A 54817-nucleotide genomic window follows, 5' to 3' on the forward strand; every position below is an offset into this window, starting at 1 on the left:
AGCTCGACGGCGGCCCCCGCCCGGAACTCGCCCGCCGCTGCGCCGGCGTCTTCCCGCACGCGGAGGTCGCGGTCCAGCCGGGCGCCGCGCACTACCCGTGGCTGGACGATCCACAGTGGTTCGTCCGCCGGGTCGCCGCCTTCCTCGGGCACGACTGAGACGGGAGAGCCCCGGGGATCCCGCGCGACACCCGGGGACCGCGGCGCCGATCTTCCGAAAGGCACGCCCCGCACGGCCTGTCGGCGGTCCGGCCCGATCGCTAGGCTGGCCCGCGGACGACGAAACCGGGAGGAGCACGGACGTGGCCGAGAGCACCACCCAACAGCGCCCGCTCATGGGCTGGGACAAGCCGGAGCTGGATCTCAGCAACGCGCAGTGGCAGTCCAGCAGCCGAGGAATGGGGGATGTCCAGATCGCCTTCGTCGAGGGGTTCATCGCCATGCGGAACAGCGGCAGCCCGCAGAGCCCCTCCTTGATCTTCACCCCGGCGGAGTGGGGCGCGTTCGTGTCGGGAGCGAGGGAAGGGGAGTTCGACCTCACCTGAGACCCGGCCGATCCGGGGGTGTTCCGCCCGTTTTTCCGGACACGCGACCGTGAGCGCCCCATCGGAGCCGACGCCTGGGCGAGGCTGACGCCACGAGGGGGAAGGTCGTCCTTCCGGAGGTGAGGAACCCATGAGCACCCTGCCGGTCATCGCGGCGGTCGACGGTTCGCAGGACAGCCTGCGCGCACTGGACTGGGCCGCCGACGCGGCCCGCGGGCGCGCGGCGCCCCTGCGGGTGGTGCACGTGCGGCAGTACGCCGCCTGGGCACAGGCCGACGTCCTGGTCGCCGGCCCGCCGGACACCGGCGAGGACCCGGTGATCGAGGAGGCCCGCGCCCGTCTGGGGGACCGGGCCGACGCGCCGGTGACGGAGTACCTCGGCATGGAGGGCGTACCGGGCGCCGCGCTGCCGGAACTGGGCGCCGACGCCCAGCTGCTGGTGCTCGGCTCCCGCGGCCGCGGCGGATTCGCCAGCCTGCTGCTCGGCTCCAACAGCCTGGCCGCCGCCCGCGACGCCGAGTGCCCCGTCGTCGTGGTGCCCCGCCCCGGCCGCGAGGTGCACGGCGAGCCGCCGGCCGAGCCCGGCCCGCGGGTGGTCGTCGGCCTGCACGTGGACAGCCCCGACGACGCGGTGCTGGCCTTCGCCTTCGCCGAGGCCGCGCGCCGTGGCGCCCGGCTCCAGGTGGTCGCCGCCTACCCGTGGCCCGTGCAGACCTGGGCCGCCGCGGGACAGATGATGCCCCTGGTGATCGACGAGGTCTCCGTCGAGAGCGAGACCCGCGTCCTGGCCGACGGCCTCCTCGCGCCCTACCGGGGACGCCACCACGACGTCCGCGCCGATACGTACGTCGTGGCCGGTGACGCGGCGGGACACCTCGTCGCCGCCTCCAAGGACGCCGAACTGGTCGTCGTCGGCCGTCACCGCCGGCGCCTGCTGGCCCCCGCCCGCATGATGGGCTCGGTCACCCACGCCGTCCTGCTGCACGCGGCGTCCCCCGTCGCGGTGGTGCCGCCCGCCCCGCCGGAGGAGTGACCCCACACGGCCGCCCGGGGGAACCGGCCGCGGACCTCACCGGCACCTCCTGGCCCGGACGCCCGCCCGCACTCCGTTCAGGCGGTCCGGCCACGTACCATGGCGGCATGTCGTTCCTCCGCCGCCGCAGCGCCACGCCCGCCGGGCCCGACTTCGACGTACTGGCCATGGACCCGGGCGACTGGCCCGGGAACCTGGGCGCCGGACTGCTCCCCGCGCCCGACGGCAGCTGCCAGGGCGTCTTCCTGCGCTACGACCTGTTCGGCGGGCGCGGCCCCGCGATGATCATCGGCAATCTGCCGGAGGGCTCCCCGGCCCGCGAGGTCCCCGAGGGCGAGATCCCCTTCGAGGTGGCCCAGCTGCTGCTGGCCCTGGAGAACGACGAGGAGATCACCGTCGTCGGCACCGAGGACGTGCCGGTCATGCAGGGCGACAACCTGCTGATCGTGCGCCGCCTCAAACTCTCCGAGAGCCGGATCTCCTGCGTGCAGTTCGACCGCAGCGACAACGTCCTGGTGACCATCGCCGCCTGGGACCGCCCCATCACCGACGACCTGTACGCCCTGCTGAAGCCGCTCCCGGCGGAGCTTTTCCAGCAGGGCTGACCCGGCCCGGCCGCTAGCGCGCGGTCGTGAGCGTGACGTCCGCGGCACGCACGTACGCGACCCGGTGGCCGTACTGGATCTCGTAGTACCGGTCCTCGCCGGTCACCACCTGGTGGGACGCCTCGTCGAAGGTGACCGCGTAGTAGTACTCGCCGGGCACCTCGTCGCCCACCACGTACGCCTGCCCCTTCGGCAGCGTGTACCGCAGCGGCGACACCGCCTGGGCGGGGACCCCCGCCGGGTAGGCGGCCTTCTCCGGGTACGCGCGTCCGTACACCGGGACGCTCTCCAGACCGGCGCGCGGGGTGATCAGCCGGCCCGAGGCCGGCACCGCCGCCGGGTGCTTCTTCGGGTCGTGGAACCAGGCCTTCTGGCCCAGGTACCAGATGGCCGTCCAGTCGCCCCACCGGTCGGCCACCGCGAACTGCTGGCCTGTGGAGACCCGCGACGACAGGTCGTTCACCCCGGTCGTCGGCGTGCTGCCGAGACCCACGTCCTTGATCAGGGGCGCGTTCACGTCGTGGTCGGTGTACAGCCGCACCTCGCTGGAACCGTGCTCCGCGCACGGCGCGCCCGCGGTCTCGCAGCCGGTGTACTCCGGGCGGTTCGTGTCGTAGTCGGGCCGGATCGTCACCAGCTGCGCCTTCGCGCCGGCGGTCGGCTCGATCGGGCGGCCCAGCAGCTGGAAGTAGTGCCGCCAGTCCCAGTACGGGCCCGGGTCGGTGTGCATCCCGGGCACGGTCGAGGTGGTCGGGCCGGGCACGTTGTCGTGGCCCAGGACGTGCTGCCGGTCCAGCGGGATGTCGTACTTCGCGGCCAGGTACTTCACCAGCCGCGCCGACGACCGGTACATCGCCTCCGTGTACCAGGCGTCCGGGTCCGCGAGGAAGCCCTCGTGCTCCAGGCCGACCGAATTCGCGTTGACGTACCAGTTGCCCGCGTGCCAGGCCACGTCCTTGGCCTTCACGTGCTGCGCGATGTGGCCGTCGGTGGAGCGCAGCGTGTAGTTCCAGGAGACGTAGGTCGGGTCCTGCACCATGTTCAGGACGCCGTTCCAGGCGCCCTCCGTGTCGTGCACGACGATGTACCGGATGCGCTGGGAGGCGGGACGGTTCCCCAGGTCGTGGTTGCCGTAGTCGCCGTCCCCGAACTCCTCGTAGGGTGCCGGGATCCACTCGCAGGACACCGACGCCGGGCACTCGGTACCGTCGGCGGAGGCGGCGCGCAGGCCGGTGTGCGCCAGCTGCGCCGTGTCGGGGGCCACGCCGGGGAGGGCGGCCAGCGCGATCCGCTGCCCGGTGTCCGTGGTCCGCCGTTCACCGGTGCGGATCACCCCGTACACGTCGGCGGCGTACGCCGCCGCCGTCGCGGAGTCGTCGGCCCCCGAGAAGCGGGCCACCGCCCCGTACCAGTCCGCGGGGTCCTCGCTGAGCGGCTCGCCCAGCTCACGCTGTGCGGCGGCCAGCAGCGCGGCGCCGCCCGACACGTTCGCGGCCGGGTCGGTGCGCAGCGCGTCCGGGCTCAGCCCGGTCAGCTCGGCCGCCCTCGGCAGCGTGGTCAGCCGGGCCGGCAGCTCGGTGTCCGCCGGGACAGTCGCCTCCCGCGGCCGCAGCGGGGAGCGGGCGTCGTCGCCGCGCGGGTCCTCGGCGCCCCCGCCGTGGTGCGAGGCCCCGGCCAGTGCGGTGCGGGCGTCGGTGAGGTGCATGGGGCCGTAGCCGCCGGTCACGCTCGGGGCGCCGCCGTGCGTGTCCCAGCGGGACTGGAGATAGGAGACGCCGAGCAGGACGGACTGCGGCACGTGGTACTCGGCCGCGGCGGCGGCGAACGCCCGCTGGAGGCCGTCGGGGGCGGGCGGCACGGCCGGCCCGGCGGCGGACGGTGCCGCGCCGAGCAGCGGCAGCAGCAGCGCCGCCGCGGCCAGGGCACCTGCCGTCGTACGGACGCGTCTGCCGGGGGCGGGGTCGGGAACGGTGGCGGATCCTCGCAAAGCGGCCTCCTGTGACGGTCGGGCGTGGCGGGGCGTGCGGGGCCGGGCGTGGGGTCAGTCGTACCCGGCGGTCCGACGATCCGTCAATCATGCCGACACCGCGGCGATTTCCCACGTCAGCAGGGCTTCGGCGAGTTTCGTGGCGGCGGCTCACGGGCCTGCGGGGCGTCAGTGGAGTACACCAATGGCCCTCCCCGGAAGGCGCGGACACACAAAATCCGCGGTGCGCCCTTCCAGGGCGACACCGCGGATTCCCGTCCTCGTCAGCGCGTGCCGACCGCCGCGCGCACGGCCCGCCGGGCCAGCTGGCAGTCGTCGTGCAGCCGTCGCAGCAGCAGCCGCTGCTCCTCCCCGGAGGGCACGGCACCCGGAGGAGCCGCCGGCGGGGTCACCGGAGCCGCCTCGTGCATCGACCGCTGCACGGCCGTCTCGTACGTGCGGATCTCCCGGGTCAGTACGAGCATCAGGTTCACCAGGAACGCGTCACGCGCCGCGGGACCCTGTGCCTGGGCGATCTGGCTGATCTGGCGGCGGGCCACCGGGGCGTCACCGAGCACCGACCACAGGGTCGCGAGGTCGTAGCCCGGCAGGTACCAGCCGGCATGCTCCCAGTCCACCAGCACCGGCCCGGCCGGTGACATCAGGATGTTGGACAGCAGCGCGTCACCGTGGCAGAACTGGCCCATGCCCTGTCGCCCGGCCACGTGGGCGATGCCGTGCAGCAGCTTCTGCAGGTCGCCCAGGTCCCGGTCGGTGAGCAGTCCGAGCTCGTGGTACCGGGAGATCCGTGCCGCGTAGTCCAGCGGGGCGTCGAAGGTCCCGGCCGGCGGCCGCCAGGCGTTCAGCCGGCAGATGGCGCCGAGCGCCGCCCTGATGTCCGCCCGCGGCGGTGCCTCCAGCGGATGCCGCTGCAGTGCCGCGGGCCGCCCCGGCATCCGCTCGATCACCAGCGTGCCGTTGTCCGGGTCCGCCGCGATCAGCCTCGGCACCCGCACCGGCGGGCGGTGCCGGACGAACGAGCGGTATGCCGCTATTTCGTGCCTGATCCGCTCGGCCCACGCGGGGGAGAGGTCCAGTAAACACTTGGCGACCGCGGTGCTGCGCCCGGTGGTGCCGACCAGGAGGACGGACCGCCCGCTGCGGCGCAGCACCTGTACCGGCGCGAACTCCGGGCAGATCCGGTGCACGGAGGCGATCGCCGTGCGCAGTTGGGCGCCCTGGGCGCCGGACAGGTCGATTCTGCCGCTGAGCGGTTGCGTGCCGGCTCCCGCGCCGCGCCGCGCCCTGCCCGCCCCGAGCACCGGGGCCGCCGGACGCGCGGGGGCGAGATAGGGGCCGCCGCCCGCCGCCGGGCGGGGGTGGAGCGATCGCTGCGGGGCGGACACGGAGGACGATGCTGCGTACATGGGCTGGACAGATCCCTTCGTGTGCCTGCTGTGCCTGCCTGGAGGCGATGCCCGCCGGAACGGGCGAGCCCTCCGCTAAGCCTTCGCGCTACCCGCCCGGCCGCCGGGGGCCACCCTGGGGAGTACCCCCGCGGCGACCGGGTCGAGGTGGCGCTTTCCTACCTGACACCCGGCCGCCCGTGGCACACCATCTGGCGCACCCTGGCGAACGGTGGCGAATAGTCGCCCGGCAACCTGCACCGGGCTACTGTCAACTCAGCCGAGAACCTGGGGGCTTGACGTGAGCGGAGAACCCAACACCCGTCTGTCGGATCTGTTCGGCCTGGCCGGCTGGTCCAAGGGCGAGCTCGCGAGGCTGGTCAACCGGCAGGCGGCGGCCATGGGCCACCCCCAGCTGGCGACCGACACCTCGCGGGTGCGGCGGTGGATCGACATGGGAGAGATCCCGCGCGATCCGGTGCCGCGGGTGCTGGCGGTTCTGTTCACCGAGCGTCTCGGCCGTGTCGTGACCATCGAGGACCTCGGTCTGGTCCGGCACGGGCGCGCGGGGAAACGGCAGGGCGGCGGGAGCGATGAGCATCCCGACGGAGTGCCGTGGGCGCCCGAGCGGACTGCGGCGGTCCTCACCGAATTCACGGGAATGGACCTCATGCTCAACCGACGCGGCTTGGTGGGCGCGGGCGCCGCGCTCGCCGCGGGATCCGCACTCAGCAGCGCCATGCACGACTGGCTGCACACCGACCCTGCCCTGGCTGCCGACGCACCCCACTTCACCGACCCCCTGCACGCCGACCCCGTCGGGTACGACCGTTACGAGGCCGCCCCCATCGGGTCGCAGGAGATCGAGGAACTGGAGCGCTCGGTCGAGGTGTTCCGTGCCTGGGACGCCGCCCGTGGCGGCGGGCTCCAGCGCAAGGCGGTCGTGGGCCAGCTCAACGAGGTGGGCGGCATCCTCGCCTACCACCATCCGCCCCACCTGCAAAGGCGCCTGTGGGGCGTGGCGGCCAACCTCGCCGTACTCGCGGGCTGGATGTCGCACGACGTCGGCCTGGAGCCCACGGCGCAGAAGTACTTCGTCATCGCCGCCCATGCCGCGAGAGAGGGCGGCGACCGGCCCCGGGCCGGCGAGGCACTGTCCCGGGCGGCCCGCCAGATGGTGCACCTGGGCCGGCCCGACGACGCGCTGGACCTGATGAAGCTCGCCCAGTCCGGCTCCGGCGAGCAGGTACTGCCCCGCACCATGGCGATGTTCCACACCATCGAGGCCTGGGCGCAGGCGTCCATGGGCAAGGGCCAGGCGATGCGCCGGACCCTCGGCCGGGCGGAGGACCTGTTCGTCTCCGACAAGAGTGATGTGCCGCCGCCGAGTTGGATGCAGTTGTTCAACGAGGCGGATCTGTACGGCATGCAGGCTCTCGCCTACCGCACGCTCGCGGAGTTCGAGCCGGATGCCGCCGCGCACGCCCAGCACTACGCGGACAAGGCACTGGCACTGCGGGTCGACGCACAGGAGCGGTCGAAGATCTTCGACCATCTCTCCATGGCGTCCGCCTGCTTCATCGCCGACGACCCGGAGCAGGCGGCCGGGTACGCGCGCCTGGCGCTGGTGTCGATGGGTTCCAACTCCTCGCGCCGCACCTGGGACCGGCTGCGCCAGATGTACCGGCTCACCGCCCAGTACGCCGGCTATCCGAAGATCCAGGAACTGCGGGAGGAGATCGAACTCGCGCTGCCCAAGGGGAAGTCGTCCAAGGGCAGGGGGAGGGGCGGGAACATCGCTCCGGCGTAGCCGGCGGCGGACGCGCTACGACGTCACGCGGGCGACCAGCACACAGGCGTCCCGGCGGACGGATTCGCCGAGTGCCTCCGTCACGATGCGTACGCCGTCCTGCGCCGACAGTGCCCCGGTCAGACGGGGAGCCAGGGCGAGGAGGCGGTGCGCGGCCGTCGGCACGAGTCCGCCGGTGTGCAGGAGCAGCAGGTCGCCGGCCTCGAGCGTCGCCGTGGCCGCCTCGTCCAGCTCGCGCCCCGTCCCGTCGCGGAACAGCAGCGGGGCGGGGCCGTCGGCGTGCGCCCACGTCAGGGCGCGGGTGCGGGGCCGGTAGCCGCAGTACACGGCGTCATGCACGGGCGGCAGGGTGGTGGACTCCAGTAACCGGGCGAGCCGGTCCGGCAGTTCCGAGGGCCGCGCGCCCGCCGTCGCCAGGCCGCGCAGGGCGCTGATCACCATGGCCGGCGCCGGCGTCACAGCGGTGCCCGGGTCCGCGAGGGTGCCCACACTGAGCAGCGTCTCGTCGCCGGTCAGGGGGCACGCGTCGTACCAGCCGCCGCAGCGGGGTGCGTCGGCGGACGCCGGAAGGCACCCGGCGGCCAGGTCCAGGCCGGGCCGTCCCTGGTCCGGGAACCGCAGGAGGGCGTGCCAGGGCGGTGGCACGGCCTCCTGCGGTTCTACCGCGGCCCGCTGCTCGATGGCCGCGTCCCGCGGGTGGCGGTGGAGCGAGTCACGGGTCTCGCTCACCACCCGCTGGCTGCGGCGCAGTTCGCTGACGTCCCGCAGTACCGCCCACATCGAGGCGGTGCTGCCGTCGGCGTCGAGCACGGGCTCGCCCATCATGTGCACGGTCCGTACGGTGCCGTCGGGGCGCACGACGCGGAACTCCCCGTCGATGGGCCGGGCGTCGACGAGACAGTCCGTGACCATCGCGGTCAGCTTCGACCGGTCCTCGGCGAGTACCAGGGACGGCAGTTCGTCGAGGCTGAGGGGGGCGGCGGCCGGGTCGAGGCCGAGGATCCGGAAGAGTTCACCGGACCAGTCGGCCTCGTCGGTCAGGAGGTTCCATTCGGCGCTGCCTACCCGGCTGAGCAGCGAACCGGGCCGCGGCGCGGGGGCCGGCCCGTCCCGCAACTGCGCCAGATGCTCGTCGAGATCGCTGAGCTGGTGCAGCGCCAGGTCGTACAGGGCACGCTGCCAGCGGCCCTGCGGGTCCGTCGCGTCGTGCCGGGTGTCCCGTCGCACGGCGTCCACGTCGCCCCGCAACCGCCGTGCCTGCGAAATCAGGGCCTCGACCGAGCCGCGTCCTGGTGGCTGGGCGGCTGGGCGGTCCGCGGAGAGATGGGACGACATGACGCACTCCGATGTGCAGACGGTACGACCTGGGCGGATCCGAGGGGTGGCGGAAGGACCGTTACGACTGTTGCACAGCCCGCGACGCCCTGTAAGGGATTCGGCGACACACGATACGGTGGTGCTTCCGGCATATGCCAGCGTCTTCCCGGAGCGACTTCCGCGCACGTATGACGTACGCCCGCGGTCGGTCAAGTCGTAGTGCGCCTACGCGACTTGCGGTCGACCGGCACCCGGTGACGTCGTCGCCCACGTGTTCGCCGGATACCTGTTCTACGACGGGGCGTGCAGTGCCGACCGGGGAGCCGGTTCGACCGTGGTCCGCACCCCTGTCTCCAGGGCCCGGACGCCGGCCTCGGCGACGACGGAGGCGACGTATCCGTCCCAGGCGCTCGCGCCGGTGACCCGCCCCTGCCGGGTGGCGTCGACCCACTCCTGCACCTCGCGGTCGTAGGCGTCCGCGAACCGCACGAGGTAGTCCTGCGGCACCTCCTCCCGGGCGCCGCCCTCCGCCGTCACCACCATGGTGTGCGCCTCCCCGATCCGGGCACTGCCCGCCTCGCAGACGGCCTCGCAGCGGACCTCGTAGCCGAAACCGCAGTTGACGAAGACCTCCACGTCGACCAGTGCGCCCCGCTCGGTCTCGAAGAGCACGAACTGCGGGTCGAGCAGCCCCTCGGGAGCGCCCGTGGACGGCCGGGGCCGCAGCACGGTCACCGCGGTCAGCTCCTGGCCCAGCAGCCAGCGGGCGGCGTCGATCTCGTGCGAGACGGAGCTGTTGACCAGCATCGCGGACGTGAAGTGCGGCGGGGAGGACACGTTGCGGTGCACGCAGTGCAGCATCAGTGGCCGGCCCAGCCGCCCACCGTCCAGCAGGGACTTGAGCCGCCGGTACTCGGGGTCGTGACGTCGCATGAAACCGATCTGGGCCAGCCTGCGGCCGAGCCGCGCCTCCGCCTCCACCACGCGCAGCGCGCCCGCGGAGTCGGGCACCATCGGCTTCTCGCACAGCACCGGCAGGCCGCGGGCGAAGGCGGCCAGCAGCGCCTCCTCGTGCGCCTCACCGGGCGAGGCGATCAGCACGGCCTCGACGCCGGGCGCGTCGAGCGCGGCCTCGGCGTCCGTGTGCACGGCCACCCCGTCGATCCCGGCCGCGGCCTCCCGCGCCCGCTCGGTGTCGGGGTCGGCGACGGCGGCGACCCTGGCGCCGCTGACCACCCTGTCGAGGCGTCGTAGGTGATCGGCGCCCATGTGCCCCGCGCCCAGGACCGCCACACCCAGAAGTCCGCTCACGCTCCGCGCGCTCCTTCCCCGTCCGCCGCGCACCCGCGAGGACGGATGCGTGTACGGCGAACAGGGTGTCATGGTCGTCAAGGCCCCGTGCGCGCGGCGACGGGCGTCAGTACCGCAGCACCCCCGCGATGCCCTCCACGTCCTCCAGCGCACCGTCCGGCACGAACCGGACGTCGGCGCCGGTCTCCAGGCACTGCTCGACGATCTCGTCCACGATGTCCTCGCGGGCGTCGAGGTCGCCGCTGTCCGCGGGCATCAGGTGTTCGCCGTCGTCCCGCATCGTCACCCGGAAGTTCTCCTCGACGGCGAGCAGCCGGACGCGCCCGGTGTGCGCGCTCTCCCACAGCTCGTCGACGCCCGCCGCAAAGTCCTTGCGCCCGCGGGCCGCCTCCAGCTCCCTGGCCACGGCCTCGACGGAGCCGCGCGCCTGGTCGTCGAGCACCGGCCGCACCGCCTGCCACACGGCTTCCGCCGTACCGTGGGCGAGACCCCCGTGCTGAACGGACACGGCGTGCGCCGCGACCCCGCCGGCCTCCTCGAACAGCGACAGCGCGGCCTCCGGCCCGGTGATGTACAGCGGCCGGGGATGCGTGCGCAGCACCTTGTCCATCGCGGTGTCGGCCTCACGCAGGAACTGGCGGGTCCGCTCGTCGCGGAAGGCGCTCGGCGAGTCGCCGATCCGCTCCTGCCGCTCCGGGTCGAAGTTCTCCGGCGGCCGGTCCATCGGGAAGCCGCCGATGCGCTCCTCGACGACCCGGTCCCCGCCGCCGTTCCACAGCGTGACCCGGTCCGCGGCGACCGACAGCACCCAGAACGGCCGCTCGGCCGCCTGCGCGGCCACGAGGTTGCGGGTCAGGAAGGTGTCCGAGAGCACCACGCGCTCGGGCACGGAACGGGCCAGCGTCCAGACCTGGTGCTCACCGGGGGCGGCGAAGATCGCCAGACCGTCCTCGGCGTGCGTGAGATCGACTTCGGCGAGGGCCCGGTCGAGTTCCCGGGCGACCTCGAGACGCCGTTCCCGGGTGACGGCCGGATCGTCCTCCAGCTGTTTCTTGGCCTCGGCGACCACATTGCGCAGCCGGACCGGGTCCTGGGCGTTGTCCGGCTCGCGGCGGTGCGTCGGCGTCAGCACGGACACCGCCGGATACGGACGGGGGCGTCGTAGCTCGGCAAGGGCTGAGGGACTCAGATCGTGCTCCATGTCAGCACCATAGAGCGGTCGGACGTATCAGGCATTCGGAGCAATCGGTGTGCGCCGGGGCCGTCCTCGTCCTGCCCCGTCACCGACGGCTCATTCCTCCTCGTTCTCGGCGCCGCAGGAGCTGCCGTCGGGCGGCAGGGAGCCGTAGAGGAGGAAGTCGTCGACCTTGCGGTGCACGCAGTCCGAGGACGCGTAACCGGTGTGTCCCTCGCCCTTGTTGTCGAGCACCACCGCCGAGGGGCCGAGCCGCTCGGCCGTCTCCACGGTCCAGCGGTACGGCGTCGCCGGGTCGCCGCGGGTGCCGACCAGCAGCATCTTCGCCGTGTCGACGTTCTTCACGTCGTCGCGGATGTAGTCGGTGCCCTTGGGACGGCCGTAGCACATCAGCACCTGGGTGAGCCGGTACCGACCGAAGACGGGTGAGGCCTCCTCGTACTGCTTGCGCAGCCGTCCCAGCGACCGGGCGACCTGCTCGGCGGTCGGACGGTCGGGATCGTCGGCGCAGTTGACGGCCATCAGGGCGGCCGGCAGGTTGTCCATGGGGACGTCCTCCTCGTCGGTGAGGCCGCCGCCGTCCTCGCGGCCCCGGCCGCGGACGGGGAAGGTGACGCCGCCGGACACGAAGCCCTCCAGGCCGCGGGTGTCGCCGTCCTCCAGCAGCTGCGCGAGGGCGCGCTCCAGCGAGGGCCACAGCCTCTGGCTGTAGAGCGCCTGCCCGATGGCACCCACCATGTCCTGCCCGGAGAACGCCTCGCCGAAGGCCGTCGGCACCGGGTCCGCGTCGAGCGAGCCGACGAGCTGGACGACCTGGCGCCGGGCGTCCCGGGCGTCCTGCCCGAACGGGCAGGCGACGTCCTCGACGCACCAGTCGAGGAAGTTCTCCAGCGCGGTCTGCTGCCCCCGCGCGCCGGCCAGGCCCTGTTCGGCCAGCGGTTCCGTCAGCGTGTCCACGCCGTCCAGGACCACCCGGCCCACCTTGTCCGGGAACTGTGCGGCGTAGACCGAGCCCAGCCGGGTGCCGTAGGAGAAGCCGAGGTAGTTGAGTCGGTCGTCGCCGAGCGCCGCGCGCATCACGTCCATGTCCCGGGCGGCGTTCACCGTGCCTATGTGGGGCAGCACCGGACCCGAGTGCTTCGCGCACTCGGCGGCCGCGTGGCGCAGCTTCCCGAGCACGGACCGCGGGTCCTTGATCTCCTCGTCCCCGTCCGTCGCCTCGATGATCTCCCCGGTCGCGGGACCGCAGGTGACCGGTGAGGACCGGCCGACGCCGCGGGGGTCGAACGTCACCACGTCGTAGCCGTTGGTCAGGTACATGAAGTCCTTGCCGCCGGCGGCGAGTTCGCTGACGCCGGAACCGCCCGGCCCGCCGAAGTTCAGCAGCACCGAGCCCCGCGAGTCACCGGTCGCCCGGTACCGGGCGAGGGCCAGGTCGAGGGTTCCGCTCCTGGGACGGTCGTAGTCGAGGGGGACGGTGACCTTCGCGCACTGCAGGTCCTTCGGTACCGCCATGCCCTCGCACGCCGACCATCTGATCTTCTGGTCGTAGAACCGGGACAGGTCGGGTCCGGTGTCGTCCGCGGTCGCGGCGGGCAGCCCCGCGCCCAGCAGGGCCAGCCCGAGCGCTCCGGTGACCGCGCAGCGCCGGACCGACGGCCGAGTCGACAGCTTGACCAGCATCGATGCCTCCCGGGACGCCCCGTCGCGGACCGGTCGTCGGCGCCCTCGATCACCATAAACGGGCCTCGCACCCGGCGCCTCCGGGCGCTTTCGCCGGGCTCGCGCAGGCTTGCGCGGGCGTGCGGACACCGTGCCGCTCGTTCGACAAACCGCCCACTCGATGGAGTGAAAGGCGGATAAGCCATAACTCGGATGGTGCGCCCGCGTTTTAACCGGTGCGGGCGAGCGCCCGCGACAATGTCTGGAAGGCAGGGAACCTCATGAGAAGGGTTACCCGAAACGGTGTGTTCGCTGTCGCCGCCTCCGGCGCGCTGGCCGTGACGATGCCGGCGTACGCGGCGTTCGCGTCCGACGGTGCCGTGGCGAACGGCTCCGCGGTCGGTTCGCCCGGAGTGATCTCCGGCAACACCGTCCAGGTCCCCGTGGACGTCCCGGTGAACGTGTGCGGGAACACGGTGAACGTGGTCGGGCTCCTCAACCCGGCCGTGGGCAACACCTGCGCCAACACCGGCACGGGCGGCGCGGCGCACGAGAAGACGGACGCCCCGTCGGGCACCTCCGGTGGCGGTGCCGTCGCCGAGGGCGAGGCGAAGGGCTCGCCGGGCGTGCTCTCCGGCAACGGCGTGCAGCTGCCGGTCCACGTCCCCGTGAACGTCAGCGGCAACAGCGTGAACGTGGTCGGCATCGGCAACCCGGCCGTCGGCAACGAGTCGGTGAACACCTCCGGCGACCGTCCCGAGGAGCCGCTGCGCCCGGAGAAGCCGGCGCCCTCCGCACCCCCCGTGGAGCGCGCGCAGCCCCAGCCGTCGCCGCACACGGCCCCGCCGCGGGCCGTGGAGTCCCTCGCCCACACGGGCACCGACGCGACCCTGCCCGCCCTCGCGGGCGGCGCCGCGCTCGTCCTGGGCGGAGCGGTCCTCTACCGGCGTTTCCGCCCGGGAGCCGGGGGCTGACCGAGGCGGACGTCTGTCCCGCTCTCCTGCCGGCGGGGTGTGCCACGGCGCCCACCCCGCCGGGACGAGGCGGCGGGCGCGGCTCCGCGGGCCGCGCTCTCTTCCTTCGGCCCACGGCCCCCGACACCCCCGACGCCCGGTCGCGTCGGGGGTCTTGTGCGACTCGGCTCAGGCGCCGCCCCCGTGGAACCGGTGATGCAGCGCCCGCACCTCCTCCGCCAGCTCGGGCACGGGGCCCTCGACCGGCACGCCGGGCGCCACCTCGCCGATCGGCAGCGTCCGGACCGGCGGGGCGGGAACACCCAGTTCCGCCAGCCAGGCGCCGAGCTGCTCCGACGAGGCGACGTACACGATGCGCCCGAGGCCCACCCAGGCGTGCGCGGCGGCACACATCGGGCAGTGCTCGCCGGACGTGTACACCGTGGCCGCGGCCCGCTCCTCGGGAGTGAGGTGGGCGGCGGACCAGCGCGCGAGCTCGAACTCGGGGTGCCGGGTGCGGTCGCCGGAGGCCACCCGGTTGTGGTCCTCGGCCAGCACCGTGCCGTCCGCGCCCACCAGGACCGAACCGAACGGCTCGTCCCCGGCCTCCAGTGCCTCGGCCGCCAGTTCCACACAGCGGCGTAGATGGCGCAGTTCGGCGTCCTTCACGACCATGGCGTACGGCCCTCCTCGCGATGTGATCCTCGACGGGCACCCTACGTTCCGCGCGACCGTCCCGGGCCGGGTGCCCTTCGGCGTGCCTCACCGCTTCCGCTGCCCGATGCCCGGCCACTCGCCGGCCGGTGAACTGGCCGGTCACCTCCGGGCCGGACCACCCCGTTCAGCTCGGCTCTCTCATTCCGGGCGACAAGCCGTAACCACTGCCCGAAGGTACCGCTCTTGCTACAGACCATCATGAGAGTTAGAGTCTCTAACAGGAGCGAGGAGCAGTAGCGCGTATCCCTCCTCGCGGCAGCGACAGACCCGAGAAAAGGGGACAGCCATGTCCAGCACGCACACCGTCCTGGGATCCGGCCCCGCCGGTACGGCACTCGCCCGTGAGCTGGTGAGCAGGGGGCATCGCCCCGTACGGCTCGTCGACCGCAGCGGCGGCGGCCCCGCGCCCGAGGGGGTCGAGCGGTTCGCCGCCGATGTGAGCACGGTCGACGGCGCCCGGGCCGCCGTGGGGGACGCGTCCGTCGTGTACCACTGCGTCAACGTCGGCTATCACCTCCAGGTCGAGGTGATGCCCCGCATCCAGGAGGCGGTCCTCGCCGCGGTCGAGGCCGCGGGCGCCCGCCTGATCGTGCTCGACACGCTCTACCCGTACGGCGAGACCGGGGGAGCGGTGATGACCGAGGACAGCCCCTGGCAGGCGACCAGCCGCAAGGGGCGCATGCGCGCCGAACTGGACGAGCGCTACCTCCGCGCGCACCGCGCCGGACGGGTCCGCGTGGCCCTCGGCCGTTCCGCCGACTTCGTCGGCCCGGGCGTGCTCAACTCCTCCCTCGGGGCGACCGTGTTCCCCGGCGCGCTCACCGGTGGGGAGGTCCTCGGGCTCGGCGACATCGAACTGCCGCACAGCTACACAGGCATCCTGGACGTGGCCGCCGGACTCGCCACGCTCGGTGAGCGCCCGGAGGGTGACGGGCGCGTCTGGCACCTGCCCACCGCGCCCGCCGTCAGCACCCGCGAGATCCACACGATGATCGAGAAGCGGGTGGGCCGGACGCTGGACGTCGTGATCCTCGAAGAGGCCCGTCCCTTCGGGCCGTTCGACGAGCAGTTCATGGCCGAGTACGCGGAGATGTTCTACCAGCACACGGAGCCCCAGATCATGGACTCCTCCGCCTTCCAGCAGGCCTTCGGGGTGGCTCCGACACCGCTCACGGACACGGTGGACGCCACGCTGGCCTGGTACGGGGAGTGGCTCGCGAGCCGATGAACACGGACGAGCGCGGCGCGCCGGTTGCGGTGCGCCGCGTCAAGCTGTCCGGCCCTCCTTCCGTGCCGGGCCCGCGCATCTACGGCCTCGGGGCGCTCCTCGCCGCCGTACCGGCGCAGACCGTGCCCAGGATCAGGGCCAGGGCGCCGATGACGATGTTGTTCCAGATGACGCCGGCGTCCGGGCTCGTGCCGACGATCCACGGCGAGATGATCATCCACACGCCCATGGCGCACATGGCCCAGCTGAGGCCGTACATGCGCTCGGGGGCCCGGGTGAACCCGAGGGCGAGCAGGCCGATCGCGATTCCGATGATCAGGTTGTGGGCGACGAGCGCGGGCTGACTCGTGGTGAAGTGGACTATCCACGGGGACACCGCACAGTACAGACCGAGCAGGAACACCGGCCCGTCCACGAGTGCCACGTCGCGACCACCGAGCATGCGGGCGTAGCGCGCCTGCATCTCCGGTGCGTCGGGGTGGCTGCTGATGTCACCTCTGGGGTGCGAGACGTTGGCCATGAGTCGTCTCCTTCGACTTGCCGGGCCGACCGCGTCAGGCGCGGTGCGGTAGCGCCGTATATTTCCCATTCTGCCCTTATTTCGCCCTTATGTGTAGAGCTGGGTGGCCCGTACATGTCTCCCTCGATCGCGGGCATCCGCAGGTGTACGCGAGCGATCGACCGATGTGATGGGACGTGGGAGGTGGCGGCCGTCATGGGCGCGAAGGTGTTGGAGCGTTTTCCGGCGGGGTCTCCGCGCGGGTCGTGGCCGGCGGAGGAGTACGCGGCGCGTCGCCGCGCCGAGGGTGAGCCCGCCACCGTCGTCATGGACCTGAAGACGGACGCCTTCCTGGTGGTTGTCCCCGCCCGCGACGAGGACAGGGCGCGGGCCGGCGCCCGATAGCCCGCGCCGGCTGAGAGGCGCACGGAGGCGGGCCGGCGATCGTCGTCGGCCGCCCGGGGGGACTCCCGGGCACTGCCCTCCACTGAACGCCGGGCAGGCCCGCGTGGGCCCCTGGGTCGACACGGCTCTCACCGTCTCCGACCTGCCCTCCGGTGGTGCGGGGGAGAGCGGCATGGGCGACTGTCACGGCAGACACTCCCTCGGGGCGTTCCGCCGCCGCAAGGCGGTCCTCGACGAGCCGCAGGGGTGACCGGACAGCGGTGCTACGCCAACCCGGCCTGAAACAGGCCGGGTTGAACTGGTCTACACCCTTGACTGGTACAGACCAAAGCGGTTGAGTATGCCTCCACACCCCCCACCACGGCCGCCCCCACGCCTGGCCGGTCCGACCGGCACGCGCGGACAAGGCCCGGCTCCCCCCTGCCCTTGTCGCGGGGAGCGGCCGTGCTCCGCAAAGGAGGCAGACCTGTGCCGAGACGCCGTATCGCCGCCGCCGTGACCGTACTTGCCCTCGCAGGCGCCGTACCCGCCTTCCTGCCGGCCACCGAGGCGTCCGCCGCCGCCTGTTCGAGCTATCCGAACTGGACGGCGGGCAAGTCCTACAACGCCGGCGACATCGTCCGCTACACCGACGGCAAGGCCTACATCGCCGAGCACGCCAACCCGGGATACGACCCGGTCATCAGCACCTGGTACTGGGAGCCGTACGCCTGCGACGGCGGTTCGCAGACGCCGGTCGGGAACTTCGTGGTCAGCGAGGCCCAGTTCAACCAGATGTTCCCGGGGCGGAGTTCCTTCTACACCTACAGCGGACTCACCGCCGCGCTCGGCGCCTACCCGGGCTTCGCCAACACCGGCAGTGACACGACGAAGAAGCAGGAGGCCGCCGCCTTCCTCGCCAACGTCAGCCACGAGACCGGCGGCCTGGTGTACGTCGTCGAGCAGAACACCGCCAACTACCCGCACTACTGCGACTGGAGCAAGCCGTACGGCTGCCCGGCCGGCCAGGCCGCCTACTACGGACGCGGCCCGATCCAGCTCAGCTGGAACTTCAACTACAAGGCCGCGGGCGACGCGCTCGGCATCGACCTGCTGAACAACCCCTGGCTGGTGCAGAACGACGCGGCCGTCGCCTGGAAGACCGGGCTGTGGTACTGGAACACCCAGTCCGGGCCGGGCACCATGACCCCGCACAACGCCATGGTCAACGGGGCCGGCTTCGGGCAGACGATCCGCTCCATCAACGGCTCCCTGGAGTGCGACGGCAAGAATCCCGCGCAGGTCCAGAGCCGGGTCACCACCTATCAGCGGTTCAGCCAGATCCTGGGCGTCCCGCCGGGCGGCAACCTGTACTGCTGAGCCCCGCCGGGCGTGTGCGAGACTCCGCCGATGGCCTCGGAAACGATCACCGCGGAGTCCGCGGGCACCTGGCAACTGGGCGACCTGCCCGTCAACCGCGTCGGCTTCGGAGCGATGCGGCTGACGGGCAGTGCCGCCTTCCACCTCGGCACGCCGAGCGACCGCGCGCGGTCCCTCGCCGTCCTGCGCCGGGCGGTCGAACTCGGCGTCAACCACATCGACACCGCTGCCTTCTACTTCTCGTCGCTGCGCTCCGCCAACGAACTGATCAACAGTGCGCTGGCGCCGTACCCCGACGACCTCGTGATCGTCACCAAGGTCGGTCCGTACCGCGACTGGTCGGGGGAGTGGGGCACCTCCGCCCGCCCCGAGGACCTGCGCGCCCACGTCGAGGAGAACCTGCGCCAGCTCGGGCGCGACCACCTCGACGTCGTCAACCTGCGCCGCATGGGGCAGGACTCCATCGCCGAACACTTCGGCGCCCTCGCCGAACTGCGCGAGGCGGGCCTGATCCGCCACCTCGGCCTCTCCGACGTCGAGCCCCGCCACGTCGCCGAGGCCCAGGCCATCGCGCCCGTCGTCTGCGTCCAGAACCGCTACGGCCTCGGCTTCCACGACCCCGCCACCGACGAACTCCTCGCCCTGTGCCGGGACCAGGGCATCGCCTTCGTGCCGTTCTACGCCATTGCCGGCGAGGCGGGCCCCAAGGGCGCCGGCACCGCCCACGAGGGCGAGGTCCGCGCCGTCGCCAGGGCCCACGGCGCGAGCCCCGCGCAGGTAAGGATCGCCTGGACGCTGCACCAGGGACCGAACGTGCTCGCCATCCCCGGTACCGGCGACCCCGCCCACCTCGCCGAGAACGTGGCCGCGGGCGCCCTGCGCCTGACCGAGGCCGAGCTGGCACGGCTCGACGGCGCCCGCACCGGCTGACACGGACGGCTGTCGCGTACGGGCTGCGACCCGCCGGCCCGGACCGCGCGACGCCCGTCAGCCGGGCCGGTGGGGCGAGGACTGGCGTCCGGGAAGTTTTACGTATAACCTCACCCGTCAATCGCCCGTCCCCACCCGTCCCGAAAGGCCGCGATGAGACGCATCGCCCTGGTCGCCCTCGTCGTCGACGACTACGACGAGGCGATCCGCTTCTACACCGAGGCCCTCGGATTCCGGCTCGCCGAGGACGCGCCCCGGCCCGACGGCTCCCGCTGGGTCGTCGTCGAACCCGGCGCTGCCGGGCAGGGCACCGCACTGCTGCTGGCCCGCGCCGAGGGCGACGCCCAGCGTGCCCGGATCGGCGACCAGACGGGCGGGCGCGTCGGCTTCTTCCTGTACACCGACGACTTCGCCCGCGACCACGCCCGGATGACCGCCGCCGGCGTGACCTTCCTGGAAGACCCCCGGCACGAGCCCTACGGCTCGGTCGCCGTTTTCCAGGACCTGTACGGCAACCGCTGGGACCTGCTCCAGCCCGCCGCCTGACCTGACCCGAAATCGCGCACAGACCCGCCGAGGAACCGCCGCACATGTCATCTACGCGCATAGACAACGACACCCTCCGCCGCCTGCCCAAGGCGGTCCTGCACGACCACCTCGACGGCGGCCTGCGCCCCGCGACCGTGGTGGAGCTGGCCGGGTCCGTCGGCCACACCCTGCCCACCACCGACCCCGACGAGCTGGCCGCCTGGTACTACGAGGCCGCCAACTCCGGTGACCTGGTGCGCTACATCGCCACCTTCGAGCACACCCTCGCCGTGATGCAGAACCGCGAGGGCCTGCTGCGCACCGCCGAGGAGTACGTGCTCGACCTCGCCGCCGACGGCGTCGTCTACGGCGAGGTCCGCTACGCCCCCGAACTGATGACGAACGGCGGGCTGAGCCTCGCCGAGGTCGTGGAGACCGTCCAGGAGGGACTGGCCGCCGGCATGGCCAAGGCCGCGGCGGCGGGCACGCCCGTCCGCGTCGGGACCCTGCTGTGCGGCATGCGGATGTTCGACCGCACCCGCGCCACCGCCGACCTCGCGGTCGCGTTCCGGGACGCGGGCGTCGTCGGCTTCGACATCGCCGGGGCCGAGGACGGCTTCCCGCCCGCCGACCACCTCGACGCCTTCGAGTACCTGCGCCGCGAGAACGTGCCGTTCACCATCCACGCCGGTGAGGCCCACGGGCTGCCCAGCATCCACCAGGCCCTCCAGGTGTGCGGCGCCCAGCGCATCGGTCACGGCGTGCGCATCACCGACGACATCCCGGACCTCGCGGGCGGCAAGCTCGGGCGTCTCGCCGCCTGGATCCGCGACCGCCGCGTGGCCCTGGAGATGTGCCCGACCTCCAACCTCCAGACCGGCGCCGCCACCTCCATCGCCGAGCACCCGATCACGGCGCTCAAGGACCTCGGCTTCCGGGTCACCCTGAACACGGACAACCGCCTCGTCTCGTGCACGACGATGACCCGGGAGATGTCCCTCCTCGTCGAGCACGCCGGCTGGACCGTCGCGGACCTGCGCACGGTCACGGTGAACGCGCTCAAGAGCGCCTTCATCCCGTTCGACGAGCGCAAGGCCCTGATCGAGGACGTCGTCCTGCCGGGTTACGACGCGGCGCTCTGAACGAGCCCGCGCACATAGGCGGCCTGTCCGACGTGCTGGAGATCGTCGGACAGGACGCTGACCAGCCGCACGCCCAGCGTGACCGGTGGATCCCAGTTGTCGTCCACGACCCGCTCCAGGTCCTTGGCGGCCAGGGAACGCAGGGCCCCGAGCGCCTGCTCGTGCACGGCGTCGTAGTACCCGGTCAGCAGGTCGGCCGAGTCGACCCGCACCTTGGCGACCTTCGCCGGGCTGTGGCCGTACCCGGTGTCGCGTCGGGGCAGGTCCAGCCCGAAGCGCTTCTCCCAGTCCTGGGTCAGCCACACCTGGTCGAGCCCGAAGGCGTCCGCGATGTGGTCGTCCTGGACCCGGGTGAGGTGCCAGACCAGCCAGGCGACGGAGTTGGCGTCGTCGGCGGGGCGGGCGTTCAGGCCGTCGGGGTCCAGGCCCTCGACGGCGGCGTGGACTTCTTCCTGGATGCGGCCGTAGCCCTCGATGAGGATGTCCTTCGCATGCATGGGACCACCATCGCGCAGTCCGCCCTCACGCGCTCCCCGTTTCCAGCAGCCCCATCAGCGCGCGGGCCGCGGGGCTGGTGGCCTGCGCGGGCGGCAGCAGGGCGATGGTCTCGTACGCCGCGTCGCCGGAGTCCTTGAGCGGCAGTGAGGCGAGGGAGGCCCGCTTGTGCCGGAAGTGGCGCGGGACGACCGCGATGCCGAGGTTCTCGTCGAGCAGGTCGAGCAGCCCGTGCACGTCGTTCACCTCCAGCGCGACGGTCCGCCGTACGCCCGCCGCCGCGAAGGCCGTGTCGGTGACGCGGCGCGGGCCCCAGTCCGGGTGGAAGTCGACGAAGACCTCGTCGGCGAGATCGCGCGGGGTCAGCACCGCGCCGCCCCTCGCGAGGCGGTGGTCGGGATGGCACAGGACGGTCATCGGCTCGCCGGCCAGTGAGACGGACCGCAGTTGCTCCGTGTCCGCCTGCGTCCGGTAGGCGAAGGCCAGGTCGAGCCGCCCGGCCGCGACCTCCTCCGCCAGCTCGCCCGAGCCCGCCTGCCGCAGCCGGATCTCCACGTCCGGGTGCCGGCGCCGGAACGCGGCCAGCAGCCCCGCCACCGGCACGCCGGCGATGCACTGTTCGGTCCCCAGCGACAGCGTGCCGCGCAGCACGCCCTGCACCGCGGCGACCGCCTCGTGGGCCGACCGCACCTGTGCCAGGATGCGCTGTGCCTCGCCCAGCAGCGCCCGCCCGGCCTCCGTCAGCGTCACCCTGCGGGTGGTGCGCACGAACAGCGGCGCCCGCAGCTCACGCTCCAGCGCCCGGATCGACGCCGACAGGCCGGACTGGGACACCAGCAGCCGTTCGGCCGCGCGGGTGAAGTGCTGGTCCTCGGCGACCGCCACGAAGTGCTGGAGATGGCGCAGTTCCATGATTGAGAAGCGTAGCCGCTGAATACCATCGGATTCTTCTGTTGGACCTCTGCCCGCAGGTCACGACAGAGTGGGGTGCGGTTCCGCCCAAGCCCCGTACCTCGGGGGCCAACCCCTCTGGAGTCGCGTTGTACACCGCACACCCCGACCGCTACGCGGACATGCCCTACCGGCGCACCGGACGCAGCGGCCTGAAGCTCCCCGCGCTCTCGCTCGGCCTGTGGCACAACTTCGGCCCGGACCGCCCCGTCGCGACCCAGCGCGCCATCCTGCGCCGCGCCTTCGACCTCGGGGTCACCCACTTCGACCTCGCCAACAACTACGGCCCGCCGCCCGGCTCCGCCGAGTCCGCCCTCGGCGAGGCCCTGAAGGCCGACTTCGCCCCGTACCGCGACGAACTGGTCATCTCCACCAAGGCCGGCTACCTGATGTGGCCCGGCCCGTACGGCGAGTGGGGCTCGCGCAAGTACGTGCTGTCCTCCCTCGACCAGAGCCTGACCCGCATGGGTCTCGACTACGTCGACATCTTCTACTCGCACCGCCCCGACCCGGAGACTCCCCTGGAGGAGACGATGGGCGCCCTGCACACGGCGGTCCAGCAGGGCAAGGCGCTCTACGTGGGCGTCTCCAACTACTCGCCGGAGCAGACCCGCGAGGCCGCCCGCATCCTGGCCGGCCTGGGCACCCCGCTGCTCATCCACCAGCCGCGCTACTCCCTGCTCGACCGGCGCCCCGAGACCAGCGGTCTCCTGGACGCCCTGGACGAGCTGAAGGTCGGCTCCATCGCCTACTCCCCGCTGGAGCAGGGCCTGCTCACCGGCCGCTACCTCGACGGCATCCCCGAGGACTCGCGCGCCGCGAGCGACAGCCCCTTCCTGAACTCCGACGCGCTCACCGGGGAACTGGTCGGCAAGCTGCGCGCGCTGGACGAGATCGCCAAGTCCCGCGGCCAGTCCCTGGCGCAGATGGCCCTGGCCTGGGTGCTGCGCGAGGGACGGGTGACCTCGGCCCTGGTCGGCGCGAGCAGCCCGGGCCAGCTGGAGGACAGTGTCTCGGCCATCGGGAACCTCGCCTTCGCCGCCGACGAACTGGCCCGGATCGACGCGATCGTCACCCGCTAGGTCGTCTCCGGCCCAGGGCGGCCGGGCCCCACGGTCACGTTCCGAGCCGTTCCGCCGGCCGGACCGTGACCGTGTCGCCCTCCTCCTTGCCGACGGCCCGGCGGATGTCCGCCGTCACCGGCGGCTTGTGCGTGCCGTCGCCCAGCGCCATGAAGGAGCCGCGGACGGCGTGCCCGTCGACCGTGCCGCGGACCTCGACCGGAGCGCGGGTGCCGAAGAACTCGGCGGACTCCGGCCGGACGAGATACGTCCGGGCGCCCTTGTCGGGGCTCTTGCGCAAGACGGCCGTGAATTCCTCGTCCAGCTCCTGGTTCGTGGACATGGTTCCTCCGCTCCCGGGGGCCCGGCGCCCCGTTTCCCGGTAGACCCCCGGCAGCCGCGGAACTCGTCGCGGACGGCGTGGCCTCACGCCCCCGCGGGCACCCGGTCCAGGAAGCCGTACACGGCCCGGATCCGCCCCTCGCCGTCCAGCGTGATCACGTCGGACCCGGCCACGGGCGCCGAGCCGTCGGCCCCGTTCACCAGCTCCCAGGAGAAGCGGGCCGTGTCGTGGTGCCCGTCGACGGCGCCGGACAGCCGGAAGACGAATCCCGGGAACTGCTCGTGGGCCGCCGTGATCACCGCGGCGATCTGCTCGTGGCCGCGCACGTCGGCGAGGGGGTCGGTGTAGCCGCCGTCCGCCGTCCAGGCCGCGGCGACGGCCTTGGCGAGGGCGTCCGGCCCGGCGTTCCAGGCCTCGAAGTAGCGGGCGACGGCGTCCTCGTGACGGTGAGTGGGTGCAGACATGGCGAATCAGCCTCCATCGAGGGGTACGTGCTGGTCAGGGACCGGATGCCGGCTCGGCGACCCGGTACCGCAACCATGCCCGCGGCCGGCCGGAGCCGTCGATTACCTCGGGGGTCATGACGCAGGCCCCGGCCGCTCGTCACGTTTCGGCCAACAGCCGCCGTGAATATGCCAGGAGACTGGCCGGAAATTCATGGTGACAGTGGTTCAGCAGTGAACATACTCACCTCTAGGGCGTCTCACACCATGCGACAGCGTCCTCACGCACCGCACACGAGCCGCACGGACGTCATGCCCGACCGGCAGGCGAACCGGGCGACGGGGGGAGGGGAGCAGTGCACGACGAGTTCCTGTGCCATGTCACCGCCTACGGCGTCTGCGACGGCCGGCGCGTCGGCGTACCCCTGGGCACCTACCGGGCTCCCACGCTCGCCCTCGCCCTGTGGTGGCTGCGCGACCGCGCGTCCTGGATCGCGACGCGCCTCGACCCGCAGCCCGACTCCCCGCACTTACCGCGCGGCGCCCTGACCCCCGTCGCCGACGACGCTCCCGACGTACCGCGTGTCCTGCGCCGCTGGTGCGCGGACGTCGTCCAGCAGGAGCTGGTCGCCGACGAGCTGGCCGCGGGGCGCCTGGTGCGCATCGCCACCAGCGACGACACCACCGAGTACGAACTGCTGGCCGAGTCCGTCGACGCGCTGCGCATGCAGCGGGCCGCCCCGCCGCTGGTCGTCCCCGTCGCCTGAGCCGGCGCCGCGTGCGGCAGCGGGACCCTAGACCGAGCCCGCCCGGGCCGCGCCGCCCCTGGCGCGCACCCCTCGCGCGAGCAGCGCGCCGAGGAAACCGGCGACCAGGCCCCACAGCAGGGCGAGGCCGACCGCGCCCCACAGCCGCGGACGCAGGAACAACCGACCGGACAGTCCTCCGCCCAGGTCGCCGATGCCGAGCACCGACAGGCCGTAGTACGCGGAGAGCCGGCCCACCGCGCAGATCATGAGCACCGTGAGCGCCAGCGCGACCGCCAGGTGCACCGCGTGCCGCCAGGCCGGCGTCCCGGCCGGGGAGCGGGCCGCCGCCAGACACCCGGCGGCCAGGAGCAGCACCACGGCCGCGACCAGGAGCCACCACATCCGCCCGTCCCGCTCGGTGAGCGTGCCCAGATTCACCGTGGAGACGTCCGGAGTGCGCAGCACCTCGTCGAGCACCCGCGGCATCGGCAGCCCGAAGGGTCCCTCCACCCGCCCGTTCCAGGTGGCGCCGAGGCCGATGGTGAGCGCCGGCCACGCAAGGTTCGGCAGACCGAGCAGCAGCACGGCGAAGGTATCCGCCGGATGCCCCCGGGTACCGGCGACGACCAGGCCGATGACGACACCGACGACGACGTACGCGAGCAGCAGCGCCACCATCGCGTACGCCACCGGCCGCACCGACGCCTGGAAGCGCAGCAGGCGCCCCGGCAGCGGCGCCCCCCGCGACACCAGCAGGGCCAGGACCAGCACACCCGCCAGCCACAGCAGTCCGAACAGCACGGTCAGCGGCACGTCCGTGGTGAAGCCGATCCGCGGGGTGATGCCGAACAGGTCACCGAGGTCGTCGAGCACCCCCTCACCGAGCGACACCTCGAAGGTCTGCCGCGAGGCGAACGCCAGTCCCAGGAGGGCGAGCAGCCACAGCACGGCGATGCGGCCGGCCCAGCCGGCCAGCTCCCCGGCACCGGCGACCGCCCGGTGACGCAGCGGCCGCAGGAACCCCGCGGCGATCACCAGCGCCCCGGCCAGCGTGACGGACAGCGGCATCACGGTCAGCCCCGCGTCGGTGCCCGCGAGCCCCCCGGCGTCCCCGGACAGCTCCAGCGAACCACCCACGGCGGCGACGACCGTCGCCGTGACGACCCGGGGGAAGGCGTTGTCGGGCAGGTCCGTCGCGCCCGCCGCCCACAGCCCGAACGCGGCCACGGCTCCCATGGCGGCCAGCCCGGCCAGCACCGTGGCGAGGGCCTGCGCCCAGCCGTGACGGGCCACTGCCGGACCGGAGGGGGTTCGCGCACTCACGCAGCCACGCTAAGAGGCACCCGCGCGCCGCGCCCTCCCGGCGGGGCCGTCCGCGTCGGCCGCGCCCGGCCGCCCCGCTTCCCGGCTCAGCCCGCCCGGACGACGAGCGCGTGGTCGCCGAGGCCCATCATGCGGCCGGCCGACAGCTCGCCCCGCGTGGTGAACAGCGCCAGGACGCGGGCGCTCCGCGGATCGAACGCCACGTCCAGCACCGTGCCGTGCTCGACGCCCGCCTCGGTCAGCACCCGTCGGCCCAGCAGGTCGTGACCCGGCGGCACCACGTCCGGCGCGGTCACCGGACCGACCCGCACGGCCCCCGGGCCGAGCGACCGCACCGCCTCCCAGGCCAGCACCGTCTCCCCGCGCAGACGGCCGGTGCGGAACCGCAGGTGGCTGACCACGCCGGAGGCGGCGTCGACCGTCAGGGACGTCACGACACCCAGCTTCCGGCCCCCGTCCCGGCTCAGCACGGGAAGCCCCCGCACCTCGGTGAACAGCATCACGACAGCGCGCCCCGCCGGCTGCCGGGCACACCGCCGACCAGGGCCGTGAAGCCCGACAGGTCGTCGGCCACGTGCCGCACGGCGTCCACGGGAAGGACGAGCGCCCGGCCGGCGACCGTCAGCGTCTCTCCCCGCGCCACGTACACCTTGCGCCGGTGACGGGGCGGGCCCGGCGCGAACCGTTTGCTCGCCGCCACCCGGAAGCCGACGACCCGCCCGCCGGTGCCGCCCTCCACCACGACGTCGAGCACGGTGCCGACCTCGGTGCCCGCGTCCGTCAGTACGCTCGCCCCCAGCAGCCGGGCGCGCAGCGTCTCCTGGTGCACCATCAGCAGCGCCGTGCTGACCAGACCCCGCCGGTCGCGGACCATCACCGCGTCGTGGCCGAGCGCGTACACCGCCGACCACGGAAGCCCCTCCTTCATCGGCCCGGACAGGCCCCGGCCGCTCAGCGTGAAACCCGTGATCCGCCCGGCCGCGGCGTCGAAGACGGTGTCCTTGACATGGGCGATGGCGTCCCCGCCCAGGGTGACCACCGGCCGGGTGGTGAGACTGCGCGCGCCCATCAATTCGTTCATCGCACACCCTTCCCGTAATCTCCGGGTTCCCCGGGTGACTGTGACGATTCCCGCACTGCGAGGAGAGGTGGACTGCGACGCCGAACCCGGGGTACGAGGACTCGTGCAGTAGCGTCCGGCCAGTCCGGCTTCCGAGAGAGAAACGCATGACCGAATACCTGGACGGGGCAGTGATACCGACTGGCTTCGACGTACCCGTGGAACCGCTGAGGCGCGCGGCCCACTACACCGGCGAGCCCGGGTGCATCGCGGAGGCGCGTCACCTCGCCTCGGTCTTCCTCGACCAGCTCAGGACCGAGTGGTGCGCCACGATCGGCCGGCGGGCCGACGGCGCGGTGCTCCTGGTGGTGAGCGAACTGGTCACCAACGCCGACCGGCACAGCCAGGGGCCGTACATCCTGGAGCTGGAGGGTACGGACGCCTCCGTGACGGTGACCGTCTACGACAGCAGCGGCGCCGTGCCCCGGCGTTTCCCCCGTGACCCCGAACGCGTCGGCCGGCACGGACTCGAGATCGTCCACGCCCTCGCCGAGGCGGTCGTCGTCGAGCGGGTGCCGGTGGGCAAGCGGGTGAGCGCGGTGGTGCGCCTCACCGAGGAGTGACCGGCGCGCCGACCCACCGGCACATCAGAGCACCTCGAAGAACACCTCGATCGAGAGAAACGAAGCACCCCGGGGCTGCGAGCAACCCCGGGGTGGTGTCGTCGTCGGTGTCAGGCGCAGCCCAGCTCGCCCAGCATGCCCTCGCGCAGCCGGGCGATGATCCGCTTGATCAGCCGGGACACGTGCATCTGCGAGCAGCCGAGCTGTTCGCCGATCTCCGCCTGGGTGGCCTCCTCCACGAACCGCATGTGGATGATCTGCCGGTCGCGCTCGCTGAGCTCGGCCATCAGCGGGGCGAGCGAATGGAAGTCCTCGACGAGCCGCAGCCCGTCCTCCTCCACACCGATGAAGTCGGCCAGCACCGACTCGCCGCCCTCGGGGCCGTCCCCGGTCAGCGCGGCGTCCAGCGAGGAGGAGTTGTAGCCGTTGGACGCGATCTGGCCCTCGACCACCTCTCGCTCGCTGATGTTCATCAGTGTGGCGAGCTCGGCGACGGTGGGCTCACGGTCCAGCCGGCTGGACAGCTCCTCGCGGGCCTTGGCCAGCTCCACGCGCAGCTCCTGGAGCCGCCGCGGCACGTGCACCGCCCAGGTGGTGTCGCGGAAGAACCGCTTGATCTCACCGACGATGTACGGCAGCGCGAAGGAGGTGAACTCGACCTCGCGGGACAGCTCGAACCGGTCGATGGCCTTGATCAGACCGATCATCCCGGTCTGGACGATGTCCTCCATGTCGTCGCCACGGCCGCGGAACCGGCCGGCGGCGAACCGCACGAGCGACATGTTCATCTCGATGAGCGTGTTGCGCGCGTACTGGTACTCGTGCGTGCCCTCTTCGAGCTCCGTCAGGCGCTGGAAGAACTGACGGGACAGCTGCCGTGCGTCACGCGGGGCCACGGTGCGCGGGTCCACGACACCCGGCAGTGACCCGTCGTCCGTCCCGCTCTCGGTGGTCTTCCCGACGACCTGCGCTTCCGGCCGGATCACGGCGGTCTCCATTACCTCTCCCACGAACGTCACGGTTTGGGCGTCTCCCCAGATTCTTACCGTTGGCGGGTACCCGGGCCGCGCCCGTCCATGCCACCCGGTTTCACGGGTGGCGCGAATGCGGTGACCGCGGCGTCGTCGCGGGGTGCTGTGTCTGCTTCCAGACTAGGCCGGTCAGCGGCGGGCGGCACCCGGGCGCGCCTGCCGCGGAGGCCGTTGTCCGGCGGATTTTCCTGTGGGCGGAATGCCGTGCCCTTCCCCCCGGCCGCCGGACTCCTAGGCTGTACGCGTGACCAGCCACGTGCCGAACGAAGCCCGCGTCATTCCCCTGCGCCCGCCGGCCGCGCGCCCGGAGGACCGTCCCGCCGTCAGAGAGCCCCTGTGGCGCGATCTGGTCGGCGACGTCCTGCGGCGTGAACGCCTGGCCCAGGAACGCACCCTGAAGGACGTCGCGGAGACCGCGCGCATCTCGATGCCGTATCTGTCGGAGGTGGAACGCGGCCGCAAGGAGGCGTCGTCGGAGGTCCTCGCCGCCGCCGCGGGCGCCCTCGGCATGGGCCTGGGCGACCTGTTGGCGCGGGCCCAGGGCGAGCTGATCCGCCTCACCGCGCGGCACACCGGCGCGGGTCACGGCCGCGGTGCCTCCGGCGCCCGGTACGACGGGATGTGCCTGGCCGCCTGACGGGGTGTTCCGCCGTCCGGCCCGGTGCCCCACGACGTCACGGTCGTCGTGGGGCACCGGGCCCACGTCTCACACCCGCACCGCTCACACCCTCACGAGGCGTCGGCTGAGCACCTCGTCGGCCAGCCCGTAGGCCACGGCCTCCTCGGCGGTGAACACCTTGTCGCGGTCCATGTCCGCGCGCAGCGTCGCCGGGTCGTGCCGCGTGTGCCGGGCCAGCACCTCCTCGACCTGGGAGCGGATCCGTACCATCTCCTTGGCCTGCAGGGCCAGATCGGAGACCGTGCCCTGCCGTCCGCCGCTGGCCGGCTGCCCGAGCAGCACCCGCGAGTGCTCCAGCACGAACCGGCGCCCCGCGTCCCCGCCGGCCAGCAGCACGGCCGCCGTGGAGGCCGCCTGCCCGACGCAGAACGTCGAGATCGGCGCCTGGACGAACGTCATCGTGTCGTAGATCGCCATCAGCGACGTGAACGAGCCGCCGGGGGAGTTGATGTAGATCGCGATCTCGCTCTCCGGGGCCGACGACTCCAGATGCAGGAGCTGCGCGATGACGACGTTGGCCACGCCGTCGTCGATCTCGGTGCCCAGGAAGATGATCCGCTCCGACAGCAGCCGGCTGAACACGTCGTACGACCGCTCGCCCTGCGGGGTGCGCTCGACGACGTTCGGAATCGTGTAGCTCCCCATCACTGCAACCCCATCCTGCGTCGCGAAGCGGCCGGGCGGACGTCCGCGAGGGACTCCACCACCCGGTCGACCATGCCGTACTCCCTGGCCTCCTCGGCCGTGAACCAGCGGTCGCGGTCGCCGTCCCGGGAGATCGTCTCCGGGCTCTGGCCGGTGTGCTCGGCGGTGATCCGCTCGATGGTCCGCTTGGTGAACTCCAGGTTGTCCGCCTGGATCTCGATGTCGGCGGTGGTGCCGCCGATGCCCGCCGACGGCTGGTGCATCATGACCCGCGCGTTCGGCAGGGCGTACCGCTTGCCCGCCGTGCCGACGCTGAGCAGGAACTGCCCCATGCTGGCGGCGAACCCCATGGCGAGCGTCGCCACGTCGTTGGGGATCAGCCGCATCGTGTCGTAGATGGCGAGCCCCGCGTGCACCGAGCCGCCGGGGCTGTTGATGTACAGGCTGATGTCGGTGCGCGGGTCCTCCGCCGAGAGGATCAGCAACTGTGCGCAGACCCGGTTGGCGGAGACCTCGTCGACCTGTGTGCCCAGCAGCACGATGCGCTGTGCGAGCAGTTGCGCGGCCAGATGGTCGTCGAACCGGGTGGCAGGGGTGTCGCCCTCCTCCGCGCGGGGCAGCGTGGCCGGCGCGGGGCCGGTGGTGAATGGAGACATCGGCGCTCCTTGTCGATGTGTCGATGTGGCGATGTACCGAGTGGTCGGGTCGTCGAGGACGTCGTGAGCGGCTGGTGCGCCGCGGTTCCTCCACTCTCGGCCCGGGGCCGGCCCCCGCGGGGATTTCTCTGCCCGCGGCAGATTCGCCGTGAGCAGAGCGCGCACACGGCCGGCGGGGGGGCGTCGCGGAAACATTCGGCGCGACGACCGATGAGTTCCGGGGCCCGCGCCGGTCGACAGTGGTGACCGCGTTCCACACCCGCGCCCGGGAGGTATTCATGACCACCGACGGATTCACCACGTGTCTCTGGTTCGACGGCCAGGCGGAGGAGGCCGCCGAGTTCTACGTCTCCGTCTTCAAGAACTCGGCCCTCGGCGCCGTCACCCACTGTCCCGAGGGCGCGCCCGGCACCGCCGGCACCGTCCTGACCGTCGACTTCACGGCCAACGGCCAGAGGTTCGTCGCCCTCAACGGCGGGCCCCAGTTCACCTTCAACGAGGCCGTCTCCTTCCAGGTCATGTGCGAGAGCCAGGAGGAGGTCGACCACTACTGGGCCAAGCTCGTCGAGGGCGGCGGCGAGCCCGGACCCTGCGGCTGGCTCAAGGACCGGTTCGGCGTGTCGTGGCAGGTCGTGCCCGCCCGGATCGAGGAGATGTTCCGCGACGAGGACCCGGCCAGGGCCGCGCGTGCCTTCAAGGCGATGATGTCGATGGGCAAGCTCGACATCGCCGAGCTGGAGAAGGCGTACGCGGGACAGTGAGGCCCCGCCGCCGTGCCCGGGCACGGCGGCCCGCATCCGGCCCGGCCAAGGACCGCGGCGCTCGGCGCGCGGGGCCGGGCCGAGATGACTAGCGTGAGGAAACGGACCTCTCACTCCGTCCCCACCACCACAACCATCCGGCACATCCAGCAATGCGGAGGCGGCAGTCATGGCCGTGCAACCCGAGGGAGCCCCTTGTTGGGCCGACGCGATGTTCAGTGACGTCGAAGGGGCCAAGAGCTTCTACGGCGACGTCCTCGGCTGGACCTTCGGCGAGTCGTCGTCGGAGTACGGCAATTACACCCAGTGCTACGCGAACGGCAAGGCGGTCGCCGCGGTTGTCCCGCCGCCGCCCGGCCAGGAGGACCAGTCCCAGTGGTGCCTCTACTTCGCCTCCCCGGACGCCGCGGCGACCGCGGGGCGTATCCGCGAGGCCGGCGGCGAGCTGCTGATGGAGCCGATGCAGGTCGGTGACTTCGGCACCATGTGCCTGGCCCGCGACCCGAGCGGCGTCGTGTTCGGCGTCTGGCAGGCCGGCACCCACGAGGGCTTCGAGGCGATGGCCGAACCCGGAGCGTACTGCTGGGCCGAGGTCTTCACCCGCGAACCCGACAAGTCGGACGCGTTCTTCCCCGCCGTCTTCTCCTACGGGGCGAAGCAGATGGAGGACGAGCACGTGGACTTCCGCCTCTTCGACCTGGGCGACCGCCCCGTCCTGGGCCGGATGCGGATGACGGAAGAGTTCCCGCCCGAGGTGGCGCCCTACATCAACGTCTACTTCACCGTCGCCGACTGCGACGACGCCGTGGCCCGCGCCACCAAGCTCGGCGGTGTCCTGCGCTTCGGCCCCATGGACACCCCGTTCGGCCGCTTCGCGGCGCTCAGCGACCCGCAGGGCGCGAGCTTCTCCGTGATCGACATCACGAAGACCGAGGGGGAGATGCCGAACCTCAAGCCCGTCTCCTGAGGGCCGTCCGGGCACCCGGCCGGACCATGGCATGATCGGGGCCATGCGTGAACGTGTGGTGGCCGCGTGCGACGGGGCTTCGAAGGGAAACCCGGGCCCGGCGGGCTGGGCCTGGGTGGTGGCCGACGCGTCGGAGGTGCCGGCCCGCTGGGAGGCGGGTCCGCTCGGCCGGGCCACCAACAACGTCGCCGAACTCACCGCGCTGGAGCGCCTGCTGGCGTCGACCGACCCGGATGTGCCGCTGGAGGTCCGCATGGACTCCCAGTACGCGATGAAGGCCGTCACCACCTGGCTGCCCGGCTGGAAGCGCAACGGCTGGAAGACCGCCGCCGGCAAGCCGGTCGCCAACCAGGAGCTGGTCGTCCGCATCGACGAGCTGCTCGACGGCCGCTCGGTCGAGTTCCGCTACGTGCCCGCCCACCAGGTCGACGGCGACAGGCTCAACGACTTCGCCGACCGTGCCGCGAGCCAGGCGGCCACCGTCCAGGAGCCCGCGGGCAGCGGCCTCGGTTCGCCCGAGCCGCCGCCCGCACCGGACGTCCCGGCGGCGAGGAAGGCACCGCGCCGCGGACCGGGAACGGCCCGCAAGAGCGGCGGTGCCTCCGCGCGCACCATCAAGGCGAAGTTCCCCGGGCGCTGCGTGTGCGGCCGTTCGTACGCCGCAGGGGAGTCCATCGCCAAGAACGACCAGGGCTGGGGTCACCCGGAGTGCCGCACGGCGGCGGCCGGATAGCCCTTCCCGGTCGCGGGGGTCAGGCGACGGTGCCGCGCCAGCCGCCGGTCTCCCGGCCGCGCGCCTCGATGAACCGCTTGAACCGCTCCAGGTCGCCCTTGGTCTGCCGCTGCACGACCCCGAGCTTGTCACCGACCTTCTCGGTGACGCCTTCCGGCTGGAACTCCATCCGGAGCATCACCTTGGTGCGGTCGTCGTCCAGGCGGTGGAAGGTGACCGCACCGGCCTGCCGGGTCTCGCCGGACACCGTGGTCCACGCGACCCGCTCGTCCGGGATCTGCTCGGTGATCTCCGCGTCGAACTCCCGGTGGACGCCGTCCACGCTCGTCACCCAGTGCGTGAGGGTGTCACCGCGCTGTTCGATGCGCTCCACCCCGTTCATGAACTCGGGGAACGACTCGAACTGCGTCCACTGGTTGTAGGCGGTGCGGACCGGAACGCCGACCTCGATGGACTGCTCGACCTGCGACACGCTGTCTCTCCTCCTTCGGTTCGTCGGACGGAGCCGCGCGGGTACCCGACGGCCGCCCGGCGAATCACCCCCACCGCGGGACCCGCCGTCCCGGCGCGGTCGCGAGCGGCCGCGGATGACAGACTGGCGGCATGGACGAGCGCACTTTCGACAGGTCGGACCAGCACGCGTCGGTGATCGGCCTCGGCACGTGGCAACTGGGTGCCGACTGGGGAGACGTCGACGACAAGGAAGCCCTCGCGGTACTGGAGGCGGCCGCCGAATCGGGCGTCACCTTCTTCGACACCGCCGACGTCTACGGCGACGGCCGCAGCGAGGAGACCATCGCGACCTTCCTGCGCAGCAGGCCGGATCTGCACGTGCTGGTCGCCACGAAGATGGGCCGGCGCGTCGAGCAGATCCCGCAGAACTACGTCCTCGACAACTTCCGGGACTGGAACGACCGTTCCCGGCGCAACCTCGGCGTCGACGTCCTCGACCTGGTGCAGCTGCACTGCCCGCCGACCCCGGTCTACTCCTCGGACGAGGTGTTCGACGCCCTGGACACCCTCGTCGAGGAGGAGCGCGTCAAGGCGTACGGCGTCAGCGTCGAGACCTGCGAGGAGGCACTGACCGCCATCGCCCGGCCGAACGTGGCGAGCGTGCAGATCATCCTCAACCCGTTCCGCATGAAGCCCCTGCGCGAGGTCCTGCCGGCCGCCCGGGAGGCCGGCGTCGGCATCATCGCCCGGGTGCCGCTCGCCTCCGGCCTGCTGTCCGGCAAGTACACCAAGGACACGGTCTTCGCCGCGAACGACCACCGCAGCTTCAACCGCCACGGCGAGGCGTTCGACCAGGGCGAGACCTTCTCCGGCGTCGACTTCGCCACCGGTGTGGAGGCCGCCGCCGAGTTCGCCGCCCTCGCCCCCGAGGGATACACGCCGGCCCAGCTGGCGCTGCGCTGGATCGTCCAGCAGCCCGGCGTGACCACCGTGATCCCCGGCGCGCGTTCGCCCGAACAGGCCCGCGCCAACACGGACGCCGCGCGGCTGCCGGAGCTGACCGAGGACACGCTCACGGCGATCCGCGACCTCTACGACCGCCGGATCAAGGAGCAGGTCGAGGGCCGCTGGTAGCCCGCTCCGGCCGCCGCGCGGCGGCACTCGGCACCACCTCTCACGGCACCAGGAGCAGCTGCCGTTCCCGCTCCTGGTCGCCGGAGGAGGCGCCCTCGTCCCGCGTCGAGAAGGCGCCGGTCAGCGTCCTGCTCGCGGCCTCGACGGCCTGCGGGCTGCCCTGCACGGTGACCGTCACGGGCGCCGACAGTCCGGCACCCGCCTCTCGTGGCGCCGGGTCCGCCTCCGGGGAGGGCGGCGAGCTGAAGGTCGCGGTGCGGACCGTCGCCCGCTCGTCGCCCGGCAGGTCGTCGGGCGCCCCGAAGGCGCCCTCCAGGGCGCGGACCACCGCCCGCGCGTCGTCGATGCCGCCACCGCTGAGTGTCACGGTGAGCTGAGTGTCGGACATGTTTCGCCAACCTCCTGTGCCTCGGTGTGGGTCCCGCCCGTGTAACCGCCCCCCGACCGCCCAAACCGGGCGCCGCCTCCGACACGGCGTCTGACCGCGGGGAACCCGGGAAGAGGGAAGAGGATCCAGGCGGCGGCAACGGGAGGAACAGTGACGGACACGCATGCGGACACGACGGGCGACTCGGGCCGGCGGCGGGGGCGCGACGAGACCGAGGAGGAGCGCGCGGACCGGATGTGGACGGAGCTGATCCAGGAGGTCCGCGTCGCGCAGATGGGTGTGCAGATCCTCTTCGGCTTCCTGCTCACCGTCGTGTTCACCCCGAAGTACGACGGCCTGTCGGACGCCAACCGGACGATCTACCTGGTGACGGTCGTCCTCGGGGCCGTGACGACCGGCGCCCTGATCGGGCCGGTGTCCCTGCACCGCCTCGTCTCCGGGCGGCGGGTGAAACCGCAGGCGGTGCGGTGGGCCTCCCGGCTGACCCTGCTCGGCCTGATGCTGCTGCTCGCCACCACGACCTCCTCGCTCCTGCTGATCCTGCGCGTGGCGACCCATGACGGCTTCGTGCCCTACCTGGTCACCGGAGTGGTCCTGTGGTACCTGCTGTGCTGGTTCGGGATACCCCTGTGGACCCGGTACCGCCACAGCTCACGCTGACGGCGCGGCCCCTCCCGGGGAGCCGCGCCGTGGCGGTGCGCCGGCGTCCGCTCAGCCGTCGGCCATGAGCTCCGCCAGGAAGTCGTCGACGTGCACCTCTTCGTCGCCCGGCCGGACCGCCGCGTGGGTCTCGCGCAGGAACGCGGCCACCGCTGTCGCCCACACGAAGACCACGGCGCGATGACGCTCCCCGTCGGGCCGGTAGTCGCCGAGGAACTCCATCCGCAGCTCCTCCCACATGCCCCGCGACTCGGGCCGCAGCCGCACGTCGCCCACGCCGACCGGGCGGGCGAGTCCGTCGCCCACCATCTCCCGGTCGAGCGTCCAGCGGGCCAGCACACGGCCGTCGTGGCTGAACACCACGGTGAGCGCGAACGGGTCCGCCGGGTCGTAGCTCAGGTGTGCGAGCACCGGGAAGCGGTCGGTGTCGCCCGTCTGGAGCTGCACGACCAGGGTCTTGTGCACGAGGGAATTCACGGCGGGGGCCTCCGGGAGAACAGACGTAGGGCCCTCTAGTACCCCGATCCTCCGCAAGATGCTCCGTCAAGCGGGTGATTCCCTGGCTCGTGCGCTCCGCGTCGTCAGGAGCCCAGGGCGTCGCGCAGCGCCGGCAGGAGGGTCTTCTCCGACCAGTCCAGGAACGCCGGCTGGGACTCGCCGCCGATCTGCACCAGGGCGATCTCGGTGAACCCGGCCTCCGCGTACGGGCGCACGGCCTCGACGAAGGCGTCGGGGTCGTCGCCGCAGGGGATCGACTCCGCGACGTCCTCCGGCCTGACGAACTGGGTCGCCGCGTCGAACGAATCCGGATGCGGCAGCTCGGAGTTGACCTTCCAGCCGCTGCCGAACCAGCGGAACTGGGAGTGGGCGCGCTCGATCGCCGCGTCCCGGTCCGGGTCGTAGCAGACCGGCAGCTGGCCGACGCGCGGCTTGCCCCGGCCGCCGTGCCGGTCGAACGCCTCCACCAGGTCCGCCTTGGGCTCGGTGGCGATCACCAGGTCGGCGAGTTCGCCCGCCAGCTTGCAGGAGCGCTCCCCGGAGACGGCGACACCGATGGGCGGCGGGCTGTCCGGCAGATCCCACAGCCGGGCCGACTCGACGTCGAAGTGCGTGCCGTGGTGGTTGACGTGACCGCCCTCGAAGAGCGCCTTGATGATCTCCACGGCCTCCTGGAACATCTCGTGGCGCACGTCGACGGACGGCCAGCCGCCGCCCACCACGTGCTCGTTGAGGTTCTCGCCCGAGCCCAGCCCCAGCCGGAACCGGCCCTCGGACAGCAGCGCGAGCGTCGCCGCCTTCTGCGCCACGACCGCCGGGTGGTAGCGGAACGTCGGACACGTCACGTACGTCATCAGCGGGATGCGGGACGTCGCCTGCGCCGCGGCGCCCAGCACGCTCCACGCGTACGGCGCGTGGCCCTGCGAGCGCAGCCACGGGAAGTAGTGGTCCGAGGTCACCGAGAAGTCGAAGCCCACCTGCTCGGCCCGCACCACGTGGTCGACGAGCTCACGGGGACCGGCCTGCTCGGTCATCATCGTGTATCCGATTTGCACCATACGGGGCGAGTCCCCGTCCGTGCGGAGCGAAAACGGACGCGTCTCGGGACACGGGCCTTCCCCGGTCAGCCGGCATCCTCCCGGAACGTCGCGAGGAAGGCGGTGAGCGCCCGCTCGTTCGCGGCGTCGTCCCAGTCGGCGGCCGGGGTCGTCCAGCGCAGCGAGAAGCTGCGCCCGCCACCCAGGAGGAAACCACGCCCGAACGTGCGTACCCGGACGCCGTCGTTCTCGGCGAGCCACTCCATGTCGGCCGCCTCGCGGCCCCGGTACGTCGTCGCGCGGATCCCGCCGACCCGCCGGTACCCGCCCGACCGCTCCAGGCCGGGTTCGACGTCGTCGCGCCAGACCGCCACGGGGTCCGCTCCCGCGCGCTCGCTGTAGGTGACCGCGAGGGTGCGCGGATCACCGGACGCCCCGAAGACGACCCGGTACGCCCCGCCCGGCACGCGCGAGGTGTCCAGCCGCCCCCAGTCCTCGGGCAGGGCCACGGAGAAGCCCTCCGGTGCCTCGTAGCGGCGGAACCCCGCGGGGACGGCGGCGCCCGGCTCCGACGGGGACGGTGTCGCGCTCGGCGGGGGAGCGGGGGAGGAGGGCGCGGTGCCGCCGGCGGGCGGTGCGGCGGGGGACGAGGGGCGCGGCGGCGCGCCGGTGTCCCCGCCCGTGCCGGGCAGTGCGTGGGTGACGGCCAGGACGGCGACCGTGACCGTGACCGCGGCCAGCGCGGTACCGGCGAGCGTCGTCCGGCTCCACCGGCGCCCGGCACGGCAGGCGGCGGCGCGTGCGCCACGCAGCCGGGGCCGGGGGACCGGGGGCGCCGCCGCCCCGGGATCCTCCGACAGCACCCGGGTGAGGGCCGCGCGGACGACCTGGCGGCTCAGCCGCTCCCGGGAGTTCCTGCGCAGGAGCCCCTGTACCACCTGGGTGAGCGGACCGGCCCGCACCGGGGTGCGCAGCGGCAGCCGGTCCACGCCCTTCAGCGTGGCCTCGGCGCTGCCCCGGTCACGGAACGCCGGGCGGCCCTCCACCATCGCGTAGAGGATCGCGCCCAGCGTCCACAGGTCGGCCGCGGGCCCGATCCGTTCGTCGCGGGCCTGCTCGGGAGCGGCGTACGAGGGAGCGGTCAGCCGCGGCGCCAGGGTGGCGCCGGCCAGTCCGAAGCCGGTGACGACGACGGAGCCCTCCTCGCGCACGAACACCTGCCCCGGGCTGAGCTCGCCGTGCGTGACGCCCTGGCCGTGCGCCGCCTCCAGCACGTCCAGCAGCTCCAGTCCGACGCGTGCCGCCCGTGCGTAGTTGAAGGCGCCCTGCTCGGCCAGGAGTTCACTGAGCGGCGTGCCGCCGGCCCGCTCGGTGACCGTCCACAGGGCGCCGTGCTCCACGACCGCCTCGACCACCGCGGCCACCCGGTCCGGGCAGAGCAGCCGCATCGTCTCGCAGGTCCGCACGACCCGGCCGGTCGCCCGGCGGGCGCTCTCGTCCGCGGGCTCCTCCGGGAGGCCGACCTGCGTCACCAGGCACGGGCGGCCCGTCGCGGCGTCCTCCCCGGACCAGCAGACGCGGTTCGTCTCCCGGTGGACGACCTCGAGCAGGCGGTACCGTCCGGCGACCAGGTCGTGTGTGGAGACGTGCGCCCTGCCCATGGCCCTCCCTCGCTCGCACCGCCGGCTCCCGGCTTGCCCAGGAGTACGGTGAGCGGGCCGGGGTGCGTTCAACGAACGCGCGAGGCGACCACCCGACTTTCCCGCGCGTCCCGCGCGGACATCGCAGTCAGCGCAGCCCGAAGCGGTCCGCCCAGGCCGTCATGTCGGCGGTCGTGGCGTTGCCCCCGCACACCACCAGGCCGATCCGGGCACCGTCGCCCACCCGCTCCACCACCCGCCGGGCCGCGGGCAGCAGACAGCCGGCGGCCGGCTCGGTCCACACCTTGGCGTGCTCGGCGAGTGCGAACGACCCCTCGATCGCCTCCCGGTCGGACACCACGAGCACCTCGGTGACCAGAGCGGACACATGGTCGTACGTCAACTGCGAGACGGACGGGGCGCTGAGCGTGGTGACGACCGACGACAGCGGGACCGGCAGCGGGCCGCCCGCCGCCAGGGCCCGGGACATGGCCTCGGCGCCCGCCGTCTCCACGCCCCAGATCCGCACGTCCGGCCGACGGGCCCGCAACGCCGCCGCCACGCCCGCGATCAGCCCACCGCCGCCGATGCTCACCACCACGTCGGTGAGCTCCCCGGCGTCCTCCGCGAACTCCAGCCCCACGGTGCCCTGCCCCGCGATCACCACGGGGTCGTCGAACGGGTGGACCAGCGTCAGCCCCTCCTCCCGCAACCGCGTCACGAGCGCGAAGGCGCTGTCCATGCCGTCGGTGAGCCGCACCACCGCGCCCGCCTCCTCGGCGGTCTCCACCGAACGCGCGGGTGCCGTACGCGGCATCACCACCGTGGCCTTCACATCGAGCGCGGCGGCCATCACCGCCACGGCGATGCCGTGATTGCCGCCGCTGACCGCCACGACACCCGCGGCCCGCTCGGCCTCGGTCAGCGACAGCAGCTTCACCGTCGCGCCGCGCGCCTTGAACGACCCGGTGCGCTGCAACAGCTCCAGCTTGGCGGTGACCGGGGCCCCGAGCATCGCGCTCAGTCCAGGGCTCGGCACCGTCGGGGTGCGTACGACATGGCCGGCGATCCGTTCGGCCGCGGCTTCGATCTCCGTGATCCCGATCAAGGCAGTCATCCTTCCGGCGCGGGTGGTGATCCACGCCCTCCCGCAGCCTTTCGTGCGACGCGTCCCAGGTCAACAGGGTTCCGGGGCACGGCCGTCGAGGCCCGCGGTTGTGGCGGCCGGCCGGATTCAGTGCTGCTGGGTCTTCTGCGGCGTCGCCTCGCTCGGCCGCACCACGACGTACCCCTCGCCCTGGAGCATCAGCTGCACGGCCTCCCCGGAACCCCCGCGCAGCATCGAGCCGAGGGACTGCGAGCGGTGCAGCGAGGTCGCCAGCCCGGCGGACCAGCCGACGATCGCGTCCGTGTCCACGTACACCGGGTACTGGGGCGACACGGGTATGACCAGCGGATTCCCCTCGCACACCAGGCCCAGCCTGCCGTGGCCCGTGAAGACGCTGTTGAACAGTCCGCCGCCGGCGATGCCGGAGCCCTTCACGGTGGCGATGCGGTACGACAACGACGCGTCGAAACACAGGACGTTGCGGCCGTTGACCGTGAACTCGTCGCCCGGCTCGACCTCCACGATGAAGCAGTTCTGCGCCTCGTGCGCGAACCACGCCTCGCCCTGTCCGCGCACCGCCATCAGCGGCAGTCCCTCCCCGGTGACCGCGCGTTTGAGCATGCCGCCCACGCCCTGGCCCTTGCGCTCGAACTGGAGGCTGCCGCGGTAGGCGATCATCGCACCCTGGCGGGCGAGCATCTCGCCGTTCACCACGTACCGGACGCACTTGGCGTTCTCGACGGTCATGCCCGGCGCCGAGGCGGGCTGCACCATGTGCTCGCTGGAAAAGAGGTCACCCTTCATGCGGGCATCCTGTCCCGGAGCGTTGCGTTCCGCCAGGACCGCCCGTCGCCGTGGCCGGTTTCGACCAAAAACGCCGGTCAGCCGCCGAAGAGCTGGGTCCAGTACATGCCCGCCCGGCCGCCGCCGGCCAGGCCGACCCCGATGTGCGTGAAGTCGGCCCCGAGGATGTTGGCACGGTGCCCGGGGCTGTTCATCCACCCCTCCACCACATCGGCGGGAGAGCGCTGACCGCAGGCTATGTTCTCGCCGACCGTGCGCCGCGTGGCGCCCGCGGCGGCGGCCCGGTCCCAGGGCCTGCCGCCGTCCGGGTCGGTGTGCGAGTAGAAGTCCCGGGCCACCATGTCCGCGCTGTGCGCCTGCGCGGCCGTCGTCAGCCGCGGGTCGGCGGCCAGCTCGGGCAGGCCCGCCCGGACCCGCTCCCGGTTGGTCAGGCCGACGACCTCGCCCGTCGCGCGGTCCAGGCCCTGCGGCGTCAGCGGCACCGCCCACAGGGCCGTCCAGTACGTGTCGCCCGAGGGCCCGCCGGTGACGTAGCCCCAGCCCGCGTGCGTGAAGGCCGCCTCGTGCAGGGTGCGCCGGGACCGCTCGGTGCGCAGACAGTGCTCGACGAACTCCGCGGGCGTGCGCGGACCCGAGACCAGGTGCTCGCCGACGGTGAGATACGCGTATCCGGCCAGGACGACGCGCTGGTGGACGGAGACGCCGTCCCGGGTCTCCACGCTAAGCGCGCCCCCGGCGGCCATGGCACCGGCGTGCGAGCGGGCCGCGGTGACCAGGCGTCCGTCAGCCGAGACGGGCCGGGAACCGGCCGCCGCACGGGCGGCGTTGACCAGGTCGAGGAAGCCGTCCGAGGCGACGGGCCTCGGCGTGCCCGCGTCGGAGCCCTGGGCGTCGTCCACGACCTCCACCCCGAAGTCCCGGGCGAGACCGGCCAGTCCGTCCGCGTACCCCTGGCCGAGGGCGCGCAGCTTCCAGCGGTCGCCGCGCCGGTAGAGCTCCGCGAGCAGCAGCACGGTCTCCTGGCGGGGGCGGGGCGGGGAGAACCGGGCGAGCGTCCGCCCGGCCGCGTCGGCCACCTCCAGGGTGGGGGAGGGCGAGTCGCTCAGGAGCGTGCCGGGCACGGCCGGGCTGACGGCCACCGTCACGCGGGTGGCGCCGGCGCGCAGCCGCCGCGGATCGACGGTGAGCGTGTCGTCCCGCAGCCGGGCGCCGGGAGCGTCGGGCTGGTTGTAGAAGACGAAGTCGCCGTCACCGCTCACTGTGCCGCCGTCGTCCGTGATGAGGGCGGACACGTCGAACCCGCCCGGCACCCGCACGCTCACGGGGCCGCCCGGCAGGGGGATGTTGCCGCCGGGGACCAACTCGCTCATCCTGTGCCGCCCTGTGTCGTGGTCCGCCATGGGAGTCGGGGGTGCCCGGACAACGTCCCTGGGCCGGCCGGGGTTCCCGCCGCCCGGCCCAGGTCAGCCCGAGGCGGTCGGCTCCGGTGCGACCAGCCCCTGCCGGTAGGCGACCGCGACCGCCTCGGTACGGCTCGAAGCACCCAGCTTGGCGAGGATGTTGGAGACGTGGACGCTCGCCGTCTTGGCGCTGATGAACAGCTCCTCGCCGATCTGCCGGTTGCTGTGCCCGAGGGCGAGCAGGCGCAGTACGTCCTGCTCGCGGGGCGTCAGCACCGCCGCACCCGCTCCCGCGGACGGCGCCGGATCCGTGAGCCGGCCGCGGCGGGCCAGGTCATCGAGCCGCTCGCGCAGCAGGGTGGCACCGAGCCGGTCGGCCTCCCGGCGTACGGCGTCGGCCTCGGCGGCCGCCTCCTCGCGGCGGTCGGCCGCCAGCAGGGACTCCGCCAGCCGCAGCCGGCACCGCGCGCGTTCGTAGGGGTCGCCGTACGCGAAGGCGGCCACCGCCCGCTCCCAGGGCGCCGGGTCCGGCGCGGCGGTGGAGATCCGGGACCACTCGGCCTCCGCCCGCGCCAGCCACGCCTGACCCTCCGGGCCCTGGGGGAGGGCGTCGAAGCCGTGCTCGGCGGACCAGCGGGCCTCGGCCAGCAGTTCGGCCCCCGTGTCCGTCCAGCGGGCCACACCCGCCTCGTCCCCGGCCCGGCGCAGCTCGGCCACGGTGTCGGCGACCGCGGACAGCGCCAGGGTGGCGAGCCGGACGGTCACGGCGGGCCGCGTGCCGGCCTCGGTGAGCTCCTCGACGCTGGACCGCATCCACCGCACGGCCTCCTCCGCGTTCCCGCGCAGCGCCGCCGCGTCGGTCAGCACGAGCCCGCCGACCATCCGCGCCATCCAGTCGAAAGGTCCCTCCAGCAGGGCCCGGGCCCGCTCGGCCGCCCCGAAGTCGCCCCGCGCCAGCGCCACGTACAGCTCGGGACCGAGGGTGTGACCGCCCACGGCCGGCCGCACCCGGGCCTGCTCGGCGGACTCGCGCAGCACCTCGTCCCAGTGGCCCAGCGTGTACCGCACGAGCAGCCGCAGATACCGCATCTCCCTCGGGTACGGCGAGGACAGCAGCCCGGAGCGGCGGGCCCGGTCCAGTCCCTCCGACGCCCAGTGCAGGCACTTCTCCAGGTCACCGGACTCGAAGCTGCCGATGGCGAGGTTGAACAGCGCGCGCAGCTCCACGGGCGCGTTGCCCGCCCCCCGCGCCAGTTCGCGGGCCTCCAGCAGCCGCTCCCGGCCCGCCGGGGTGGCCCGGTTGCCGCCCTCCAGACCCGTCAGGGAGATCAGCAGATCGGCGCGGGCGTCGGGGACCCCCAGGTCCTCCGCGACCCGCAGGGCCCGGTGGGCGACGCGCAGCGCGGTCTCGTTCTCGCCGACCTGGCGGGCCGTCGTCACATGCGTTGCCGCGGCCCACACCCACGTCGACGACGGGGGGTCGGCCGGGATCAGATCGAGCGCCTCGCTGCTGTGGGTGTAGGCGGCCGACAGGTTGTCGACGCTCAGCAGGTTTCCGGCGAGGGTGTAGCGGACACGGGCGGCCAGCTCCAGGTCCGCGTCCTGGCCGAGGCCCGCCAGCGCGGACCGGGTCAGGGAGACCGCGCGGTGCAGCTCCCCGGCGTGCGCGGCGGCGGCGGAGGCGCGCAGCGTCAGCGTCACCGCGTCGGGGCCGGCGGGGCGTGCGGGGGCGTCGACCGCCGACCACAGGTCCAGGACCGCCTCGAGGTGCCGCAGTTCCTCGGCCGGCGCGCCGACGCGCTGGGCGTGGTCGGCGGCCTCCAGCGAGGCGGCCAGGGCCTCCGGCAGATCATGGCTCTCGCGGTAGTGGTGGGCGCGCTCGGCGGCGCTGCCGGACCGGCGGCCCGGCCCGGCGAGCAGCCGGGCGAACGCGCCGTGCAGCCGGGCCCGTTCACCCGAGAGGAGATCGGCGTAGACGGCCTCCCGCGCCAGCGCGTGCCGGAAGGAGTACGTGTTCCCGTCGCCGGAGACGAGCAACTGCCGCTCCACGGCCTCGCGCAGCGCCGACTCCAGCTCCTCCTCGGGCAGCCCCACGGCGTCCCGCAGCAGGTCGTGCCCCACGCGGCGCCCGGCGACGGCGGCGGTGCGCAGCACCTGCTGGGCGGTCTCGGACAGCTGCTCGAACCGGATGAGCAGAACGTCGGCCAGACCGCTGGGCACGCCCCCGGCGGGCGTGTCCGTGGCCGCGACCAGTTCCTCGGCGTAGAAGGCGTTGCCCTCGGCGCGTTCGACGATCCGGTGCACGGTGGTGTCCGGCAGCGGCCGGTCGCGCAGCGCGCGCACCAGCCGGGCCACGTCCGCGTCCGGCAGGGGGCGCAGTTCCAGTCGCTCCACGGCGGGCAGCCGCACCAGCTCGGCGAGCAGCGGCCGCAGCGGGTGGCGGCGGTGAAGGTCGTCCGCCCGGTAGGAGGCGAACACCGCGATCCGGTGGTGCTGCAACACTCCCCGGCTGAGCAGGAACCTCAGCAGGTCCCGGGAGGACTGGTCGGCCCAGTGCAGGTCCTCCAGGACCAGCAGCAGCGGGGCGACGTCCGCCAGGTCGGTCAGCAGGGCGGCCACGTCCTCGAAGAGCAGCAGCCGCGACCGAGGGGCGCCGGCGTCGTCCTCCGGGCCGCCCCCGAGCAGCCGCTCGGCCACCGGGTGCGCGGCCGGCACGGCGGCGAACCGCTCGTCGGCGGCCAGTACGCCGAGGATCTCGGTGAACGGCAGATACGGCAGGCCGACGTCCCCCAGGTCGACGCAGTGCCCGGTGAGCACGGTCGTTCCGGCCGCGGTGGCCCGTGCGGCGACCTCGTCCAGCACCCGGGTCTTGCCGACCCCGGCGTCCCCGGCGACGAGCACCGCACGGGCCTCACCGGCGCGGGAGCGCTCCAGCGCGCCGGTGAGACGCGCGAGTTCGTCCTCGCGACCGACGAGTGGGCTGCTGAGTGAGGTCTGCGACACGCCGCCCATCCTGACACGCGCCCCGGGCAGCGGACTTGGCCCCCGCCTCGCGGGCCGCCGGCCCGGGCGCGGTCAGCGGTGCAGCGCGGCGGACCAGTCCGCCGGTACCCGTCCCGCCGGCCCGGGGGAGGGCTGGTCCTCGGGGTGACTGGCGGGCGGGGCGAGTTCCGGTCCCGACGCCCGTACCTCGTCGGTCGCGTAGTCCCAGAACCAGTCCTCGCCGGGCTCGAAGCTCTGCACCACCGGATGCCCGGTGGCCCGGTAGTGGCCGGTCGCGTGCTGGCCGGGGGAGCTGTCGCAGCAGCCGACGTGGCCGCAGGCCGCGCAGCGCCGCAGGTGGAACCACCAGCCGCCCTTCGCGTCGCACTCGACGCAGCCGGTGCCGCTCGGCGGGACGGCGGGGTCGATTCCGGTGTCACTGGTCATGCCGGCTCCTCGGTCGGTTCGGATGCGGCCGCGGTGAGCGGAAGGAGGACCTGGAAACGGGTGTCTCCCGGCACGGACTCGACGCGGAGGGTGCCGTGGTGCTTGTTGACCACGATCCGCCAGGAGATGTCCAGGCCGAGCCCGGTGCCCTCGCCCACCGGCTTGGTGGTGAAGAACGGGTCGAAGATCCGGTCCCGGATCTCCGGGTCGATCCCGGTGCCGGTGTCGCGGAACTCCACCAGCAACCGGTCGTGGTGCAGCGCGGTCCGCACGGTCAGCGTGCCCTCGCCGCCCGCGCCGTCGTTCATGGCGGCGACCGCGTTGTCGATCAGATTGGTCCACACCTGGTTCAGCTCCGCCGGGTAGGCCGGGACGTCCGGCACGGTGCGGTCGTACTCCTTGACGACCTCGATCCGGGGGCCGATCTTGCCCGACAGCATCAGCAGCGTGCTGTCGAGCAGTTCATGGACGTCGACGTTCCGGTAGGGCGCCCGGTCGAGCTGCGCGTACTGCTTGGCCGCGTTGACGAGATGGGAGATGCGGGCGGTGGAGTCCGCGATCTCGTTCATCAGCAGCTCGGTCTCGACGGTGTAGTTGAGCCAGCCCACCGCTCCGGGCAGGATCTCCTCCTCCACGGCCGCCGCGACCTGGTCCAGCCACTCGGTGTCCAGCCCGGCCTGCACGAAGGTCGGCGCGAGCTGCCAGCCCTGCTCGATGCCGTGGTCCTCCAGCCAGTCGGTGAGGGCGTCCTCCCGGTCGGCGGCCTCCAGCGGGCTCAGCGACGGCGCCTTCGCGACCCGCTCGGCCGTGCGTTCCTGGATCTCGATGAGACCGGCCAGCGCGTCCCGGGAGAAGGGCCCCTCGGCGATGACGGCGAGCTTGCGCCGCATCTTCGCCACCCGCTCCCGCAGCGTCGACGTGGCGCGTACGGCCGCCGCCGCCGGGTTGTTGAGCTCGTGGGTGAGACCGGCGGACAGCGAACCGAGTGCCAGCAGCCGCTCGCGCTGGCCGATGGCCCGCTGGGTGCTCTTCGACCCGAAGAACAGCCCCTCCAGCAGGTGCACCGCCATCGGGAACCACTCCCGCATGACGGCCGCGAAGGTGTCCGCCGGCAGCACGAAGAACCGCGTCGGCTCGGTGACCCGCAGGGAGTTGTTGTAGACCTGCGGCACCCGGTCGCCGACGTACGCCTGCATGGCGCCCGCGTACACCCCGCGCTGCGAGGTGCGGTTGGTCTCCACGTCGTCCCCGCCGACCCGGCGGGAGAGCACGACCGTGCCGTCGAGCATCACGTAGAAACAGGTCGCGGGCTCGCCCTCGCTGTACACCGGACCGGGGTCGAACAGCTCCACCCGGCCCTCGGCGCACAGCCGGCCGAGCTGCTCGGGCGACAGCTTCTCGAAGAGGAACAGCTCACCGATCTCCCCGGGGCTGCACGGCATCGGCCGCCCGCTCACGACTGCTCCAGGTAACGGTGGACGAGCATCACGGCCATGGCTCCCTCTCCGACGGCGGACGCGACCCGCTTCGCGGACTCCGCGCGGGCGTCGCCCGCCACGAACACGCCCGGGACGCTGGTCTCCAGGTGGTACGGCGGCCGGTCCAGCTCCCAGTCCGCCGGCGGCCGCCCGTCGGGGGTCAGGTCGGGCCCGGCCAGGATGAACCCGCGCGCGTCCCGCAGCACGGTGCCGTCCAGCCAGTCGGTCAGCGGGGCCGCGCCGATGAACACGAACAGCCACTGCGCGTCGACGAGTTCGGTGCCCCCGCTCTCCGCGTCCCGCAGCGTGAGCCGCTCCAGGTGTCCGTCGCCGTGCGCGCTCTCGACGACCGTGCCGCAGCGCACGTGGATGTTGGGCGTCTCCTCGATCTGCTGGATCAGGTAGTGCGACATCGACGCAGCCAGGGAGCCGCCGCGCACCAGCAGCGTCACCGACTTGGCACCCCGGGCCAGGTACATCGCCGCCTGCCCGGCCGAGTTGGCACCGCCCACGATGTACACGTCGTGGTCCTGGCAGGCCGCGGCCTCGGTCAGCGCCGAGCCGTAGAACACCCCGCAGCCGGTCAGCTCGTCCGTGCCCGGCGCGGGCAGCTGCCGGTAGGAGACGCCGGTCGCCAGGATCACGCTGTGCGCGGCGACCGCCGAACCGTCCGAGAACCGTACGATCCGCGCCGCCCCGCTGGCCTCCAGTCCCGTCACCTCCCGCGCGGTGAGGATCTCCGCGCCGAACTTCGCGGCCTGCCGCCGGGCCCGCTCGGTGAGCTGCCCGCCGGACACGCCGTCGGGGAAGCCCAGGTAGTTCTCGATCCGGGAGCTCTGCCCGGCCTGCCCACCGGTCGCCGACCGCTCCACCAGCACCGTCCGCAGCCCCTCCGAGGCCCCGTACACGGCCGCCCCGAGCCCGGCCGGGCCGCCGCCGACGACCACCAGGTCGTAGAACTCGGCCGCCGGCGTCGTCGCCAGCCCCACCCGGGCGGCGAGGTCCGTCGCCTCCGGCTCCACCAGCGGCGTCCCGTCCGGCGTGATCACCACCGGCAGTCGCTGTCCGTCCTGCCCGGCCGCCGACAGCAGCCGCCGCCCCTCGGGCTCGTCGGAGGAGTACCAGCGGTAGGGGACCTGGTTGCGGGCCAGGAACTCCCGGACCTCCGAGGAGCGCGCCGACCAGCGGTGTCCGACGACCTTGGTGCTGGGCACCGGCCGGTGGTCGCCGGTGCGCCACGCCTGCAGCAGGTCGTCCAGCACCGGGTAGAGCTTCTCCTCCGGCGGGTCCCACGGCTTGAGCAGGTAGTGGTCCAGGTCGACCACGTTGATCGCGTCGATGGCCGCGTTGGTGTCGGCGTACGCGGTCAGCAGCACCCGCCGCGCCCCCGGGTACACGTCGAGGGCCTGTTCGAGGAACTCGATGCCGTTCATCTGCGGCATCCGGTAGTCGGCGAGGATCACGGCCACCAGGTCACCGCGCAGCTTGAGTTCGCGCAGCGCCTCCAGCGCCGACTCGCCGGACTCGGCGCGCACGATCCGGTACGAGGCGCCGTAGCGCCGTCGCAGGTCACGGGCGACGGCACGGGAGACTCCCGGATCGTCGTCCACGGTCATGATGACGGTCCGCGTCGCCCCGTCCGCCTGTGCCATGCGTCCCCCACGTCGAACGGCCGGATTCACGGCACGGCGTCCCCGTCACCGCACCGGCCTGCGACCCATCGTATGTTCGATCGCCCCGCACCGCTCGGTCGGACGGAGGGGCGGGGCGCCCGCCCGGCGCCCGGTGTAGTGAAGACTGGGGCCCATGGACGTGACCGCGACACAGGAGGGGACCCGCATGACGCGCCCGATCACGGCAGGGGTGGACGGATCCGAGGAGAGCCTGGCCGCACTGGCCTGGGCCGCCAGGGAGGCGGTCCGCCGGCAAGCTCCGCTGCACGTCGTGCACGCCTGGCGGGCCGAGCCGGAGACGGCCGGCGTGGGGGACCGGGACGCGCAGGAGCGGTGGATCCGGGACTCGGTCGACGGGTCGGTCCGGACCGTCACCGAGCGGCACCCGGAGCTCACGGTGTCCACGGACGTCACCGAGGCCGACGACGCCGTCGCCGTGCTGCTCGCCGCCGCGGCCGACGCGCAGACGCTGGTGCTCGGCTCGCGGGGCCACGGCGCCGTCGTCGGCTTCCTGCTCGGCTCCGTCGGCCAGCAGGTGATCGCCGAGGCGCCCCGGCCCGTCGTCCTCGTGCGGGCCGGGGACGAGGCCGCGGCGGAGGCCGCCGGCCGCGAGATCGTCGTCGGCCAGCAGGGCGAGCCCGAGGACAGCGCCGACGTGATCGGCTTCGCCTTCGAGGCGGCGGCCGCGCGCGGCGCCACCGTGCGGGCCGTGCGGGCCTGGACCCTGCCGACCGTGTTCACCTACAGCCCGGGCTCGATGCGGCTCGCCGACGAGGCCGGTGGCCTGGAGCAGTACGAGAGGAAGGCCCTCGGCGAGGCGCTGGGGCCGTGGCGCGAGCGCTTCCCCGACGTCCCGGTGATCGAGCACGTGGAGATGGGCAGCGCGGGCCAGGTGCTGCTGTCGGCGGCCGAGAACGCCCAGCTCACGGTCGTCGGCCGCCGCGCCCGCCGGACCGCCGTCGGCGCCCGGATCGGCTCGGTGGCGCACGGCGTACTGCACCACGCCGCCTGCCCGGTGGCGGTGGTCCCGCACGCCTGAGCCGTGCCCGGGTGCCTCAGTCCGACGTGGGCTGCAGTGTCTCCCGGGCCTTCGGCAGGACGGTGGTGAGGTAGTCCTGGACGGCCGTGTCCAGGCCGATGTCGTGCTGGGCCCGCTCGGACAGGTACCAGCGGTGCTCCAGCAGCTCGTGGTAGATCTCGGCCGGGTCCATCGCGCCCCGCAGCTCCACCGGCACCGCCCGCACGGTCGGCCGGAACACCTCCCGCACCCAGCGGTGGGCGAGCACCTCCGGGCGGGCGCCGAGCGGGTCGCCCGGGGCGTAGTCGTCCTGGGTGGCCATCCAGCTCTCCAGGTCGTTGAGCAGCCGCCTGGCCTGGTTCTCCTCGGCGTCCAGGCCCGTCAGGCGCAGCAGCTGGCGCTGGTGGTGGCCCGCGTCGACGACCTTGGGCACGAAGGTGACCGTGTCGCCGTTGGCGGCGTGCTCGATCTGCATCTCGGCCACGTCGAAACCCAGGTCGTTGAGCCGCCGGATCCGGCGCTCGATGTAGTGGTGCTTGCCCGCCGGGTACACGGAGGTGCGGGTCAGCTCCTCCCACAGGCGGCCGTAGCGCGCGCAGATCTCCCTGCCGAAGTCCACCGGGTCGACGGAGGGGTGCAGCGCCCCCGACGCCTCCAGGTCGAGCAGCTCGCCGCTGATGTTCACCCGGGCCAGGTCGAGGTCGTAGTCGCGTTGCCCGTCGCTCAGCCGCGGGTGCAGCTCGCCGGTCTCGGCGTCCACCAGGTAGGCGGCGTAGGCGCCCGCGTCGCGCCGGAAGAGCGTGTTGGACAGCGAGCAGTCGCCCCAGGCGAACCCGGCCAGGTGCAGCCGGACCAGCAGCACGGCGAGGGCGTCCATCAGACGGTGCATGGTCGCCGGACGCAGCGTCGTCTCGAACATCGACCGGTAGGGCATGGATCCGCCGAGGCGCCGGGTGATCAGTACCGGCTCCAGCGGTTCACCGGCGCCGTCGGTGCGGCCGGTGACCACGCCCAGCGCGTCGACCGCGGGGATGCCGAGCCGGTCCAGGTCGCGCAGCAGCCCGTACTCGCGCAGCGCGGGCCGCTCGGCGAGCTCCTTGACGGCGATCACCTCGTCGCCGGCCCGGGCGTAGCGGACGACGTGGCGGGAGATGCCGCGCGGGAGCGGCACGAGGTACTCCTCGGGCCACTCCTCCAGCGGCGTCTGCCACGGCAGTTCGAGCAGGAGCGCCGGGTGCTCCGGATTGGTGGCACTGATCTGCAAGGCCATGGCCGAACTCTAGAACGTCCGTTCCCGGGCCAGTCGCGCGGCGTCCTTCACCGGGCCGCGGTGGACGGGCCCGTGCCCGGGGAGCAGCACGTCGCCGTCGAGTCGGGCGAGGACGTCGAGCGAGGCCACCGTGCGGTCCCGCTCATGGTGGAACATGTCGGGCAGCAGCTGGGGCCCCTTCATCCGTGAGGTGGGGTGTCCGCTGACCAGGGCGTCGCCGGAGATCACCACCCCGGCGTCCGGCAGGTGGTAGGCGCAGTGCCCGTCGGTGTGCCCGGGGGTGTGCACCGGCACGGGCCGGCCGGGCAGGTCGAGCGGGCCGGCCGAGGGGAAGGGGGCGGGGGCGGTCACCGGGTGCTGCTGGGTGCCGCCGGAGCGGAGCACGTGCAGCATCCAGGGCAGTACGCCCGGCCGCCAGCTGTTGCGCAGTACTTCGCCGACCGACACCTGCTGGAGGAAGTCCCGCCGGGCGTGCGGTACTTCGGCCTCGTGGAGGAGGACGGGGGTGCCGTGCGCGGCGCGCAGGTACTCGGCCGAGCCCAGGTGGTCGTTGTGGGCGTGGGTGATCAGTACGGCCGTCACCGCCTCGGGTGAACTCCCGATCGCCGTGAGGGAGTCGAGCAGGAGCCCCCGGTCACCGGGGTAGCCGGTGTCGATCAGGGTCACCGCGTCGCCCTCGGTGAGGATGACCCAGTTGGTGTTGCTTCCGTGCACCAGGTAGGTGCCGTCCGCGGCGTGCCGCACGTCCGCGCGCATGAGTGTCCCCGCATTCCCAGGTGGCTGCCCGACGGGGGACAGCCAACCAGACGCGGCGGGCGGGCGCCCGACGCTCAACGCACCCCGCGCGGACGGAACTGGACGCTGATCCGCGGGCCCACGGCACGGGTGCTCTTGGGGACGCAGTGTTCCCAGGTGCGCTGGCAGGAGCCGCCCATCACGATCAGGTCGCCGTGGCCCAGCGGGCGGCGCACCGTGTCGCCGCCGCCGCCGCCCGCCGGGCGCAGCAGCAGGTCGCGGGGCGCGCCGACCGAGAGGATGGCGACCAGGGTGTCCTGGCGCGCGCCCCGCCCGATCCGGTCGCCGTGCCAGGCGACGCTGTCCCGGCCGTCGCGGTACTGGCACAGCCCGGCCGTCGTGAACGGCTCGCCCAGCTCCTCGGCGTAGTGCGCGGACAGCGCGTCCCGGGCCTCCTCCAGCAGCGGGTGGGGCAGGGGTTCGCCCGCGCCGTAGAACGCGAGCAGCCGGGGCACGTCGACCACCTGGTCGTACATGGCACGCCGCTCCGCCCGCCAGGGCACGTCGGCGGCCAGCCGCTCGAACAGCACGTCGGCCCCGCTCAGCCAGCCGGGGAGCACGTCGATCCACGCGCCGGAGCCCAGCGGGGTGCGGCGCAGCCCGTCGAGGGAGCCGAGCCGGACCTCGTCCGTCTGGTCGAAGAGAGATCCCTGGAGGTGCCTGGTCATGAGACCAGCGTACCGCGTATTCGAAAGAGAGTTCTATTCTGTGCGGCTCAGTCGGACGGATGGAGGGTGGCGCTGGCCACGACCGAGCTGTCGGCCGCGAGCAGGCGCACCTCGGTCACGGGCGGCGAGCCGGCCGGGTAGGGGGCGACCCATTGGGCGTAGCCGTCTGCCAGGGCGAAAGTGCCGATGGTGGTGGTGGAGCCGTCCGCCCGTTCGATCTGGCAGGTGAGGGTGCCGTCGAGGGCCGCTCGGGCGTGTGCGGGCAGGTCGTCCGCGTCGACCGACACGTACACCCAGTTCGGCCCGCCCGCGTAGGCGAAGACGCGTCCGACGTCCTGGCTGTGGGAGGAGAGGTCGGCGCTGAGCAGCCGGTCGGGCCGGACGGAGCCGCCGGCGGACGGTGCGGACGCGGAGGTGATGCCGATCGCCCATCCGCCCATGGCCAGTGCCGCGGCCGCCGCGGCGCCGGCGACACCGAGGGCGAACCGCCGGCGCAGTGTCCGGCGACCGCGCCGGGGCGTCGACAGTCCGATGCGCTGGAGCACTCGGGTTTCGAACCCCGCCGGCGGCTCGCGCCCGGGGATCAGGCGGAGCAGTTCGTCCGCCGTGCGCGCCAGGTCCCGGACGTCCTCCAGGCAGGCGGGGCAGCTCTGCAGGTGGGCCAGGGCCGCGGCGCGCTCCTCGGCGGGCAGTACGCCCAGTGCCGCTTCGGCGGCGATGTCCCGCAGCCGCGGGCACGCGAAGGTGTCGTCGCCGGTCATGATCGTGTGTCCTGTCTGTGCGTCATGGCCTCGCGCAGCTTGGCCAGCGCCGTCCTGATCCGGGTCTTGGCGGTGCCGAGGGGGACCTGCTCCAGGTCCGCCACCTGCTGCGCGGTCAGGCCGTAGACACCGGCCATGACGATGGCGCGGGCCTGGCCCGGCGGCAGCTGTGCGATGGCCCGCCGCAACTCGGCCGACTCCTCGTCGGCCACCGCCAGCCGTTCGGGGGTCTCGGTGATCGTCTCCATCAGCGGTGCCATCCGGGAGGGGTCCACCGGGACGGCTCTGCGGGAGCGCACCGCGTCGATCGCCAGGTTGTGGGCGATGGCCGTCAGCCACGTACGGACCGATCCACGGCGCGAGTCGTAGACCTGGGCGTGCCGCCATGCCTGCTCGAAGGTCTGCTGGGCCACGTCCTCCGCGAGCTGGGCGTCGCCGGTGACCGTCATGGCCACCCCGAAGACCTTGTGCTGGAACCGGCGGACGAACGCCACCGCGAACTCGGGGTCGCCGGTGGTCAGCCCCGCCAGCAGAGCGTCATCGGGCATCCGCTCCAGTGGAAGCCCCAAAGGGTGCATATCCCTAATACGTAGCATCTTCGCGGAAGGATTGTCCGGGGTGCGGCCCGGGTGGCGGTGGTTCCACGTCCTTGCGGCGGGCGGGCAGCAGCGCGTCGAACGCCGCGGCGAGGGAGTCGATCCCGGGCCGGTCGACGGGGTCCGGCTCCAGGCACGCGTCGATCGCCGCGGCGAGCGCACGCGGCAGGCGGCGCCGGGAGCCCACGGGTGCGGCCCTGTCCTCCAGTTGCGGGTACCGGCCCTGCCGGCCGTACGCGTCGCCGAGGCTCGCGGAGGCCGACGGGGCGCGGGAGCCGCCGCCGGCCGGCTCTCCGCCTGTCGTCGTGGACGTGACCTCGGGGAACGGGAGGTCACCGGTGGCGGCCTCGTACAGGGTGATGCCCACTCCCCACACGTCCGCGGCGGCGGACAGGTCGCCACCGCGTGCCTGTTCGGGGGAGAGGTAGCAGCGGGTGCCGATGCCGGCGGGCGCGGGCCCCGGCGGGCGGGCGACGCTGAGATCGAGGAGTTTGGCGCGCCGGCAGTCGATGATCACGTTCGCGGGTTTCACGTCCAGGTGCAGCACGTCCCGTCCGTGCAGGTAGTGCAGCGCGGAGCACAGGTGCAGGCCCAGGAAGGCCACGTCAGGGGCGGCGAGCCGGTGCCGCAGGCGCTCGATGACGTGGGTGACGGTCTCGCCGGTCAGTGTCTCCAGGACGACGAGGGGCTCGGGCGTCTCGACGGTCTCGTACGCGCGGACGAGATGCGGGTGGCTGAAGGCCTGCAGCCAGCGGCCCTCGCGCAGGAGCCGTTCGCGCAGGTGCGCATCCTGCCGGCGGTCCGGACGCAGCGTCTTCAGCAGGCAGCGGCAGTCCCGTTCGTGGCTCCAGGCGTCGTACACGTCGAGCCACCCGGT

Annotated in this window: 59 protein-coding genes (2 of these 59 cut by a window edge); 23 read left to right on the plus strand and 36 right to left on the minus strand. The window is 73.1% G+C overall.

Annotation, left to right across the window (positions count from 1 at the left end):
• The 4 genes from ACIRG6_RS34010 to ACIRG6_RS34025 form a co-directional block, all read left to right on the plus strand.
• Positions 1 to 158, plus strand: the 3' end of a protein-coding gene (locus ACIRG6_RS34010; RefSeq protein ID WP_403325531.1) for an alpha/beta fold hydrolase. 682 nt of this gene lie to the left of the window's left edge; 158 of the gene's 840 nt are visible here — the last part of the coding sequence; its start codon lies off the left edge, out of view; it ends in the stop codon at positions 156 to 158.
• A 143-nt stretch (positions 159 to 301) separates the two neighbouring features.
• The gene (locus ACIRG6_RS34015; RefSeq protein ID WP_189233424.1) at positions 302 to 544 is read left to right on the plus strand and encodes a DUF397 domain-containing protein; all 243 of its coding nucleotides are present in this window, start codon (positions 302 to 304) and stop codon (positions 542 to 544) included.
• 130 nt (positions 545 to 674) lie between these two features.
• Positions 675 to 1577, plus strand: coding sequence for a universal stress protein (locus ACIRG6_RS34020; RefSeq protein WP_364681763.1), 903 nt, complete (start codon positions 675 to 677; stop codon positions 1575 to 1577).
• 107 nt (positions 1578 to 1684) lie between these two features.
• Positions 1685 to 2182: a hypothetical protein gene (locus ACIRG6_RS34025; protein ID WP_189233422.1), complete on the plus strand. Its 498-nt coding sequence runs from the start codon at positions 1685 to 1687 to the stop codon at positions 2180 to 2182.
• A gap of 13 nt (positions 2183 to 2195) precedes the next feature.
• Here ACIRG6_RS34025 and ACIRG6_RS34030 read toward each other — a convergent pair whose 3' ends face one another.
• Entirely contained in the window at positions 2196 to 4169 is a 1974-nt protein-coding gene (locus tag ACIRG6_RS34030) for an N-acetylmuramoyl-L-alanine amidase (protein WP_364681761.1), read from the minus strand.
• Positions 4170 to 4432: 263 nt separating this feature from the next.
• A complete protein-coding gene (locus ACIRG6_RS34035; RefSeq protein ID WP_364681759.1) occupies positions 4433 to 5575 on the minus strand; it encodes an aminoglycoside phosphotransferase family protein in 1143 nt (380 codons plus the stop codon).
• Between the two features lie 280 nt (positions 5576 to 5855).
• Here ACIRG6_RS34035 and ACIRG6_RS34040 point away from each other — a divergent pair, with 280 nt between their 5' ends.
• A complete protein-coding gene (locus ACIRG6_RS34040; protein ID WP_239767326.1) occupies positions 5856 to 7364 on the plus strand; it encodes a DNA-binding protein NsdB in 1509 nt (502 codons plus the stop codon).
• A gap of 15 nt (positions 7365 to 7379) precedes the next feature.
• On the opposite strand, the gene ACIRG6_RS34045 is transcribed toward ACIRG6_RS34040, so the two are convergent.
• From ACIRG6_RS34045 to ACIRG6_RS34060, 4 genes are all read right to left on the minus strand, one after another.
• Positions 7380 to 8699, minus strand: coding sequence for a PP2C family protein-serine/threonine phosphatase (locus ACIRG6_RS34045; RefSeq protein WP_364681757.1), 1320 nt, complete (start codon positions 8697 to 8699; stop codon positions 7380 to 7382).
• Between the two features lie 273 nt (positions 8700 to 8972).
• Positions 8973 to 9992 carry a Gfo/Idh/MocA family protein gene (locus tag ACIRG6_RS34050; protein WP_403325537.1) on the minus strand — a complete coding sequence of 340 codons (1020 nt, stop codon included), beginning with the start codon at positions 9990 to 9992 and terminating at the stop codon, positions 8973 to 8975.
• A gap of 106 nt (positions 9993 to 10098) precedes the next feature.
• The gene (locus tag ACIRG6_RS34055) at positions 10099 to 11193 is read right to left on the minus strand and encodes a baeRF3 domain-containing protein (protein WP_364681753.1); all 1095 of its coding nucleotides are present in this window, start codon (positions 11191 to 11193) and stop codon (positions 10099 to 10101) included.
• A 90-nt stretch (positions 11194 to 11283) separates the two neighbouring features.
• On the minus strand, positions 11284 to 12870 hold the full coding sequence (locus tag ACIRG6_RS34060) for an alpha/beta hydrolase (protein WP_364681749.1): 1587 nt from the start codon (positions 12868 to 12870) through the stop codon (positions 11284 to 11286).
• A 260-nt stretch (positions 12871 to 13130) separates the two neighbouring features.
• Here ACIRG6_RS34060 and ACIRG6_RS34065 point away from each other — a divergent pair, with 260 nt between their 5' ends.
• Positions 13131 to 13823 carry a chaplin gene (locus ACIRG6_RS34065; RefSeq protein WP_364681747.1) on the plus strand — a complete coding sequence of 231 codons (693 nt, stop codon included), beginning with the start codon at positions 13131 to 13133 and terminating at the stop codon, positions 13821 to 13823.
• Positions 13824 to 13991: 168 nt separating this feature from the next.
• Here ACIRG6_RS34065 and ACIRG6_RS34070 read toward each other — a convergent pair whose 3' ends face one another.
• Positions 13992 to 14477, minus strand: coding sequence for a nucleoside deaminase (locus ACIRG6_RS34070; protein ID WP_364681745.1), 486 nt, complete (start codon positions 14475 to 14477; stop codon positions 13992 to 13994).
• Between the two features lie 328 nt (positions 14478 to 14805).
• On the opposite strand from ACIRG6_RS34070, the gene ACIRG6_RS34075 reads away from it, so the two are divergent.
• Entirely contained in the window at positions 14806 to 15747 is a 942-nt protein-coding gene (locus ACIRG6_RS34075) for an NAD-dependent epimerase/dehydratase family protein (RefSeq protein ID WP_403325542.1), read from the plus strand.
• 79 nt (positions 15748 to 15826) lie between these two features.
• Here the strand turns inward: ACIRG6_RS34075 and ACIRG6_RS34080 are convergent, their stop codons facing one another.
• Positions 15827 to 16267, minus strand: coding sequence for an SPW repeat protein (locus ACIRG6_RS34080; protein ID WP_351137678.1), 441 nt, complete (start codon positions 16265 to 16267; stop codon positions 15827 to 15829).
• Between the two features lie 195 nt (positions 16268 to 16462).
• On the opposite strand from ACIRG6_RS34080, the gene ACIRG6_RS34085 reads away from it, so the two are divergent.
• From ACIRG6_RS34085 to ACIRG6_RS34110, 6 genes are all read left to right on the plus strand, one after another.
• Positions 16463 to 16651, plus strand: coding sequence for a hypothetical protein (locus ACIRG6_RS34085; protein ID WP_239767338.1), 189 nt, complete (start codon positions 16463 to 16465; stop codon positions 16649 to 16651).
• 103 nt (positions 16652 to 16754) lie between these two features.
• Positions 16755 to 16901 (plus strand): hypothetical protein, encoded by a 147-nt coding sequence (locus tag ACIRG6_RS34090; protein WP_403325546.1) that lies wholly within the window; start codon positions 16755 to 16757, stop codon positions 16899 to 16901.
• A 218-nt stretch (positions 16902 to 17119) separates the two neighbouring features.
• A complete protein-coding gene (locus tag ACIRG6_RS34095) occupies positions 17120 to 18010 on the plus strand; it encodes a glycoside hydrolase family 19 protein (RefSeq protein WP_364681739.1) in 891 nt (296 codons plus the stop codon).
• A 30-nt stretch (positions 18011 to 18040) separates the two neighbouring features.
• Complete coding sequence (locus tag ACIRG6_RS34100) at positions 18041 to 18940, plus strand: oxidoreductase (RefSeq protein WP_403325549.1); 900 nt, start codon at positions 18041 to 18043, stop codon at positions 18938 to 18940.
• Positions 18941 to 19093: 153 nt separating this feature from the next.
• Positions 19094 to 19486, plus strand: coding sequence for a VOC family protein (locus ACIRG6_RS34105; protein WP_364681735.1), 393 nt, complete (start codon positions 19094 to 19096; stop codon positions 19484 to 19486).
• Positions 19487 to 19530: 44 nt separating this feature from the next.
• Positions 19531 to 20610: an adenosine deaminase gene (locus ACIRG6_RS34110; RefSeq protein ID WP_403325551.1), complete on the plus strand. Its 1080-nt coding sequence runs from the start codon at positions 19531 to 19533 to the stop codon at positions 20608 to 20610.
• Here ACIRG6_RS34110 and ACIRG6_RS34115 read toward each other — a convergent pair.
• Complete coding sequence (locus tag ACIRG6_RS34115) at positions 20592 to 21107, minus strand: mycothiol transferase (RefSeq protein ID WP_403325554.1); 516 nt, start codon at positions 21105 to 21107, stop codon at positions 20592 to 20594. The genes ACIRG6_RS34110 and ACIRG6_RS34115 overlap by 19 nt on opposite strands.
• Positions 21108 to 21132: 25 nt before the next feature.
• Positions 21133 to 22017, minus strand: a complete 885-nt coding sequence (locus tag ACIRG6_RS34120) for a LysR substrate-binding domain-containing protein (RefSeq protein ID WP_364681730.1) — start codon at positions 22015 to 22017, stop codon at positions 21133 to 21135.
• A gap of 128 nt (positions 22018 to 22145) precedes the next feature.
• Here ACIRG6_RS34120 and mgrA point away from each other — a divergent pair, with 128 nt between their 5' ends.
• Positions 22146 to 23138 carry an L-glyceraldehyde 3-phosphate reductase gene (mgrA, locus tag ACIRG6_RS34125; RefSeq protein ID WP_364681729.1) on the plus strand — a complete coding sequence of 331 codons (993 nt, stop codon included), beginning with the start codon at positions 22146 to 22148 and terminating at the stop codon, positions 23136 to 23138.
• Positions 23139 to 23172: 34 nt separating this feature from the next.
• On the opposite strand, the gene ACIRG6_RS34130 is transcribed toward mgrA, so the two are convergent.
• Positions 23173 to 23460: a DUF1905 domain-containing protein gene (locus tag ACIRG6_RS34130; protein WP_403325556.1), complete on the minus strand. Its 288-nt coding sequence runs from the start codon at positions 23458 to 23460 to the stop codon at positions 23173 to 23175.
• Between the two features lie 83 nt (positions 23461 to 23543).
• Positions 23544 to 23924: a nuclear transport factor 2 family protein gene (locus ACIRG6_RS34135; RefSeq protein WP_239767353.1), complete on the minus strand. Its 381-nt coding sequence runs from the start codon at positions 23922 to 23924 to the stop codon at positions 23544 to 23546.
• Positions 23925 to 24259: 335 nt separating this feature from the next.
• Here ACIRG6_RS34135 and ACIRG6_RS34140 point away from each other — a divergent pair, with 335 nt between their 5' ends.
• The gene (locus ACIRG6_RS34140; protein ID WP_239767355.1) at positions 24260 to 24670 is read left to right on the plus strand and encodes a hypothetical protein; all 411 of its coding nucleotides are present in this window, start codon (positions 24260 to 24262) and stop codon (positions 24668 to 24670) included.
• A gap of 27 nt (positions 24671 to 24697) precedes the next feature.
• Here ACIRG6_RS34140 and ACIRG6_RS34145 read toward each other — a convergent pair whose 3' ends face one another.
• From ACIRG6_RS34145 to ACIRG6_RS34155, 3 genes are all read right to left on the minus strand, one after another.
• Positions 24698 to 25975: a streptophobe family protein gene (locus ACIRG6_RS34145; protein ID WP_403325560.1), complete on the minus strand. Its 1278-nt coding sequence runs from the start codon at positions 25973 to 25975 to the stop codon at positions 24698 to 24700.
• Between the two features lie 86 nt (positions 25976 to 26061).
• Positions 26062 to 26478, minus strand: a complete 417-nt coding sequence (locus tag ACIRG6_RS34150; RefSeq protein ID WP_403325563.1) for a PRC-barrel domain-containing protein — start codon at positions 26476 to 26478, stop codon at positions 26062 to 26064.
• The gene (locus ACIRG6_RS34155; protein ID WP_403325566.1) at positions 26475 to 27056 is read right to left on the minus strand and encodes a PRC-barrel domain-containing protein; all 582 of its coding nucleotides are present in this window, start codon (positions 27054 to 27056) and stop codon (positions 26475 to 26477) included. Before ACIRG6_RS34155 ends, ACIRG6_RS34150 begins: the two co-directional genes overlap by 4 nt.
• A 146-nt stretch (positions 27057 to 27202) precedes the next feature.
• Between ACIRG6_RS34155 and ACIRG6_RS34160 the strand changes: the two genes are divergently transcribed.
• Positions 27203 to 27658, plus strand: a complete 456-nt coding sequence (locus ACIRG6_RS34160) for an ATP-binding protein (protein ID WP_350721365.1) — start codon at positions 27203 to 27205, stop codon at positions 27656 to 27658.
• Between the two features lie 110 nt (positions 27659 to 27768).
• On the opposite strand, the gene ACIRG6_RS34165 is transcribed toward ACIRG6_RS34160, so the two are convergent.
• On the minus strand, positions 27769 to 28656 hold the full coding sequence (locus ACIRG6_RS34165; RefSeq protein WP_350721391.1) for an RNA polymerase sigma factor SigF: 888 nt from the start codon (positions 28654 to 28656) through the stop codon (positions 27769 to 27771).
• A 277-nt stretch (positions 28657 to 28933) separates the two neighbouring features.
• On the opposite strand from ACIRG6_RS34165, the gene ACIRG6_RS34170 reads away from it, so the two are divergent.
• On the plus strand, positions 28934 to 29326 hold the full coding sequence (locus tag ACIRG6_RS34170) for a helix-turn-helix domain-containing protein (RefSeq protein ID WP_308299264.1): 393 nt from the start codon (positions 28934 to 28936) through the stop codon (positions 29324 to 29326).
• Positions 29327 to 29410: 84 nt separating this feature from the next.
• Here ACIRG6_RS34170 and ACIRG6_RS34175 read toward each other — a convergent pair whose 3' ends face one another.
• Entirely contained in the window at positions 29411 to 30013 is a 603-nt protein-coding gene (locus tag ACIRG6_RS34175; protein WP_189233394.1) for a ClpP family protease, read from the minus strand.
• Positions 30013 to 30669, minus strand: coding sequence for an ATP-dependent Clp protease proteolytic subunit (locus tag ACIRG6_RS34180; protein ID WP_239767367.1), 657 nt, complete (start codon positions 30667 to 30669; stop codon positions 30013 to 30015). The genes ACIRG6_RS34175 and ACIRG6_RS34180 overlap by 1 nt, the downstream gene beginning before the upstream one ends.
• A gap of 278 nt (positions 30670 to 30947) precedes the next feature.
• Between ACIRG6_RS34180 and ACIRG6_RS34185 the strand changes: the two genes are divergently transcribed.
• From ACIRG6_RS34185 to ACIRG6_RS34195, 3 genes are all read left to right on the plus strand, one after another.
• Positions 30948 to 31430 carry a VOC family protein gene (locus ACIRG6_RS34185; RefSeq protein WP_403325570.1) on the plus strand — a complete coding sequence of 161 codons (483 nt, stop codon included), beginning with the start codon at positions 30948 to 30950 and terminating at the stop codon, positions 31428 to 31430.
• 169 nt (positions 31431 to 31599) lie between these two features.
• Positions 31600 to 32397, plus strand: a complete 798-nt coding sequence (locus ACIRG6_RS34190) for a VOC family protein (protein ID WP_364681715.1) — start codon at positions 31600 to 31602, stop codon at positions 32395 to 32397.
• A gap of 31 nt (positions 32398 to 32428) precedes the next feature.
• Positions 32429 to 33130 (plus strand): ribonuclease H family protein, encoded by a 702-nt coding sequence (locus ACIRG6_RS34195; RefSeq protein WP_189233390.1) that lies wholly within the window; start codon positions 32429 to 32431, stop codon positions 33128 to 33130.
• Positions 33131 to 33149: 19 nt separating this feature from the next.
• Here ACIRG6_RS34195 and ACIRG6_RS34200 read toward each other — a convergent pair whose 3' ends face one another.
• The gene (locus ACIRG6_RS34200; protein ID WP_364681711.1) at positions 33150 to 33602 is read right to left on the minus strand and encodes an SRPBCC family protein; all 453 of its coding nucleotides are present in this window, start codon (positions 33600 to 33602) and stop codon (positions 33150 to 33152) included.
• 131 nt (positions 33603 to 33733) lie between these two features.
• Here ACIRG6_RS34200 and ACIRG6_RS34205 point away from each other — a divergent pair, with 131 nt between their 5' ends.
• Positions 33734 to 34717 (plus strand): aldo/keto reductase, encoded by a 984-nt coding sequence (locus ACIRG6_RS34205; protein WP_318217195.1) that lies wholly within the window; start codon positions 33734 to 33736, stop codon positions 34715 to 34717.
• Positions 34718 to 34757: 40 nt separating this feature from the next.
• Here the strand turns inward: ACIRG6_RS34205 and ACIRG6_RS34210 are convergent, their stop codons facing one another.
• Positions 34758 to 35105 carry a hypothetical protein gene (locus tag ACIRG6_RS34210; protein WP_189233387.1) on the minus strand — a complete coding sequence of 116 codons (348 nt, stop codon included), beginning with the start codon at positions 35103 to 35105 and terminating at the stop codon, positions 34758 to 34760.
• Between the two features lie 234 nt (positions 35106 to 35339).
• On the opposite strand from ACIRG6_RS34210, the gene ACIRG6_RS34215 reads away from it, so the two are divergent.
• The gene (locus ACIRG6_RS34215) at positions 35340 to 35765 is read left to right on the plus strand and encodes a DUF6328 family protein (protein WP_364681831.1); all 426 of its coding nucleotides are present in this window, start codon (positions 35340 to 35342) and stop codon (positions 35763 to 35765) included.
• A 51-nt stretch (positions 35766 to 35816) separates the two neighbouring features.
• Here the strand turns inward: ACIRG6_RS34215 and ACIRG6_RS34220 are convergent, their stop codons facing one another.
• From ACIRG6_RS34220 to ACIRG6_RS34265, 10 genes are all read right to left on the minus strand, one after another.
• Positions 35817 to 36242, minus strand: coding sequence for an SsgA family sporulation/cell division regulator (locus ACIRG6_RS34220; RefSeq protein ID WP_364681708.1), 426 nt, complete (start codon positions 36240 to 36242; stop codon positions 35817 to 35819).
• A 104-nt stretch (positions 36243 to 36346) separates the two neighbouring features.
• Complete coding sequence (locus ACIRG6_RS34225; RefSeq protein WP_318217193.1) at positions 36347 to 37321, minus strand: LLM class F420-dependent oxidoreductase; 975 nt, start codon at positions 37319 to 37321, stop codon at positions 36347 to 36349.
• Positions 37322 to 37386: 65 nt separating this feature from the next.
• Entirely contained in the window at positions 37387 to 38961 is a 1575-nt protein-coding gene (locus ACIRG6_RS34230) for a serine/threonine protein kinase (protein WP_403325576.1), read from the minus strand.
• 127 nt (positions 38962 to 39088) lie between these two features.
• A complete protein-coding gene (locus ACIRG6_RS34235; RefSeq protein ID WP_403325579.1) occupies positions 39089 to 40048 on the minus strand; it encodes a threonine/serine dehydratase in 960 nt (319 codons plus the stop codon).
• Positions 40049 to 40174: 126 nt separating this feature from the next.
• Positions 40175 to 40852, minus strand: coding sequence for an AIM24 family protein (locus ACIRG6_RS34240; protein ID WP_364681702.1), 678 nt, complete (start codon positions 40850 to 40852; stop codon positions 40175 to 40177).
• A 77-nt stretch (positions 40853 to 40929) separates the two neighbouring features.
• Positions 40930 to 42222: a CAP domain-containing protein gene (locus ACIRG6_RS34245; protein WP_403325582.1), complete on the minus strand. Its 1293-nt coding sequence runs from the start codon at positions 42220 to 42222 to the stop codon at positions 40930 to 40932.
• A 93-nt stretch (positions 42223 to 42315) separates the two neighbouring features.
• Positions 42316 to 45264 carry a helix-turn-helix transcriptional regulator gene (locus ACIRG6_RS34250; RefSeq protein ID WP_403325584.1) on the minus strand — a complete coding sequence of 983 codons (2949 nt, stop codon included), beginning with the start codon at positions 45262 to 45264 and terminating at the stop codon, positions 42316 to 42318.
• A 63-nt stretch (positions 45265 to 45327) separates the two neighbouring features.
• Complete coding sequence (locus ACIRG6_RS34255; protein WP_364681696.1) at positions 45328 to 45681, minus strand: UBP-type zinc finger domain-containing protein; 354 nt, start codon at positions 45679 to 45681, stop codon at positions 45328 to 45330.
• Positions 45678 to 47138 (minus strand): ATP-binding protein, encoded by a 1461-nt coding sequence (locus ACIRG6_RS34260; protein WP_364823831.1) that lies wholly within the window; start codon positions 47136 to 47138, stop codon positions 45678 to 45680. Before ACIRG6_RS34260 ends, ACIRG6_RS34255 begins: the two co-directional genes overlap by 4 nt.
• Positions 47135 to 48811 (minus strand): FAD-dependent oxidoreductase, encoded by a 1677-nt coding sequence (locus ACIRG6_RS34265; RefSeq protein WP_364681692.1) that lies wholly within the window; start codon positions 48809 to 48811, stop codon positions 47135 to 47137. Before ACIRG6_RS34265 ends, ACIRG6_RS34260 begins: the two co-directional genes overlap by 4 nt.
• Before the next feature lie 187 nt (positions 48812 to 48998).
• On the opposite strand from ACIRG6_RS34265, the gene ACIRG6_RS34270 reads away from it, so the two are divergent.
• Positions 48999 to 49871 (plus strand): universal stress protein, encoded by an 873-nt coding sequence (locus ACIRG6_RS34270; protein ID WP_365021260.1) that lies wholly within the window; start codon positions 48999 to 49001, stop codon positions 49869 to 49871.
• A 16-nt stretch (positions 49872 to 49887) separates the two neighbouring features.
• On the opposite strand, the gene ACIRG6_RS34275 is transcribed toward ACIRG6_RS34270, so the two are convergent.
• The 6 genes from ACIRG6_RS34275 to ACIRG6_RS34300 all read right to left on the minus strand — a co-directional run.
• The gene (locus ACIRG6_RS34275) at positions 49888 to 51120 is read right to left on the minus strand and encodes a DUF4032 domain-containing protein (protein WP_403325589.1); all 1233 of its coding nucleotides are present in this window, start codon (positions 51118 to 51120) and stop codon (positions 49888 to 49890) included.
• 9 nt (positions 51121 to 51129) lie between these two features.
• Positions 51130 to 51876 carry an MBL fold metallo-hydrolase gene (locus tag ACIRG6_RS34280; RefSeq protein ID WP_364681686.1) on the minus strand — a complete coding sequence of 249 codons (747 nt, stop codon included), beginning with the start codon at positions 51874 to 51876 and terminating at the stop codon, positions 51130 to 51132.
• Positions 51877 to 51950: 74 nt separating this feature from the next.
• Entirely contained in the window at positions 51951 to 52583 is a 633-nt protein-coding gene (locus ACIRG6_RS34285; protein WP_403325592.1) for an alpha-ketoglutarate-dependent dioxygenase AlkB, read from the minus strand.
• A 47-nt stretch (positions 52584 to 52630) separates the two neighbouring features.
• A complete protein-coding gene (locus tag ACIRG6_RS34290; protein WP_364681682.1) occupies positions 52631 to 53344 on the minus strand; it encodes a hypothetical protein in 714 nt (237 codons plus the stop codon).
• Positions 53341 to 53892, minus strand: a complete 552-nt coding sequence (locus ACIRG6_RS34295; protein WP_364681680.1) for an RNA polymerase sigma factor — start codon at positions 53890 to 53892, stop codon at positions 53341 to 53343. Before ACIRG6_RS34295 ends, ACIRG6_RS34290 begins: the two co-directional genes overlap by 4 nt.
• A gap of 34 nt (positions 53893 to 53926) precedes the next feature.
• Positions 53927 to 54817 carry the 3' portion of a serine/threonine-protein kinase gene (locus ACIRG6_RS34300; RefSeq protein WP_364681678.1) on the minus strand. It continues 126 nt past the right edge of the window, so the window shows 891 of its 1017 coding nt (coding positions 127-1017); its start codon lies off the right edge, out of view — the gene reads right to left on this strand; it ends in the stop codon at positions 53927 to 53929.

Source organism: Streptomyces flaveolus (assembly GCF_044765825.1).
GTDB lineage: Bacteria > Actinomycetota > Actinomycetes > Streptomycetales > Streptomycetaceae > Streptomyces > Streptomyces flaveolus.

Coding starts and splice junctions, on each gene's coding strand:
- ACIRG6_RS34280 (WP_364681686.1), bottom strand. CDS start 51,876: ATGCGCGCGGACGTGCGGCACGCCGCGGACGGCACCTACCTGGTGCAC.
- ACIRG6_RS34175 (WP_189233394.1), bottom strand. CDS start 30,013: ATGGGGAGCTACACGATTCCGAACGTCGTCGAGCGCACCCCGCAGGGC.
- ACIRG6_RS34295 (WP_364681680.1), bottom strand. CDS start 53,892: ATGCCCGATGACGCTCTGCTGGCGGGGCTGACCACCGGCGACCCCGAG.
- ACIRG6_RS34190 (WP_364681715.1), top strand. CDS start 31,600: ATGGCCGTGCAACCCGAGGGAGCCCCTTGTTGGGCCGACGCGATGTTC.
- ACIRG6_RS34070 (WP_364681745.1), bottom strand. CDS start 14,477: ATGGTCGTGAAGGACGCCGAACTGCGCCATCTACGCCGCTGTGTGGAA.
- ACIRG6_RS34240 (WP_364681702.1), bottom strand. CDS start 40,852: ATGAAGGGTGACCTCTTTTCCAGCGAGCACATGGTGCAGCCCGCCTCG.
- ACIRG6_RS34120 (WP_364681730.1), bottom strand. CDS start 22,017: ATGGAACTGCGCCATCTCCAGCACTTCGTGGCGGTCGCCGAGGACCAG.
- ACIRG6_RS34035 (WP_364681759.1), bottom strand. CDS start 5,575: ATGTACGCAGCATCGTCCTCCGTGTCCGCCCCGCAGCGATCGCTCCAC.
- ACIRG6_RS34225 (WP_318217193.1), bottom strand. CDS start 37,321: ATGGTGCAAATCGGATACACGATGATGACCGAGCAGGCCGGTCCCCGT.
- ACIRG6_RS34115 (WP_403325554.1), bottom strand. CDS start 21,107: ATGCATGCGAAGGACATCCTCATCGAGGGCTACGGCCGCATCCAGGAA.
- ACIRG6_RS34265 (WP_364681692.1), bottom strand. CDS start 48,811: ATGGCACAGGCGGACGGGGCGACGCGGACCGTCATCATGACCGTGGAC.
- ACIRG6_RS34110 (WP_403325551.1), top strand. CDS start 19,531: ATGTCATCTACGCGCATAGACAACGACACCCTCCGCCGCCTGCCCAAG.
- ACIRG6_RS34100 (WP_403325549.1), top strand. CDS start 18,041: ATGGCCTCGGAAACGATCACCGCGGAGTCCGCGGGCACCTGGCAACTG.
- ACIRG6_RS34060 (WP_364681749.1), bottom strand. CDS start 12,870: ATGCTGGTCAAGCTGTCGACTCGGCCGTCGGTCCGGCGCTGCGCGGTC.
- ACIRG6_RS34275 (WP_403325589.1), bottom strand. CDS start 51,120: ATGGCCTTGCAGATCAGTGCCACCAATCCGGAGCACCCGGCGCTCCTG.
- ACIRG6_RS34160 (WP_350721365.1), top strand. CDS start 27,203: ATGACCGAATACCTGGACGGGGCAGTGATACCGACTGGCTTCGACGTA.
- ACIRG6_RS34255 (WP_364681696.1), bottom strand. CDS start 45,681: ATGACCAGTGACACCGGAATCGACCCCGCCGTCCCGCCGAGCGGCACC.
- ACIRG6_RS34205 (WP_318217195.1), top strand. CDS start 33,734: ATGGACGAGCGCACTTTCGACAGGTCGGACCAGCACGCGTCGGTGATC.
- ACIRG6_RS34105 (WP_364681735.1), top strand. CDS start 19,094: ATGAGACGCATCGCCCTGGTCGCCCTCGTCGTCGACGACTACGACGAG.
- ACIRG6_RS34270 (WP_365021260.1), top strand. CDS start 48,999: ATGACGCGCCCGATCACGGCAGGGGTGGACGGATCCGAGGAGAGCCTG.
- ACIRG6_RS34085 (WP_239767338.1), top strand. CDS start 16,463: ATGGGCGCGAAGGTGTTGGAGCGTTTTCCGGCGGGGTCTCCGCGCGGG.
- ACIRG6_RS34165 (WP_350721391.1), bottom strand. CDS start 28,656: ATGGAGACCGCCGTGATCCGGCCGGAAGCGCAGGTCGTCGGGAAGACC.
- ACIRG6_RS34245 (WP_403325582.1), bottom strand. CDS start 42,222: ATGAGCGAGTTGGTCCCCGGCGGCAACATCCCCCTGCCGGGCGGCCCC.
- ACIRG6_RS34055 (WP_364681753.1), bottom strand. CDS start 11,193: ATGGAGCACGATCTGAGTCCCTCAGCCCTTGCCGAGCTACGACGCCCC.
- ACIRG6_RS34285 (WP_403325592.1), bottom strand. CDS start 52,583: ATGACCAGGCACCTCCAGGGATCTCTCTTCGACCAGACGGACGAGGTC.
- ACIRG6_RS34020 (WP_364681763.1), top strand. CDS start 675: ATGAGCACCCTGCCGGTCATCGCGGCGGTCGACGGTTCGCAGGACAGC.
- ACIRG6_RS34250 (WP_403325584.1), bottom strand. CDS start 45,264: ATGGGCGGCGTGTCGCAGACCTCACTCAGCAGCCCACTCGTCGGTCGC.
- ACIRG6_RS34130 (WP_403325556.1), bottom strand. CDS start 23,460: ATGTCCACGAACCAGGAGCTGGACGAGGAATTCACGGCCGTCTTGCGC.
- ACIRG6_RS34210 (WP_189233387.1), bottom strand. CDS start 35,105: ATGTCCGACACTCAGCTCACCGTGACACTCAGCGGTGGCGGCATCGAC.
- ACIRG6_RS34215 (WP_364681831.1), top strand. CDS start 35,340: ATGTGGACGGAGCTGATCCAGGAGGTCCGCGTCGCGCAGATGGGTGTG.
- ACIRG6_RS34065 (WP_364681747.1), top strand. CDS start 13,131: ATGAGAAGGGTTACCCGAAACGGTGTGTTCGCTGTCGCCGCCTCCGGC.
- ACIRG6_RS34135 (WP_239767353.1), bottom strand. CDS start 23,924: ATGTCTGCACCCACTCACCGTCACGAGGACGCCGTCGCCCGCTACTTC.
- ACIRG6_RS34080 (WP_351137678.1), bottom strand. CDS start 16,267: ATGGCCAACGTCTCGCACCCCAGAGGTGACATCAGCAGCCACCCCGAC.
- ACIRG6_RS34185 (WP_403325570.1), top strand. CDS start 30,948: ATGACCACCGACGGATTCACCACGTGTCTCTGGTTCGACGGCCAGGCG.
- ACIRG6_RS34025 (WP_189233422.1), top strand. CDS start 1,685: ATGTCGTTCCTCCGCCGCCGCAGCGCCACGCCCGCCGGGCCCGACTTC.
- ACIRG6_RS34045 (WP_364681757.1), bottom strand. CDS start 8,699: ATGTCGTCCCATCTCTCCGCGGACCGCCCAGCCGCCCAGCCACCAGGA.
- ACIRG6_RS34180 (WP_239767367.1), bottom strand. CDS start 30,669: ATGTCTCCATTCACCACCGGCCCCGCGCCGGCCACGCTGCCCCGCGCG.
- ACIRG6_RS34290 (WP_364681682.1), bottom strand. CDS start 53,344: ATGACCGGCGACGACACCTTCGCGTGCCCGCGGCTGCGGGACATCGCC.
- ACIRG6_RS34195 (WP_189233390.1), top strand. CDS start 32,429: ATGATCGGGGCCATGCGTGAACGTGTGGTGGCCGCGTGCGACGGGGCT.
- ACIRG6_RS34155 (WP_403325566.1), bottom strand. CDS start 27,056: ATGAACGAATTGATGGGCGCGCGCAGTCTCACCACCCGGCCGGTGGTC.
- ACIRG6_RS34230 (WP_403325576.1), bottom strand. CDS start 38,961: ATGGGCAGGGCGCACGTCTCCACACACGACCTGGTCGCCGGACGGTAC.
- ACIRG6_RS34075 (WP_403325542.1), top strand. CDS start 14,806: ATGTCCAGCACGCACACCGTCCTGGGATCCGGCCCCGCCGGTACGGCA.